Source organism: Pseudomonas sp. NPDC077186 (assembly GCF_044543505.1).
Classification (GTDB): Bacteria; Pseudomonadota; Gammaproteobacteria; order Pseudomonadales; family Pseudomonadaceae; genus Aquipseudomonas.
The window spans coordinates 113,209-168,165 of the sequence record NZ_JBITWE010000002.1 but is presented as its reverse complement, the minus strand read 5'-3'; the positions used below and the strand labels follow the sequence as shown (position 1 = coordinate 168,165).

The 54,957-nt window shown below is 66.7% G+C and carries 52 protein-coding genes and 1 pseudogene (2 of these 53 cut by a window edge); 30 read left to right on the top strand and 23 right to left on the bottom strand.

The features are described 5' to 3' along the window. The 7 genes from ACIGKL_RS09410 to hisC all read left to right on the top strand — a co-directional run. Positions 1 to 243, top strand: the final stretch of a protein-coding gene (locus tag ACIGKL_RS09410) for a phospholipid-binding protein MlaC (RefSeq protein WP_397486394.1). It extends 390 nt beyond the left edge of the window; the window shows 243 of its 633 coding nt (coding positions 391–633); the start codon falls outside the window, past its left edge; its stop codon occupies positions 241 to 243. After that, positions 240 to 557 carry a lipid asymmetry maintenance protein MlaB gene (locus tag ACIGKL_RS09405; protein ID WP_397486393.1) on the top strand — a complete coding sequence of 106 codons (318 nt, stop codon included), beginning with the start codon at positions 240 to 242 and terminating at the stop codon, positions 555 to 557. The genes ACIGKL_RS09410 and ACIGKL_RS09405 overlap by 4 nt, the downstream gene beginning before the upstream one ends. A 146-nt stretch (positions 558 to 703) precedes the next feature. Continuing rightward, the gene (locus tag ACIGKL_RS09400) at positions 704 to 943 is read left to right on the top strand and encodes a BolA family protein (protein WP_003459267.1); all 240 of its coding nucleotides are present in this window, start codon (positions 704 to 706) and stop codon (positions 941 to 943) included. Positions 944 to 965: 22 nt separating this feature from the next. Next, positions 966 to 2,231 carry a UDP-N-acetylglucosamine 1-carboxyvinyltransferase gene (murA, locus tag ACIGKL_RS09395; RefSeq protein WP_397486392.1) on the top strand — a complete coding sequence of 422 codons (1,266 nt, stop codon included), beginning with the start codon at positions 966 to 968 and terminating at the stop codon, positions 2,229 to 2,231. A 69-nt stretch (positions 2,232 to 2,300) separates the two neighbouring features. Further along, positions 2,301 to 2,936: an ATP phosphoribosyltransferase gene (gene hisG, locus ACIGKL_RS09390; protein WP_021445567.1), complete on the top strand. Its 636-nt coding sequence runs from the start codon at positions 2,301 to 2,303 to the stop codon at positions 2,934 to 2,936. 103 nt (positions 2,937 to 3,039) lie between these two features. Continuing rightward, positions 3,040 to 4,347 (top strand): histidinol dehydrogenase, encoded by a 1,308-nt coding sequence (gene hisD / locus ACIGKL_RS09385; protein WP_397486391.1) that lies wholly within the window; start codon positions 3,040 to 3,042, stop codon positions 4,345 to 4,347. A 79-nt stretch (positions 4,348 to 4,426) separates the two neighbouring features. Beyond that, complete coding sequence (gene hisC, locus ACIGKL_RS09380) at positions 4,427 to 5,479, top strand: histidinol-phosphate transaminase (RefSeq protein WP_397486390.1); 1,053 nt, start codon at positions 4,427 to 4,429, stop codon at positions 5,477 to 5,479. Between the two features lie 68 nt (positions 5,480 to 5,547). On the opposite strand, the gene ACIGKL_RS09375 is transcribed toward hisC, so the two are convergent. From ACIGKL_RS09375 to ACIGKL_RS09365, 3 genes and pseudogenes are all read right to left on the bottom strand, one after another. Next, positions 5,548 to 6,003 (bottom strand): DUF2214 family protein, encoded by a 456-nt coding sequence (locus ACIGKL_RS09375; RefSeq protein ID WP_397486389.1) that lies wholly within the window; start codon positions 6,001 to 6,003, stop codon positions 5,548 to 5,550. Between the two features lie 17 nt (positions 6,004 to 6,020). Further along, positions 6,021 to 6,107 (bottom strand): annotated as a pseudogene (locus ACIGKL_RS09370) (hypothetical protein); the annotation flags it as partial. Positions 6,108 to 6,133: 26 nt separating this feature from the next. Next, entirely contained in the window at positions 6,134 to 7,507 is a 1,374-nt protein-coding gene (locus tag ACIGKL_RS09365) for an MATE family efflux transporter (RefSeq protein WP_397486388.1), read from the bottom strand. Between the two features lie 163 nt (positions 7,508 to 7,670). Here ACIGKL_RS09365 and ACIGKL_RS09360 point away from each other — a divergent pair, with 163 nt between their 5' ends. The 4 genes from ACIGKL_RS09360 to pbpC all read left to right on the top strand — a co-directional run bounded on the left by ACIGKL_RS09360 (position 7,671) and on the right by pbpC (position 16,072). Further along, positions 7,671 to 8,135, top strand: a complete 465-nt coding sequence (locus ACIGKL_RS09360; protein WP_397486387.1) for an aminoacyl-tRNA deacylase — start codon at positions 7,671 to 7,673, stop codon at positions 8,133 to 8,135. Positions 8,136 to 8,282: 147 nt separating this feature from the next. After that, complete coding sequence (locus ACIGKL_RS09355) at positions 8,283 to 13,181, top strand: alpha-2-macroglobulin family protein (RefSeq protein ID WP_397486386.1); 4,899 nt, start codon at positions 8,283 to 8,285, stop codon at positions 13,179 to 13,181. Positions 13,182 to 13,324: 143 nt separating this feature from the next. Continuing rightward, positions 13,325 to 13,669 carry an endonuclease domain-containing protein gene (locus ACIGKL_RS09350; protein WP_397486385.1) on the top strand — a complete coding sequence of 115 codons (345 nt, stop codon included), beginning with the start codon at positions 13,325 to 13,327 and terminating at the stop codon, positions 13,667 to 13,669. A gap of 81 nt (positions 13,670 to 13,750) precedes the next feature. Next, positions 13,751 to 16,072, top strand: coding sequence for a peptidoglycan glycosyltransferase PbpC (gene pbpC / locus ACIGKL_RS09345; protein WP_397486384.1), 2,322 nt, complete (start codon positions 13,751 to 13,753; stop codon positions 16,070 to 16,072). A 197-nt stretch (positions 16,073 to 16,269) separates the two neighbouring features. On the opposite strand, the gene ACIGKL_RS09340 is transcribed toward pbpC, so the two are convergent. Beyond that, positions 16,270 to 17,187, bottom strand: a complete 918-nt coding sequence (locus ACIGKL_RS09340) for a LysR family transcriptional regulator (RefSeq protein WP_397486383.1) — start codon at positions 17,185 to 17,187, stop codon at positions 16,270 to 16,272. 182 nt (positions 17,188 to 17,369) lie between these two features. Between ACIGKL_RS09340 and ACIGKL_RS09335 the strand changes: the two genes are divergently transcribed. From ACIGKL_RS09335 to ACIGKL_RS09325, 3 genes are all read left to right on the top strand, one after another. Further along, complete coding sequence (locus ACIGKL_RS09335; RefSeq protein WP_397486382.1) at positions 17,370 to 18,716, top strand: aspartate aminotransferase family protein; 1,347 nt, start codon at positions 17,370 to 17,372, stop codon at positions 18,714 to 18,716. Positions 18,717 to 18,799: 83 nt separating this feature from the next. Continuing rightward, the gene (locus ACIGKL_RS09330; protein WP_397486381.1) at positions 18,800 to 20,296 is read left to right on the top strand and encodes a CoA-acylating methylmalonate-semialdehyde dehydrogenase; all 1,497 of its coding nucleotides are present in this window, start codon (positions 18,800 to 18,802) and stop codon (positions 20,294 to 20,296) included. A 124-nt stretch (positions 20,297 to 20,420) separates the two neighbouring features. Further along, positions 20,421 to 21,248, top strand: coding sequence for an arylamine N-acetyltransferase (locus ACIGKL_RS09325; protein ID WP_397486380.1), 828 nt, complete (start codon positions 20,421 to 20,423; stop codon positions 21,246 to 21,248). Between the two features lie 905 nt (positions 21,249 to 22,153). On the opposite strand, the gene ACIGKL_RS09320 is transcribed toward ACIGKL_RS09325, so the two are convergent. From ACIGKL_RS09320 to ACIGKL_RS09285, 8 genes are all read right to left on the bottom strand, one after another. Then, complete coding sequence (locus tag ACIGKL_RS09320) at positions 22,154 to 23,239, bottom strand: type I restriction endonuclease (protein ID WP_397486379.1); 1,086 nt, start codon at positions 23,237 to 23,239, stop codon at positions 22,154 to 22,156. Positions 23,240 to 23,307: 68 nt separating this feature from the next. Beyond that, positions 23,308 to 24,126: an NYN domain-containing protein gene (locus tag ACIGKL_RS09315; RefSeq protein ID WP_397486378.1), complete on the bottom strand. Its 819-nt coding sequence runs from the start codon at positions 24,124 to 24,126 to the stop codon at positions 23,308 to 23,310. A gap of 143 nt (positions 24,127 to 24,269) precedes the next feature. Beyond that, on the bottom strand, positions 24,270 to 24,506 hold the full coding sequence (locus ACIGKL_RS09310; protein ID WP_397486854.1) for a hypothetical protein: 237 nt from the start codon (positions 24,504 to 24,506) through the stop codon (positions 24,270 to 24,272). Positions 24,507 to 24,924: 418 nt separating this feature from the next. After that, entirely contained in the window at positions 24,925 to 25,617 is a 693-nt protein-coding gene (locus ACIGKL_RS09305; RefSeq protein ID WP_397486377.1) for a lipopolysaccharide kinase InaA family protein, read from the bottom strand. Between the two features lie 385 nt (positions 25,618 to 26,002). Beyond that, a complete protein-coding gene (gene groL / locus ACIGKL_RS09300; protein WP_397486376.1) occupies positions 26,003 to 27,649 on the bottom strand; it encodes a chaperonin GroEL in 1,647 nt (548 codons plus the stop codon). Positions 27,650 to 27,698: 49 nt separating this feature from the next. After that, positions 27,699 to 27,992 carry a co-chaperone GroES gene (locus ACIGKL_RS09295; protein WP_021445335.1) on the bottom strand — a complete coding sequence of 98 codons (294 nt, stop codon included), beginning with the start codon at positions 27,990 to 27,992 and terminating at the stop codon, positions 27,699 to 27,701. A 256-nt stretch (positions 27,993 to 28,248) separates the two neighbouring features. Next, positions 28,249 to 28,713 (bottom strand): FxsA family protein, encoded by a 465-nt coding sequence (locus ACIGKL_RS09290; RefSeq protein ID WP_397486375.1) that lies wholly within the window; start codon positions 28,711 to 28,713, stop codon positions 28,249 to 28,251. Positions 28,714 to 28,780: 67 nt separating this feature from the next. Then, a complete protein-coding gene (locus tag ACIGKL_RS09285; RefSeq protein ID WP_397486374.1) occupies positions 28,781 to 29,515 on the bottom strand; it encodes a HugZ family protein in 735 nt (244 codons plus the stop codon). A gap of 108 nt (positions 29,516 to 29,623) precedes the next feature. On the opposite strand from ACIGKL_RS09285, the gene ACIGKL_RS09280 reads away from it, so the two are divergent. Then, a complete protein-coding gene (locus ACIGKL_RS09280) occupies positions 29,624 to 30,382 on the top strand; it encodes an SDR family oxidoreductase (protein ID WP_397486373.1) in 759 nt (252 codons plus the stop codon). 81 nt (positions 30,383 to 30,463) lie between these two features. On the opposite strand, the gene ACIGKL_RS09275 is transcribed toward ACIGKL_RS09280, so the two are convergent. After that, positions 30,464 to 31,432: a polyprenyl synthetase family protein gene (locus ACIGKL_RS09275; RefSeq protein ID WP_397486372.1), complete on the bottom strand. Its 969-nt coding sequence runs from the start codon at positions 31,430 to 31,432 to the stop codon at positions 30,464 to 30,466. Between the two features lie 246 nt (positions 31,433 to 31,678). On the opposite strand from ACIGKL_RS09275, the gene rplU reads away from it, so the two are divergent. The 5 genes from rplU (at position 31,679) to ACIGKL_RS09250 (ending at position 35,389) form a co-directional block, all read left to right on the top strand. Further along, positions 31,679 to 31,990: a 50S ribosomal protein L21 gene (gene rplU, locus ACIGKL_RS09270; RefSeq protein ID WP_397486853.1), complete on the top strand. Its 312-nt coding sequence runs from the start codon at positions 31,679 to 31,681 to the stop codon at positions 31,988 to 31,990. A gap of 37 nt (positions 31,991 to 32,027) precedes the next feature. Further along, complete coding sequence (gene rpmA / locus ACIGKL_RS09265) at positions 32,028 to 32,285, top strand: 50S ribosomal protein L27 (protein ID WP_031303584.1); 258 nt, start codon at positions 32,028 to 32,030, stop codon at positions 32,283 to 32,285. A 141-nt stretch (positions 32,286 to 32,426) separates the two neighbouring features. Beyond that, complete coding sequence (gene cgtA, locus ACIGKL_RS09260; protein ID WP_397486371.1) at positions 32,427 to 33,644, top strand: Obg family GTPase CgtA; 1,218 nt, start codon at positions 32,427 to 32,429, stop codon at positions 33,642 to 33,644. A gap of 157 nt (positions 33,645 to 33,801) precedes the next feature. Continuing rightward, positions 33,802 to 34,920, top strand: coding sequence for a glutamate 5-kinase (gene proB, locus ACIGKL_RS09255; RefSeq protein ID WP_397486370.1), 1,119 nt, complete (start codon positions 33,802 to 33,804; stop codon positions 34,918 to 34,920). A 10-nt stretch (positions 34,921 to 34,930) separates the two neighbouring features. Next, positions 34,931 to 35,389, top strand: a complete 459-nt coding sequence (locus tag ACIGKL_RS09250; protein WP_397486369.1) for a CreA family protein — start codon at positions 34,931 to 34,933, stop codon at positions 35,387 to 35,389. Positions 35,390 to 35,489: 100 nt separating this feature from the next. Here ACIGKL_RS09250 and mqo read toward each other — a convergent pair whose 3' ends face one another. Together mqo and ACIGKL_RS09240 are read right to left on the bottom strand one after the other, a co-directional pair. Beyond that, positions 35,490 to 36,989 carry a malate dehydrogenase (quinone) gene (gene mqo / locus ACIGKL_RS09245; RefSeq protein WP_397486368.1) on the bottom strand — a complete coding sequence of 500 codons (1,500 nt, stop codon included), beginning with the start codon at positions 36,987 to 36,989 and terminating at the stop codon, positions 35,490 to 35,492. 462 nt (positions 36,990 to 37,451) lie between these two features. Then, positions 37,452 to 37,685 (bottom strand): hypothetical protein, encoded by a 234-nt coding sequence (locus tag ACIGKL_RS09240; RefSeq protein WP_397486367.1) that lies wholly within the window; start codon positions 37,683 to 37,685, stop codon positions 37,452 to 37,454. 171 nt (positions 37,686 to 37,856) lie between these two features. Between ACIGKL_RS09240 and ACIGKL_RS09235 the strand changes: the two genes are divergently transcribed. Continuing rightward, positions 37,857 to 38,441: a YajG family lipoprotein gene (locus tag ACIGKL_RS09235; RefSeq protein WP_397486852.1), complete on the top strand. Its 585-nt coding sequence runs from the start codon at positions 37,857 to 37,859 to the stop codon at positions 38,439 to 38,441. 60 nt (positions 38,442 to 38,501) lie between these two features. On the opposite strand, the gene ACIGKL_RS09230 is transcribed toward ACIGKL_RS09235, so the two are convergent. Next, positions 38,502 to 38,708, bottom strand: a complete 207-nt coding sequence (locus ACIGKL_RS09230) for a hypothetical protein (RefSeq protein WP_021446064.1) — start codon at positions 38,706 to 38,708, stop codon at positions 38,502 to 38,504. A 284-nt stretch (positions 38,709 to 38,992) separates the two neighbouring features. Here ACIGKL_RS09230 and ACIGKL_RS09225 point away from each other — a divergent pair, with 284 nt between their 5' ends. Beyond that, positions 38,993 to 39,280 (top strand): hypothetical protein, encoded by a 288-nt coding sequence (locus ACIGKL_RS09225; RefSeq protein WP_397486366.1) that lies wholly within the window; start codon positions 38,993 to 38,995, stop codon positions 39,278 to 39,280. Between the two features lie 60 nt (positions 39,281 to 39,340). Here the strand turns inward: ACIGKL_RS09225 and ACIGKL_RS09220 are convergent, their stop codons facing one another. Then, positions 39,341 to 40,504 (bottom strand): 1-acyl-sn-glycerol-3-phosphate acyltransferase, encoded by a 1,164-nt coding sequence (locus ACIGKL_RS09220; protein WP_397486365.1) that lies wholly within the window; start codon positions 40,502 to 40,504, stop codon positions 39,341 to 39,343. A 112-nt stretch (positions 40,505 to 40,616) separates the two neighbouring features. Between ACIGKL_RS09220 and ACIGKL_RS09215 the strand changes: the two genes are divergently transcribed. Genes ACIGKL_RS09215 through ACIGKL_RS09205 form a run of 3 tightly spaced genes read left to right on the top strand, consistent with a single transcriptional unit; the run spans position 40,617 to position 41,707 of the window. Beyond that, positions 40,617 to 40,799, top strand: a complete 183-nt coding sequence (locus ACIGKL_RS09215) for a CPXCG motif-containing cysteine-rich protein (protein ID WP_397486364.1) — start codon at positions 40,617 to 40,619, stop codon at positions 40,797 to 40,799. Beyond that, complete coding sequence (locus tag ACIGKL_RS09210) at positions 40,799 to 41,059, top strand: DUF2007 domain-containing protein (RefSeq protein WP_397486363.1); 261 nt, start codon at positions 40,799 to 40,801, stop codon at positions 41,057 to 41,059. Before ACIGKL_RS09215 ends, ACIGKL_RS09210 begins: the two co-directional genes overlap by 1 nt. Positions 41,060 to 41,089: 30 nt before the next feature. After that, entirely contained in the window at positions 41,090 to 41,707 is a 618-nt protein-coding gene (locus tag ACIGKL_RS09205; protein WP_397486362.1) for an SOS response-associated peptidase, read from the top strand. A gap of 87 nt (positions 41,708 to 41,794) precedes the next feature. On the opposite strand, the gene ACIGKL_RS09200 is transcribed toward ACIGKL_RS09205, so the two are convergent. Further along, entirely contained in the window at positions 41,795 to 43,945 is a 2,151-nt protein-coding gene (locus tag ACIGKL_RS09200) for a methyl-accepting chemotaxis protein (RefSeq protein WP_397486361.1), read from the bottom strand. Positions 43,946 to 44,156: 211 nt separating this feature from the next. Here ACIGKL_RS09200 and ACIGKL_RS09195 point away from each other — a divergent pair, with 211 nt between their 5' ends. Then, positions 44,157 to 44,978: a M48 family metallopeptidase gene (locus ACIGKL_RS09195; protein ID WP_397486360.1), complete on the top strand. Its 822-nt coding sequence runs from the start codon at positions 44,157 to 44,159 to the stop codon at positions 44,976 to 44,978. Positions 44,979 to 45,038: 60 nt separating this feature from the next. Here ACIGKL_RS09195 and ACIGKL_RS09190 read toward each other — a convergent pair whose 3' ends face one another. From ACIGKL_RS09190 to ACIGKL_RS09175, 4 genes are all read right to left on the bottom strand, one after another. After that, positions 45,039 to 45,482 carry a ketosteroid isomerase-related protein gene (locus ACIGKL_RS09190; RefSeq protein WP_397486359.1) on the bottom strand — a complete coding sequence of 148 codons (444 nt, stop codon included), beginning with the start codon at positions 45,480 to 45,482 and terminating at the stop codon, positions 45,039 to 45,041. Positions 45,483 to 45,593: 111 nt separating this feature from the next. After that, complete coding sequence (locus ACIGKL_RS09185; protein ID WP_397486851.1) at positions 45,594 to 46,175, bottom strand: TMEM165/GDT1 family protein; 582 nt, start codon at positions 46,173 to 46,175, stop codon at positions 45,594 to 45,596. Positions 46,176 to 46,421: 246 nt separating this feature from the next. Beyond that, the gene (locus ACIGKL_RS09180) at positions 46,422 to 47,420 is read right to left on the bottom strand and encodes a methyltransferase (RefSeq protein ID WP_397486358.1); all 999 of its coding nucleotides are present in this window, start codon (positions 47,418 to 47,420) and stop codon (positions 46,422 to 46,424) included. A 27-nt stretch (positions 47,421 to 47,447) separates the two neighbouring features. Next, entirely contained in the window at positions 47,448 to 48,413 is a 966-nt protein-coding gene (locus ACIGKL_RS09175) for a 2-hydroxyacid dehydrogenase (protein ID WP_397486357.1), read from the bottom strand. Positions 48,414 to 48,492: 79 nt separating this feature from the next. On the opposite strand from ACIGKL_RS09175, the gene ACIGKL_RS09170 reads away from it, so the two are divergent. Next, the gene (locus ACIGKL_RS09170; RefSeq protein ID WP_397486356.1) at positions 48,493 to 49,122 is read left to right on the top strand and encodes a LysE family translocator; all 630 of its coding nucleotides are present in this window, start codon (positions 48,493 to 48,495) and stop codon (positions 49,120 to 49,122) included. Between the two features lie 45 nt (positions 49,123 to 49,167). Here ACIGKL_RS09170 and ACIGKL_RS09165 read toward each other — a convergent pair whose 3' ends face one another. Further along, a complete protein-coding gene (locus ACIGKL_RS09165; RefSeq protein ID WP_397486355.1) occupies positions 49,168 to 50,343 on the bottom strand; it encodes a thiolase family protein in 1,176 nt (391 codons plus the stop codon). Positions 50,344 to 50,532: 189 nt separating this feature from the next. On the opposite strand from ACIGKL_RS09165, the gene ACIGKL_RS09160 reads away from it, so the two are divergent. The 3 genes from ACIGKL_RS09160 to ACIGKL_RS09150 all read left to right on the top strand — a co-directional run. Further along, positions 50,533 to 52,215 (top strand): fatty acid--CoA ligase, encoded by a 1,683-nt coding sequence (locus tag ACIGKL_RS09160; RefSeq protein ID WP_397486354.1) that lies wholly within the window; start codon positions 50,533 to 50,535, stop codon positions 52,213 to 52,215. Positions 52,216 to 52,432: 217 nt separating this feature from the next. Continuing rightward, entirely contained in the window at positions 52,433 to 54,226 is a 1,794-nt protein-coding gene (locus tag ACIGKL_RS09155) for a DUF1302 domain-containing protein (RefSeq protein ID WP_397486353.1), read from the top strand. A gap of 32 nt (positions 54,227 to 54,258) precedes the next feature. Then, positions 54,259 to 54,957, top strand: partial view of a DUF1329 domain-containing protein gene (locus ACIGKL_RS09150; RefSeq protein WP_397486352.1) — the 5' portion only. It continues 669 nt past the right edge of the window; 699 of the gene's 1,368 nt are visible here — the first part of the coding sequence; its start codon is at positions 54,259 to 54,261; the stop codon falls past the right edge of the window.

Sequence of the window (54,957 nt, the reverse complement as noted above, 5' to 3'; positions counted from 1 at the left end):
GCCGCGGTGAACATGGAGATCAAGGACGGCAAGGGCGTGGTCTATCCGCTGTCCTACACCATGGTGGCGCAGGACGGCACCTGGAAGCTGCGCAACGTGATCATCAACGGCATCAACGTCGGCAAACTGTTCCGCGACCAGTTCGCCCAGTCCATGCAGAACAACCGCAACGACCTGGACAAGGTCATCGACAGCTGGGCCGACACGGTGGCCAAGGCGCGCGAAGCCAAGGGTGAGTCGTGAGTCGGGCGAGCATCGCTGAGCGCGCACCGGGCCAGTTGCAGCTGGTAGGCGTGCTCGACTATGCCACCGGTCCGGCCCTGCGTGAGCAGGGTGCGCGGCTGATCGCCGCCAGCGGCGCGGCGCAGCTGCTGGTCGATTGCGCCACGGTGGAGAAATCCAGCAGCGTCGGCCTGGCCCTGCTGCTGGCCTTCCTGCGCGACGCCCGGGCAGCGGGCAAGACCCTGGCCATCGGCGGCCTGCCCGCGGACATGCGCGAGATCGCCCAGGTCTGCGGCCTGCTGGAGCTGTTGCCGCTGCAGGACGCCGCCGGCTGACGGCGCAGCGAACGACGCCAGCGCCGAATGGCGCACAAACCCTCCGTCAGCGCTGCCTCATGCGGGGTTCGCAGGCGGGGGGCTTTTTTGTATGATGGCCGACCCGCGGGCGCAGGTAGCCCGATATGCGTCAATCGAGGTCGAGCATGCAGGCTGCAGAAGTGAAAAGCCTCCTAGAGGAAAAACTCCCGAATACCCAGGTGGAAGTCGAAGGCGAAGGCTGCAACTTCCAGCTCAACCTGATCAGCGACGAACTGGCCGCTCTCAGCCCGGTCAAACGCCAGCAGCAGATCTATGCCCACCTCAATGCCTGGATCGCCGATGGCAGCATCCACGCCGTGACCATGAAATTCTTCAGCCAGGCCGATTGGGCCGCGCGTTCCTGAGCCTGCGGGCGACGAGACTCCTATGGACAAACTGATCATTACCGGCGGCGCTCGCCTCGATGGCGAAATCCGCATTTCCGGGGCGAAGAACTCCGCCCTGCCGATTCTCGCGGCGACCCTGCTGGGCGACGCCCCGGTGACCATCTGCAACCTGCCGCACCTGCACGACATCACCACCATGATCGAGCTGTTCGGGCGCATGGGCGTCGAGCCGGTGATCGACGAGAAGCTGTCGGTGGAAGTCGACGCGCGTTCGATCAAGACCCTGGTCGCGCCCTACGAGCTGGTCAAGACCATGCGTGCCTCGATCCTGGTGCTCGGGCCCATGGTCGCCCGCTTCGGCGAGGCCGAGGTGGCCCTGCCCGGCGGCTGCGCCATCGGTTCGCGCCCGGTCGACCTGCACATCCGCGGCCTCGAGGCCATGGGCGCGCAGATCGACGTGGAGGGCGGCTACATCAAGGCCAAGGCGCCGCAAGGCGGCCTGCGCGGCGCGCACTTCTTCTTCGACGTGGTCAGCGTGACCGGCACCGAGAACATCATGATGGCCGCGACCCTGGCCAAGGGTCGCAGCGTGCTGGAAAACGCCGCGCGCGAGCCGGAAGTGGTCGACCTGGCCAACTGCCTGAACGCCATGGGCGCGAAGATCCAGGGCGCCGGCACCGACACCATCGTCATCGACGGCGTCGAGCGCCTGCACGGCGCGCGCTTCAGCGTGATGCCCGACCGCATCGAGACCGGTACCTACCTGGTGGCCGCGGCCATCACCGGCGGCCGGGTCAAGGTCAAGGACGCCGATCCCTCGACCCTGGAGGCCGTGCTGGCCAAGCTGCAGGAAGCCGGCGCCGAGATCAGCACCGGTCCGGACTGGATCGAGCTGGACATGAAGGGCAAGCGACCCAAGGCGGTCAACCTGCGCACCGCGCCCTATCCAGCCTTCCCCACCGACATGCAGGCGCAGTTCATCGCCCTCAACGCGGTGGCCGAGGGGACCGGCACGGTGATCGAAACGGTGTTCGAGAACCGTTTCATGCACGTCTACGAGATGCTGCGCATGGGCGCCAATATCCTGGTCGAAGGCAACACCGCCATCGTCACCGGGGTGGAGCAGCTCAAGGGCGCGCCGGTCATGGCCACCGACCTGCGCGCCTCGGCCAGCCTGGTGCTGGCGGCGCTGATGGCCGAGGGCGACACCCTGATCGACCGCATCTACCACATCGACCGTGGCTACGAGTGCATCGAAGAGAAGCTGCAACTGCTCGGCGCCAAGATTCGCCGCGTACCGGGCTAAGTTCTCGCGTCCACTGCCGTATGGCCGCTCCTTGTCGGAGTGGCCGTTGCCGTTCAAGGAAACCGCTCCATGCTGACCATCGCCCTGTCCAAAGGCCGCATCCTCGACGACACCCTGCCGCTGCTGGCGGCGGCTGGCATCGAGCCGACCGAGAACCCGGACAAGAGCCGCAAGCTGATCATCCCCACCACCCAGGATGACGTGCGCCTGCTGATCGTGCGCGCCACCGACGTGCCGACCTATGTCGAGCACGGCGCCGCGGATCTCGGCGTGGCCGGCAAGGACGTGCTGATGGAGTACGGCGGCCAGGGCCTTTACGAGCCGCTGGACCTGCAGATCGCCCAGTGCAAGCTGATGACCGCGGGCAAGGTCGGCGCGCCGGAGCCGAAAGGGCGCCTGCGCGTGGCCACCAAGTTCGTCAACGTCGCCAAGCGCTACTACGCCGAGCAGGGCCGTCAGGTCGACATCATCAAGCTGTACGGTTCGATGGAACTGGCGCCGCTGGTGGGCCTGGCCGACAAGATTATCGACGTGGTCGACACCGGCAACACCCTGCGCGCCAACGGCCTGGAGCCGCAGGAGCTGATCGCCACCATCAGCTCGCGACTGATCGTTAACAAGGCCTCGATGAAGATGCAGCACGCCCGTATCCAGGCGCTGATCGAGACCCTGCGCGGCGCCGTCGAGGCGCGACATACCAGCTGACATCCCTCAGCCTATCCGTGTCATAGCCAAATTCTCAGGTGCCCGCACGGTGGGCTTGCTACTCTAGCGGCGCCTGAGATTTGCCATTACACGAGGCTTTGCCATGACCGCTCCCATTGCTGTTCGCCGACTCAACGCCGCTGACCAGGACTTCGCCCGACACCTGGATCATCTGCTGAGCTGGGAGAGTGTGTCCGACGATGGCGTCAACCAGCGCGTGCTGGAGATCATCCAGGCCGTGCGCGAGCGCGGCGATGCCGCGCTGGTCGAGTACACCCAGCGTTTCGATGGCTTGGAGGTCGCCAGCATGGCCGACCTGATCCTGCCGCGCGAGCGCCTGGAACTGGCCCTCGAACGTATTTCCCCCGCGCAGCGCCAGGCGCTGGAAGTCGCGGCCGAGCGCGTGCGCAGCTACCACGAGCGGCAGAAACAGGATTCCTGGCGCTACAGCGAGGCCGACGGCAGCGTGCTGGGGCAGAAGGTCACCCCGCTGGATCGCGCCGGTCTGTACGTGCCGGGTGGCAAGGCCTCCTATCCGTCCTCGGTGCTGATGAATGCGATTCCGGCCAAGGTCGCCGGCGTGCCCGAGGTGGTGATGGTGGTGCCGACCCCGCGCGGCGAGATCAACGAGATCGTCCTGGCCGCCGCCGCCATCGCCGGCGTCGACCGCGTGTTCACCATCGGCGGCGCCCAGGCCGTGGCCGCGCTGGCCTATGGCACCGAGAGCGTGCCGCCGGTGGACAAGATAGTCGGGCCGGGCAACATCTACGTGGCCACCGCCAAGCGTCATGTGTTCGGCAAGGTCGGTATCGATATGATCGCCGGGCCTTCCGAGATTCTGGTGGTGTGCGACGGCCAGACCGATCCAGACTGGATCGCCATGGACCTGTTCTCCCAGGCCGAGCACGACGAGGACGCCCAGTCGATCCTGGTCAGCCCGGACGCCGCCTTCCTCGACCGCGTCGCCGAGAGCATCGAGAGGCTCTTGCCGAGCATGGAGCGCGCCGAGATCATCCGCACCTCGCTGCAGGAGCGTGGCGCGCTGATCCAGGTGGCCGACATGGCCCAGGCCATCGAGGTGGCCAACCGCATCGCCCCCGAGCACCTGGAGTTGTCGGTGGCCGACCCGGAGGCCTGGTTGCCGCAGATCCGTCATGCCGGCGCGATCTTTATGGGCCGCTACACCGCCGAGGCGCTGGGCGATTACGTCGCCGGCCCGAACCACGTGCTGCCCACCTCCGGCACCGCGCGCTTCTCCTCGCCGCTGGGGGTGTACGACTTCCAGAAGCGCTCGTCGATCATCTTCTGTTCGCCGGACGGCGCCTCGGAGCTGGGCAAGAGCGCCTCGGTGCTGGCCCGCGGCGAGTCGCTGACCGCCCATGCGCGCAGCGCCGAGTACCGCATCAAGTGACGTAGGGTGCGCCATGCGCACCTTTGATTATTCGCGGTGCGCACAGAGCACCGCACGCATTTCGAGGAGAGAAGGGCAGATGAGCAAATTCTGGAGCCCCTTCGTCAAGGACCTGGTGCCCTACGTACCGGGCGAGCAGCCCAAGCTGAGCAAGCTGGTCAAGCTCAACACCAACGAGAACCCCTACGGGCCGTCGCCCAAGGCCGTCGCGGCGATGCAGGCCGAGCTGAACGACGACCTGCGCCTGTACCCGGACCCCAACGGCGAGCGCCTCAAGCAGGCGGTCGCCGACTACTACGGCGTGAGCACCGCCCAGGTGTTCGTCGGCAACGGCTCCGACGAGGTGCTGGCGCACGCCTTCCACGGCCTGTTCCAGCACGGCAAGCCGCTGCTGTTCCCCGACGTCACCTACAGCTTCTACCCGGTCTACTGTGGCCTGTACGGCATCGAGTTCGAGGCGCTGCCGCTCGACGACGCCTTCCAGATCCGCATCGAGGATTACGCCCGGCCCAACGCCGGCATCATCTTCCCCAACCCCAACGCGCCGACCGGCTGCCTGCTGGCGCTCGACGCCATCGAGCGCCTGCTGCAGGCCAATCCGGATTCGGTGGTGCTGGTGGACGAGGCCTATATCGACTTCGGCGGCCAGACGGCCATCGCTCTGGTCGACCGCTACCCGAACCTGCTGGTGACCCAGACCCTGTCCAAGTCGCGCTCGCTGGCCGGGCTGCGCGTCGGTATCGCGGTCGGCCACCCGGAGCTGATCGAAGCGCTGGAGCGGATCAAGAACAGCTTCAACTCCTACCCGCTCGATCGCCTGGCCATCGCCGGCGCCGCCGCGGCGTTCGAGGATCGCGCCTACTTCGAGCAGACCTGCCGGCAGGTGATCGCCAGCCGCGAGGCGCTGGTCGCCGGGCTGCAGGGCCTGGGTTTCGAGGTGCTGCCGTCGGCCGCTAACTTCGTCTTCGCCCGCCATCCGCACAAGGACGCCGCCACCCTGGCCGCCGGCCTGCGCGAGCAGGGCGTGATAGTGCGTCACTTCAAGCAGCAGCGCATCGCCCAGTTCCTGCGCATCAGCATCGGCGCGCCGGAGCAGAACCAGGCACTGCTCGACGCCCTGCAGGGGCTGTAAGCCTAGCCGGGGGCAATCCGGCAACGCCGCTCGCGGCCCCGGATTGCATCCTGGCGACCTTGCTTCGTTTAGCCGATCACCCCATAGCCCCGCGCCAGCAGCGCCGCCAGCAGCGGCAGCAGCAACAGCAGCAACAACTCCAGGCGAATGCACCAGGTCACCAGGACGATCTGCCGGGCGCTGGGCTCGGGCACCTGGCCGGCCTTGAGCGCCGGGCGCCAGTTGAGGAAGACCACGGTGGGCAGGATCGACAGCAGGCCGACCAGAATGAACAGCCCCACCTTGGCGTGGAACAGGCTGTTGTGCAGGTAGTAGGCCCAGCCCTTGCCGTACCACAACACCCGCGCCAGGCCGGTGAGCAGCACCAGGCCGGCGCAGATGCCGTAGGCCAGGTCGGCGAGCATCAGGCTGCGCGCACGGCGCAGATCCAGCGGCGCCTTGAACAGCACGTGCTCGACGCTGAGCAGGGCGAACAGGGCGAAGATCGCCAGAAAATGCAGATAGGCGACGAGTGCGGCGGCCATCGGGTGCTCCTTGCGGGTTATGGATCGGTTGCGGCGAGTTCGCAGCGATTGCGGCCGCCGCGCTTGGCCCGGTACAGCGCCTGGTCGGCCCGCTGCAGGGCGTCGGCGCTGGGCTTAGTTGTGTGGCAGCTCAGCGCTGAGCAGGGGCGGTCTCTTCTGCTGGCGGTGGGGCGAACCACTGGTCGCGACGACTCAGGTGCCAAGCATAGCCAGCCAGCACCAGGCTGCGCAGCCCCATGAAGGCGAGAAAGGCCAGCCACAGGCCGTGGTTGCCCAGCGCCTGCAGCGCCCAGCCCAGTGGCAGGGTCAGCGCCAGGGCGATCAGCATGGCGTCGCGCATCTCCCGCGCCCGGGTGGCGCCGATAAACAGGCCGTCGAGCAGGTAGCTCCACACCGCCAGCAGCGGTAGCAGCGCCAGGTAGGGCAGGTACTGCAGCGCGGTGTCGCGCACCGCGGCGATATCGGTCTGCAGGCCGATGAACCAGTGCCCGCCGAGCCCGAAGAACAGGGCGAAGCCGATGCTGGCCAGTAGCGACCAGGCGCCGGCCACCAGCAGCGAGCGGCGCAGCGCGGCGCGGTCGCGGGCGCCGAGGGCATGGCCGCACAGCGCCTCCACCGCATGGGCCAGGCCGTCGAGGGCGTGGGCGGTGAGCAGCAGGCCGTTGAGCAGCAGGGCGTTGGCCGCCACCGTGGCGTCGCCCAGGCGGGTGCCCTGCACCGTGATCAGGAAGAACACCAGCTGCAGCGCCAGGGTGCGGATGAAGATGTCGCGGTTGACCGCCAGCAGCGGTCGCCAGCTACTCCAGCGCTGCAGCGCCGCTCGTTCCAGCCGGCCGGGGTAGCGCCTCAGGGCGCGGCGCGCCAGCCACAGGCCGAGCAGGGCGGCGCTCCATTCGGCGATCACCGAGGCCCAGGCCGCGCCGGCCACGCCCCACTGCAGGCCGAGGACGAACCACAGGTCCAGGGCCACGTTGAGCAGGTTGGCGGTGAGCAGGATCGCCAGCGGCCCGCGCGCGTTCTGCGTGCCCAGCAGCCAGCCGACCAGGGCGTAGGTGGCCAGGGCCGCGGGCAGGCCGAACAGGCGGATCTGGAAATACTCGCGGGCCAGTGCGTCGAGTGCCGCCGACGGCCGCATCAGGCCCAGCGCGGCGCCGCTGAAGGGGATCGCCAGCACGGCCAGCAACAGCGCCAGCAGCACGCCGAGCAGCAGGCCCTGCAGCAGCACCTGGCGCAGCGCGCCGCCGTCGCCGCGGCCGGCGGCCTGGGCGGCGAAGCCGGTGCTGCCCATGCGCAGAAAGCCCATGGCCCAGGTCAGCAGGGTGTAGAGGCTGCCGCCCACCGCCACCGCCGCCAGCTGATGGGCGTGCGGCAGGTGGCCGACCACGGCGCTGTCGACCAGCGCCACCAGCGGCACCGACAGGTTGGAGAGAATCATCGGCGCGGCCAGGGCCCAGACCCGGTGCTGGGTCGGGGCGTGGCGCCAGGCGTCGAGCAGGGCGGACATGGGCGGCTCCGGCAAAACGGCGATTATAGGCGGCGTTAGCACCTTTGCTGCTATGACTGCCAGCCCATAGCAGTAACCGCACCTTCGCCCGCCTGCTGGCCTGGCTAGACTTTTTCCAGGGCCAGTCAACCAAGCGTCGCCGCGGCGACCGAGGAGGTGGATCATGCGTATGGCCGAAACCCTGGAGCGCCATCTGCAACGGGCGCATTGCGATTACAAACTGGTCGAGCACGAACCCTCGGCCACCAGCCTGGAGGCGGCGCGCAAGGCGCACATTCCCGCCGCGCGCATGGCCAAGTCGGTGATCCTCGACGACCGCCGCGGCCACTACCTGATGGCCGTGCTGCCGGCCAACCGCAAGCTGGATTTGGACAAGGTGCGCAAGGGCAGCCAGCGCTGGCAACTGAGCGGCGAGCAGAACCTGGTCGGCCTGTTCAAGGACTGCCAGCGCGGCGCGGTGCCGGCGCTCGGCGCGCTGTACGGCCTGGACATGCTGATCGACCCGCAACTGGCGCGGCTGGCGGACGTCTACCTGGAGGCCGGCGACCACGAGAACCTGGTGCATATGTCGATGGACGACTTCTTCAACCTGGCGCCCAATGCCGAGGTCTGCGAGCTGTGCCATTGAACCAGGGCTGAAATCCTCGCCGTGCCCGGGCGATGAGCGCGGCGAGGGGTTGTGCGCGGCTTGGCGCTTTCGCCGCCGCGCCTCCTCCCGGGGTAGGCGCTCGGCTATAGTTGGGGTTCTCTGCGCCCCCCTATACCGGAGCCCGCAATGCCGAACAAAGGACTGCTTCTGGCCCTCGCCCTGAGCCTGCTCAGCGCCTGCGATTCATCCCAGGACCCCGTCACCGTCACCAGCACCGCGCCCGCGGCCGAGCAGCAGCGCCCGCCGCAGCCGGCGGTGGATCGCGCCGCGCTGGCCGAACGGCATGCCGGCCGCGAACTGCAGGTGGTGGACGTCTCCGAGGTGCAACTGGACGGCGCCAGCGCGCTGTCGGTGACCTTCTCCGTGCCGCTCGATCCCGACCAGCCGTTCGCCGAGCGCCTGCACCTGGTCGACAGCAAGGACGGCAAGGTCGACGGCGCCTGGGAACTCTCCGACAACCTGAGCGAACTGCGCCTGCGTCATCTCGAACCCAAGCGCAAGCTGGTGCTGACCATCGACGCCGGGCTGCGCGCCATCAACGGCGCCAAGCTCGCCGCCGAGCACGTCAGCCGCCTGGAGACCCGCGACCTGCAGGCCAGCGTCGGTTTCGCCAGCCGCGGCTCGCTGCTGCCCACTCGCCTGGCCGAGGGCCTGCCGGTGATCGCGCTGAACGTCGACAAGGTCAACGTCGAGTTCTTCCGCATCAAGCCCGAGGCGCTGCCGCAGTTCCTCGCCCGCTGGGGGCGCAGCAGCAACCTCGACACCTGGGAGGCGCGCGAGCTGCTGCCGCTGGCCGAGCTGGTCTACGGCGGGCGCTTCGACCTCAACCCGGCGCGCAACACGCGCGAGACCCTGCTGCTGCCGATCGCCGGCCTGGAGCCGTTCAAGCAGCCCGGGGTGTACCTGGCGGTGATGCGCGAGGCCGGCAGCTACGGCTATTCGCAGCCGGCGACGCTGTTTTCCCTGAGCGACATCGGCCTGTCCGCGCACCGCTACCGCGACCGTCTCGACGTCTTCACCCAGGCGCTGGAAGGCGGCAAGGCGCAGGCCGGGGTGCAGCTGGAACTGCTCGATGGCGACGGCGCGCTGCTCGCCGAGGGCCAGACCGACGCCGCCGGCCACGCCCAGTTGCCGCTGCCGGCCAAGGCCCAGTTGCTGCTGGCCAAGCAGGGCGAGCAGACCAGCCTGCTGCGCCTCAACGCGCCGGCGCTGGACCTGGCCGAATTCGATATCGCCGGGCCCAAGGCGCATCCGCTGCAGCTGTTCGTGTTCGGCCCGCGCGACCTCTATCGCCCCGGCGAGACGGTGCTGATCAATGCCCTGCTGCGCGACGCCGACGGCAAGCCGGTCAAGGCCCAGCCGGTGAGCGTCGAGGTGCGCCGGCCGGACGAGCAGGTCAGCCGCAAGTTCGTCTGGACGGCGGACGAGGGCGGCCTCTACCAGTACCGGCTGCAGCTGGCCGAGGAGGCGCCCACCGGGCGCTGGCAGCTGCTGCTCGACCTCGGCGACGGCAGCCCGCAGCTGTACGAGTTTCTCGTCGAGGACTTCCTCCCCGAACGCCTGGCCCTGGAACTCAAGGGCCGCGAGCAGCCCTATGCGCCGGGTGACAATCCCGAGTTCGCCGTGACCGGCCGCTACCTCTATGGCGCGCCGGCCGCCGGCAACCGCCTGACTGGCCAGCTCTACGTGCGGCCGCTGCGCGAGGCGGTGGCGAGCCTGCCGGGCTATCAGTTCGGCGACGTCACCGAGGCCGATCTGACTCAGGATCAGGAGCTCGACGAGATCAGTCTCGACGATCAGGGCCGCGCCGTGCTGCGCCCGGAAAACCGCTGGGGCGAGGCCAAGTCGCCGCTGCGCCTGATTCTCCAGGCCAGCCTGCAGGAATCCGGCGGCCGGCCGATCACCCGGCGCATCGTCCAGCCGGTGTGGCCGGCCGAACGTCTGCCGGGGCTGCGCGGGCTGTTCGACGGCGAGGAGGTGGATGCCGACAGCCTGGCCGAGTTCGAGCTGCTGGTGGCCGATGCCGCCGGCAACAAGCTGGCCGCCGACGACCTGACCGTGCGCCTGGTGCGCGAGCGCCGCGACTACTTCTGGAGCTTCTCCGACGGTGAGGGCTGGCGGCACAACTTCAACGAGAAGTTCCTCACCCTGAGCGAGGAGCCGCTGCGCATCGAGGCCGGCGGCACCGCCAAGGTCAGCTTCCCGGTGGAGTGGGGCCCCTACCGGGTCGAGCTGCTGGACAACCGCACCGGCCTGCTCAGCAGCCTGCGCTTCTGGGCCGGCTACCGCTGGCAGGACAACGCCGAGGGCGGCGCGGTGCGTCCCGACCAGGTCAAACTGGCGCTGGATCAGCCGGCCTATGCCGCGGGCGATGTGGCCAAGATCAGCGTCACCCCGCCGGCCGCCGGCAGCGGCTACCTGCTGCTGGAATCCAGCGACGGGCCGCTGTGGTGGCAGGAAATCAGCGTGCCGGCGGCAGGCAAGACCTTCGAACTGCCCATAGACCCGGCCTGGGCGCGCCACGACCTGTATCTCAGCGCCCAGGTGGTGCGCCCCGGCGAGCGCAAGGCGCGGGTCACGCCCAAGCGCGCCGTCGGCCTGCTGCACCTGCCGCTGCAGCGCGCGCCGCGCCAGCTGGCGCTGAGCCTGGAAGCGCCTGAGCAGATGCGGCCCAAGCAGCCGCTGAAGGTCAAGGTCAGCGCACGCAACGCCGACGGCAGCATCCCCGAGAAAGTGCGGGTGCTGGTCGCCGCGGTGGACGTGGGCATACTCAATATCACCGACTACGCCACCCCCGATCCCTTCGCCAGTTTCTTCGGGCGCAAGGCCTACGGCGCCGATCAGCTGGACGTCTACGGCCAACTGATCGAGGGCCAGGGTCGCCTGGCCAGCCTGGCCTTCGGCGGCGACGCCGGCCTGGCCGCCGGCGGCAAGCGCCCGGACACCAGCGTGCTGATCGTTGCCCTGCAGAGCGAGGCGCTGCAGCTGAACGAGCAGGGCGAGGGCGAAGTCAGCCTGGATATCCCCGACTTCAACGGCGAGCTGCGCCTGATGGCGCAGGCCTGGAGCGACGAGCGCTTCGGCATGGCCGAGGCTAAGACGGTGGTGGCGGCACCGCTGATCGCCGAACTGTCGATGCCGCGCTTTCTCGCTGGCGGCGACGAAACCAGCCTGGCGCTGGATTTGACCAACCTCTCCGGCGCCGAGCAGCAGCTCGACGTGCGGGTGGACGTGGAGGGCCAACTGCGCCTGCTGCAGCAAGGCGAGGCGCCGATCCAGCTGGCCGACGGCCAGCGCATGACCCTGCGCATCCCGGTGCGTGCCGCGGGCGGCCTCGGCCAGGGGCGCATCCATGTCGAGGTGCAGGGCCTGGCGCTGCCGGGTGAGGAACTCGGCGACTTCAGCAGCGAATGGACCCTGGGCATCCGCCCGGCCTATCCGGCGCAGCTGCGGCATTTCCGTGCGGTACTAGGCGAGGGCGAGCCCTGGAGCCTGCCGGCCGGCAGCCTGGCGGCGTTCGAGCCGGCCGGCCTGGAGGCCGTGCTGGCGCTGTCGAGCCGGCCGCCGCTGAACCTCGGCGAGCAGATCCGCGCACTCAAGGCCTATCCCTATGGTTGCCTGGAGCAGACTACCAGCGGCCTGTACCCCTCGCTCTATGCCGATGCCGCCAGCCTCGCGCGCCTCGGCCTGGAGGGCGAGCCGGACGAGCAGCGGCGCAGGAGCATCGAGCTGGGCATCGAGCGTCTGCTCGGCATGCAGCGCCACAGCGGCGGCTTCGGCCTGTGGAGCGCCGAGAGCGAGGAGGAATACTGGCTCACCGCCTATGTCACCGATTTCCTCCTGCGCGCCCGCGAGCAGGGCTTCGGCGTGCCGCCCGAGGCGCTGAAGAAGGCCAGCGACCGTCTGCTGCGTTACCTGCAGCAGAGCAGCCTGATCGAGGCCAGCTACAGCGAGGACTTCGCCCACACCCGCTTCGCCGTGCAGGCCTACGCCGGCTACGTCTTGGCGCGCAGCCAGCAGGCGCCGCTGGGCGCGCTGCGCAGCCTGTTCGAGCGGCGCAGCGAGGCGCGTTCCGGCCTGCCGCTGGTGCAGCTGGCCGCCGCGCTCAAGCTGATGGGCGATGCGCCGCGCGCCGAGCAGGCGCTGGCCCAGGGCCTGATCCAGCCGCGCGACGGCGAGCGCTGGATGGCCGACTACGGCAGCGCACTGCGCGACCAGGCGCTGATCCTCGCCGTGCTGGAGGAACACGACCTGGCTGCCGGCCAGCGCGAGCAGCGCCTGTTCGACCTGGCCGACGAGCTGGCCGGCCAGCGCTGGCTGTCGACCCAGGAGCGCAACGCGCTGTTCCTCGCCGGTCGCGGCATTCTCGGCCAGCCGGAACAACCCTGGCGCGCTGCGCTTGCCAGCGGCGCCTTCCAGTTCGAGCTGAGCGAGCGGCAACCGGGCATCAAGCTGGAACGCGGTGAGCTGGCCGAGCCGCTGAGCGTCAGCAATGCCGGCAGTGCCAAGCTGTACCAGCAGCTGACCCTGTCCGGCTATCCGGCGCAGCCGCCCGCGGCCGGCGGCGACAACCTCGGCATCGAGCGCGAGTACCTCGGCATGGACGGCCGCCCGCTCGACCTACAGCAGCTGACGAGCGGCGAGCTGGTGCTGGTGCACCTGGCGGTGCGCGCCAAGCAGCGAGTGCCGGATGCCCTGGTGGTGGACCTGCTGCCCGCCGGCCTGGAACTGGAAAACCAGAACCTGGCGCAGAGCGCGGCGAGCCTGGATGAGGCCGGCAGCCAGGTCAAGGAATGGCGCCAGGCGATGCAGAACGCGCGGATCAAGCACCAGGAGTACCGCGGCGACCGCTACGTGGCGGCGCTGGACGTGGACGGCTACGGCACCACCCATTTGCTCTACCTGGCTCGCGCGGTGACCCCGGGCAGCTACCGCGTGCCGCCGCCGCAGGTGGAGTCGATGTACCGGCCGAGCTGGCAGGCGCTGGGCAGTGCGCCGGCGTCGCTGGTGGTGAGGGAGCGGTAAAAAGCCAGCCCTCTCCCCAGCCCTCTCCCATAAATGGGAGAGGGGGCCGATCGTGAACAGCTTCAGTCGCGCGTCGAACTTCTTCTCTTTCCCGCCCGCGGGAGAGGGGGCGGAGGAGAGGGCAAAGGGTTCAAGGAGGAACCATGACGCTACTCGACAACGCCAAACGCCTGCGTCGCGAGATGACAGACGCCGAGCAACGACTCTGGTATCACCTGCGTGCTCACCGTTTTCTTGGCCTGAAGTTCAAGCGGCAGAAACCCATTGGCCCCTATATCGTCGATTTCGTCTGCACCGAATGCTGGCTGGTCGTCGAACTGGATGGTGGTCAGCATCAGCAGCGGACGGAATACGATCAGCAACGTGAGCGTTATCTGGAAAGTCGAGGCTATCGTGTGCTGCGTTTCTGGAATCATCAGATGCTGGCGGAAGCGGAGGCTGTGCTTGAACAGATTCGCCTTGAGATTGGCAAGCAACAAGGTTTGTGAGCGTTGCCGCAAGAGTGGGCGAAATGCAGATCGGCTCCCCTCTCCCATTTATGGGAGAGGGGTTGGGGGAGAGGGCCTTGCATGTCCAGCCTAATTCGCCCCTGGCTCCTCGCCCCCCTGGCGCTGCTAGCCCTGCTCTGGCTCGCCGACCGCCTGTTCCCGCTGCCGCTGCCCGAGGACGACCTGGCCCGCGTGGTGCTGGCCGAGGATGGCACGCCGCTGTGGCGCTTCGCCGACCGCGACGGCGTATGGCGCTACCCGGTGACCCCGGAACAGGTCTCGCCCTATTACCTCGACGCGCTGCTGACCTACGAGGATCGTTGGTTTCGCCTGCACCCCGGGGTCAACCCGCTGGCCCTGGCCCGCGCCGCCTGGCAGAACCTTTCCGGCGGGCGTGTGGTGTCCGGCGGCAGCACGCTGTCGATGCAGGTGGCGCGTCTGCTCGATCCACACGCACGGAGCCTGCCCGGCAAGCTCAAGCAGCTGTGGCGCACCGCGCAGCTGGAGTGGCACCTGTCCAAGGACCAGATCCTCGCCCTGTACCTCAATCGCGCGCCCTTCGGCGGCACCCTGCAGGGCGTGGCGGCGGCCAGCTGGAGCTACCTGGGCAAACCGCCGAGTCAGCTCACTCGCGCCGAGGCGGCGCTGCTCGCGGTGCTGCCGCAGGCGCCCAGCCGGCTGCGCCCGGATCGTCACCCCGCGCGCGCCCAGGCCGCGCGCGATAAGGTGCTGCGGCGCCTGGCCGAGTTCCGCGTATGGCCTACCGAACAGGTCGACGAGGCGCTGGAGGAGCCGGTATTCCTCGCCCCGCGCCGCGAACCGAGCCTGGCGCCGCTGCTGGCGCGGCGGCTGAACCGCGCCGGCAGCCCGCCGCTGATCCGCACCACCCTCGACGCCGGCCTGCAGTTGCGCCTGGAAGACCTGCTGCTGGGCTGGCGCGCGCGCCTGCCCGAGCGCACTTCGGCGGCGATCCTGGTGGTGGAGCACCAGAGCATGGCGGTGCGCGCCTACCTCGGCTCGGTGGATATCGCCGACGCCGCACGCTTCGGTCATGTCGACATGGTGCGCGCGCTGCGCTCGCCCGGCTCGACGCTCAAGCCCTTCCTCTACGGCATGGCCCTGGACGCCGGGCTGATCCATTCCGAATCCTTGCTGCAGGACGTGCCGCGGCATTACGGCGACTACCGTCCGGGCAACTTCGCCGCCGGCTTCAGCGGCCCGGTGTCGGCCAGCGAGGCGTTGGCCACCTCGCTCAACCTGCCGGCGGTGCAGCTGCTGGAAGCCTACGGGCCGAAGCGCTTCGCCGGCGAGCTGCGCGGCGCCGGCGTGCCGATTCGCCTGCCGGCGCTGGCCGAACCCAACCTGGCGCTGATCCTCGGCGGTGGCGGCGCGCGCCTGGAATCGCTGGTCACCGGCTACGGCGCCTTCGCCCGCGGCGGCCTGGCGGCGCGGCCGCGTCTGCAGCCAGACGAGCAATTGCGCGAGCGGCGCCTGCTGTCGCCCGGCGCGGCCTGGATCGTCCGCCGCATCCTCAGCGGCCAGGCACGCCCGGACCGCGACCCGCGCGCGCAGCTGGTGCAACGGCCGAGCCTGGCCTGGAAGACCGGCACCAGCTACGGCTTTCGCGATGCCTGGGCCATAGGCATAGGCCCGCGCCACCTGATCGGCATCTGGATCGGTCGCCCGGACGGCACCCCGGTGCCCGGCCAGTTCGGCCTGGCCTCGGCGGCGCCGCTGCTGCTGCAGGTGCACGATCTGCTGGTCAACCGCGACAGCCAGCGCGGCATCGCCGCGCCGGCCGAGCCGCAGCCGGCCGAGGTCGGCGTCGCCGCCATCTGCTGGCCGCTGGGTCAGCCCATGCACAGGGACGATCCCAACTGCCGGCGCCTGCGCTTCGCCTGGACCCTGCAGGGCACCACGCCGCCGACCCTGCTTGGCGCCGATCAGCCGCTGGGCAGCGGCTTGCGCGAGCCGTTGTGGGTCAATCCCCGCGGCCGTCGCGTCGCCCCGGGCTGCGCTCAGGCCGAGCGCCGCGAGCTGGTGCTGTGGCCGGCGCCGCTGGAACCCTGGTTGCCGCGCCGCGAGCGGCGCGGCGCGCGCCTGCCGGCGGCCGACCGTGCCTGTCCGCCACCGACGCCGGCCCAGGTGGCGCCGCTGGCCATAGTCGGCGTGCGCGAGGGCGATCGCCTGCGCCGACCGCAGGGCGACGCCGAACCGCTGCGCCTGAGCCTGTCGACCCTCGGCGGCAGCGGCCGCCGCTGGTGGTTCGTCGACGGCCGGCCGTTGGGCGACAGCGCCGCCGGGGCGCCCTTCGCCCATGCCTTCGCGGTCGGCCGGCACCAGCTCAGCGTGCTCGACGAGGGCGGCCAGACCGCCCGCCTGGAGTTCAGCGTCGAGCCTTAGGGACGTTCTGAAATAGCCATTTAGCGTCACTCCCGCGAAGGCGGGAGCCCAGGGACTGCTCAGGTTCTGGATTATTTCCCTGCGGGCCAGCGCAAGCGCTGTTCAGCGATAACGCTGCTGTCCCGCTTGCACCCGGCTATTTCAGCGTTTCCTTAGAGCCTGGCGCCGGCGCGCGACCTGTTTTCGCCAGCGCCCGCTCAGGACTCGGCCAGCGCCTCGAGAAAGCTCTCCAGCACCAGGTGTGCGCGGCGGCCCTTGCGCGTCACCGCCGCCAGGCTGATGTCGTAGAAGCGGCTGACGGCCTTGAGCGCGCGCAGGCGGCCCTGCTGCACCCAGGCCTGGGCGTAGTGGTCGGGCAGGTAGCCGATATAGCGCCCGGTGAGGATCAGGAAGGCCATGCCCTCGCGGTCCGAGGCGCTGGCCGTGCAGTTCAGCGCCTGGTAGTGGTTCTGCACCTCCGGCGGCAGGCGGAAGGTCGGCGCGATGGCCTCCTGGGCGTTGAGGCGCTCGTCCTCCAGCTGCTGGTCGTCGACATAGAACAGCGGATGGCCGACCGCGCAGTAGAGCAGCGAGCGCTCGTCGTACAGGGTCTGGTACTCCAGGCCGGACAGCGCGCCGACCTGCGGCACCACGCCGACGTGCAGACGACCGTCGAGCACGCCCTGTTCCACCTCCGACGGCGGCGTCATGCGGATATGGATGCGCACGTCCGGGCCCTGCGCCTTGAGCCGCGCCAGGGCGTTGGTGATGCGCATGTGCGGGATGGTCACCAGGTTGTCGGTCAGGCCGATGTTCAGCTCGCCGCGCAGGTGGCGGTGCAGGCCGTTGACCTCGGTGCGAAAGCTCTCCAGCGCCGTCAGCAGCTGCAGGGTGCTCTGGTACACCTCGCGGCCTTCCTCGGTCAGGGCGAAGCCGGCACGGCCGCGCTGGCACAGGCGCAGGCCGAGGCGCTGCTCCAGGTCGCTCATCTGCTGGCTGATGGCCGAACGGCCGATGCCCAGCGCACTTTCCGCGGCGGAGAAACCGCCGCATTCCACCACGCTGCGAAACAGCTTGAGCAGGCGGATTTCAAAGTCGCTGACCTGGGCCAGCGGATCGGGGCGGCGGCTGCTCATTTGTTTAGTAAGCCTTTAACTGAAGATAAGAAGAGTGCTGTTTTACTGACTCTATGCCCGTGGCACTTTGTCTGGCAACTGATTCAACTCCTGTGGGAGGGGCTTTAGCCGCGACTGTTTTCGATCTGCTGTTTGTCGCGGCTAAAGCCCCTCCCACGACACCTTCGAGTGCGAGGCTCCCGATGAACATGCCGCAGACCGCCACCCCCTCCCTGGCCAGCCAGCTCAAGCTGGACGCCCACTGGATGCCGTTTTCCGCCAACCGCCAGTTCCAGCGCGACCCGCGGATCATCGTCGGGGCCGAAGGCAGCTGGCTGTTCGACGATGCCGGCCGCAAGATCTACGACAGCCTGTCCGGCCTGTGGACCTGCGGCGCCGGCCACTCGCGCAAGGAAATCCAGGAGGCCGTGGCCAAGCAGCTCGGCACTCTCGACTATTCGCCGGGCTTCCAGTACGGCCACCCGCTGTCCTTCCAGCTGGCCGAGCAGATCGCCGACCTGATGCCGGGCGAGCTCAACCACGTGTTCTTCACCGGCTCCGGCTCCGAGTGCGCCGACACCGCGGTGAAGATGGCCAAGGCCTACTGGCGCCTGAAAGGCCAGCCGGCCAAGACCAAATTCATCGGCCGCGCCCGCGGCTACCACGGCGTCAATATCGCCGGTACGTCCCTGGGCGGCATCGGCGGCAACCGCAAGATGTACGGCCAGTTCATGGACGTCGACCACCTGCCGCACACCCTGCAGCCGCACCTGGCCTACACCGACGGCATGGCCGAGAGCGGCGGTGTCGAGCTGGCCAACGAGCTGCTCAAGCTGATCGAATTGCACGATGCCTCCAACATCGCCGCGGTGATCGTCGAGCCTATGTCCGGCTCGGCCGGCGTCATCGTGCCGCCCAAGGGTTACCTGCAGCGTCTGCGCGAGATCTGCACGCAGCACAATATCCTGCTGATCTTCGACGAGGTGATCACGGCATTTGGGCGGATGGGGAAATGGAGCGGCGCCGAGTACTTCGGCGTGACCCCGGACATCATCAACGCCGCCAAGCAGATCACCAACGGCGCCATCCCGCTCGGCGCGGTGATCGCCTCCAAGGAGATCTACGACACCTTCATGCAGCAGCCGTCGCCCGAGCATATGGTCGAGTTCACTCACGGCTACACCTACTCGGCCCACCCGGTGGCCTGCGCCGCCGGCCTGGCCTCGCTGGAGCTGCTCAAACGCGACAACCTGATCCAGCAGGCGGCCGAGCTGGCGCCGCAATTCGGCCGGGCGCTGCATGGCCTCAAGGGCAGCAAGCACGTGGTCGACATCCGCAACTGCGGCCTGGCCGGCGCCATCCAGATCGCCGCGCGCGACGGCGACCCGGTGATCCGTCCGTTCGAGGCCGGGCTGAAACTGTGGAAGGCCGGCTTCTACGTGCGCTTCGGTGGCGACACCCTGCAGTTCGGGCCGACCTTCAACGCCAAGATGGACGACCTCGACCGTGTTTTCAACGCCGTCGGCGACGTACTGAACAAACTCGACTGATTCCTGTGGGAGGGGCTTTAGCCGCGACGCTCATTCAGTCGCGGCTAAAGCCCCTCCCACCAAACCAGACTTTGGAGAACCTCATGAGCCATATCCCCCACCTGATCAACGGCGAGCGCGTCGCCGGCAACGAACGCAGCGCCCCGGTGTACAACCCCTCCACCGGCGATTCCACTGCTGCCGTCGGCCTGGCCGACCGCGCCACCATGCAACTGGCCATCGACGCCGCCAAGGCCGCCTTCCCCGCCTGGCGCAACACCCCGCCGGCCAAGCGCGCGCAGATCATGTTCCGCTTCAAGCAGCTGCTGGAGCAGAACGAGAACGAAATCGCCGCACTGATCAGCGCCGAGCATGGCAAGACCATCGAGGACGCCATCGGCGAGCTCAAGCGCGGCATCGAGAACGTCGAGTTCGCCTGCGCCGCCCCGGAAATCCTCAAGGGCGAATACAGCCGCAACGTCGGCCCGAATATCGACGCCTGGAGCGACCTGCAGCCTATTGGTGTCGTGGCAGGTATCACCCCGTTCAACTTCCCGGCCATGGTGCCGCTGTGGATGTACCCGCTGGCCATCGTCTGCGGCAACTGCTTTATCTTGAAGCCTTCGGAACGTGATCCGAGTTCCACCCTGTTTATCGCCGAATTGCTGAACCAGGCCGGCCTGCCCAAGGGCGTGCTGAATGTGGTCAACGGCGACAAGGACGCGGTCGACGCCCTGATCGAGGCGCCCGAGGTCAAGGCGCTGAGCTTCGTCGGCTCGACGCCGATCGCCGAGTACATCTACAGCGAAGGCACCAAGCGCGGCAAGCGCGTGCAGGCCCTCGGCGGGGCGAAGAACCACGCCGTGCTGATGCCCGACGCCGATCTGGACAACGCCGTCAGCGCGCTGATGGGCGCCGCCTACGGCTCCTGCGGCGAGCGCTGCATGGCCATCTCCGTGGCCGTGTGCGTGGGCGACCAGATCGCCGACGCGCTGGTCGAGAAGATCGTGCCGCAGATCAAAGGCCTGAAGATCGGCGCCGGCACCCAGTGCGGCCTGGACATGGGCCCGCTGGTCACCGCCGCGGCGCGCGACAAGGTCAAGGGTTATATCGATGCCGGCGTCGCCCAGGGCGCCAAGCTGGTGGTCGATGGCCGCGGTCTGGTGGTGCCGGGTAACGAGAACGGCTTCTTCGTCGGCGGCACCCTGTTCGACCGAGTAACCCCGGAGATGACCATCTACACCGACGAGATCTTCGGCCCGGTGCTGTGCATCGTCCGCGTCGGCAGCCTGGAACAAGCCATGCAGCTGATCAACGATCACGAGTACGGCAACGGCACCTGCATCTTCACCCGCGACGGTGAAGCGGCGCGGCTGTTCTGCGACGAGATCGAAGTGGGCATGGTCGGCGTCAACGTGCCGCTGCCGGTACCGGTGGCCTACCACAGCTTCGGCGGCTGGAAGCGCTCGCTGTTCGGCGACCTGCACGCCTACGGCCCGGACGGCGTGCGCTTCTACACCCGCAAGAAGGCCATCACCCAACGCTGGCCGGCGCGCAAGAGCCACGAAGCGGCGCAGTTCGCCTTCCCCAGCAATGGCTGAGGTGAGCTGAAGCGTTGCCGCAGAGGCCGGTCGCAAGACCGGCCTTTTTGCTATCGGCCCTATGCATATCTCCCATCGGCCGCCTCTGGTACAACAGCCGGCAGGTAGCAAAGGGAGAAGCACCATGACCGAAGCATTCCAGCTGGATCTGCACACCTACCTCGCGCGCCTGGGTTATTCCTCGGCGCCCCCTCCGACCCTCGACACCCTGCGCGAGCTGCAGGCGCGGCATACCGCCGAATTCCCCTTCGAAACCCTGGCGAGCATGCTGCGCGTGCCGGTGCAGGTCGAGCCCGCCGCGATCCAGGACAAGCTGTTGCGTCAGCGCCGCGGCGGTTACTGCTTCGAGCTCAATCGCCTGTTCCTGCTGCTGTTGCAGGCGCTGGGTTTCGACGCGCGCGGCCTGACCGGGCGCGTAGTGATGGGCGGGCCGGAAGATGCCCAGCCAGCCCGCACCCATATGCTGGTGCTGGTGACCCTGGACGGCGTGCGCTATATCGCCGACGTCGGCTTCGGCGGCATGGTGCCGACCGGCCCCTTGCTGCTCGACAGCGAGGCGCAGCAGGCCACGCCGCACGAGCCCTATCGGCTGAGTCTGGTGGACGGCACTTATACCCTGCGCGCCCTGGTGGCCGGCAGCTGGCGGGCGATGTACCTGTTCGACCTGCAGCAGGTCGCGGATATCGATTACGTGGTCGGCAACTGGTACGTGTGCACCCATCCGGATTCGCCCTTTCTCGGCCAGATGATCGCCGCCCGCACCGGGCCGGGCCTGCGCAAGACGCTGAACAATGGCAGCTTCGCCATCCATCGCCTGGGGCAGGACAGCCAGCGGGTGCAGCTGCAGAGCGTCGATGCGGTGCTGGAGGTATTGCGCGATGAGTTCGGCATTCGGGTGCCGGAGCATCCCGAACTACGCGGGATTGTCGAGCGGTTGATTGCGGGGGCGTAAGGGAGGGCCTGCCGGTATCCCCGGCCGCTAGCCCCCTGTGGGAGGGGCTTTAGCCGCGACCTGAGGTGCCTGATCTGTAGGAGCGGCTTCAGCCGCGAAAATCTAAGGAAATCAGCCACAACACTGATATCACCGACAGAATGCGATCAGTTCCCCTCTCCCGCTTGCGGGAGAGGGGGGGTAGGGGAGAGGGGCTTTTTGCTTTTTTGTACTCCGACGCCGCAAATTCGCTGTCTGAAATTACGGTTTCGCCCTTACGGCGACTCACTTTTTTCAAACGCCAAAAAAGTAAGCAAAAACGCTGTGCCCCGCCATCCGGGTCTCGCTGCGCTCGACTCCCCTCACTCCATCGTTGCTCCAGGGGCCGGCGTACAAGGGCCGTCCCTGGCCCTTTACGCCTCTCGCCGCATCCATGCGGCTCGCGCCCTTCCACAACGATTCCGTTCGGCCTCCTGAAGGGGCGTTTGGCGGCGGCTGATCGTTCTGTGCAGGATTACCAGAATCCAAGCAGCAGGGCGGGTCTAACCCGCGGCTTTTCCGCTGTTGAGTCCACAAATCTGGTAGGCGACGCGATCCTTGATCCCGTCAGGAGGCCGAGTGGAGGTGCTGTGGAGAGGGGCGTTTGGCATGGATGCCAAACGAGGAACGATGGCCGGGGCCGCCTAGGTAGGGATGGCCCACCGTGACGACCCTCGGAGCAGCGCCGGAGCGAGGGAAGTTTCGCGGAGCGAAACCCGGATGCCGGGCGCGCTTTCTCTTTGGTTACTTTCTCTTTCGCGCGAGCAAAGAGAAAGTGACTCGCCGTAAGGGCGAAAAGCGCCGTGTCGGAATGGCGCATATCTTGTGAGGCGCCTTGGTGGACAAGCTTCGCGTTGTCCACCCTACGGATACCTAAAATTACTTACTCATGAGTAAAAGCTTATCGTCGTTTTCAGCTGATCTGCAAAATCGTAAATTTCGTCCAGTGAGCCAATCGGGTGGCGCGTCTCGTTCTTTTCTTGATCAAAAATGCCGATGTATTTTTGCAATCGATTGAAGTGAAGGCGACAGATAGGTTTTCGGTTGTTATCGTCCAGCAGAATGCCAAAGTAGCTTTGAGTATCACGCTGGACAATCCGCTTTGAGTCTACAACCGAGCGGACGATTGCCTTGACTATGTGATAACCCTCAAGTTCTTCTAGTGTGGTTATCACCTTGTCTTCCGCTGACTCGCCTTGCTGCTCTGTTGGTACCTCATTAGGTGCTGTTACGGTAGAGGCATAACTGGGTTGAATTGCTCCACTCATCGCAGACTTCAATCGATCATTTACTTGGTCGCTCAAGAATTGAGCAACTGCTTTGCGGGTCAGTTCCGTGAATTGTTCGCGTACTTTCTGGGTAATCATTCCGTCGTAAACGCGCGATGCGAAAAATTTAACAAAGTCGTCCTCCGGTTTGCTGAATTGCGCGGCAATTTCCTTTTTTATTTGGCTGACATACTTGAGTTCGCCAGCGGAGTTGATAATGGACTCTACGTCGAAGGCGGATTTGGTGAGTTTTATAAGCTCTGGTACTGCATGTTCATCTATGTCAAGTAGGTCCAGTTCAAGGAAGGGTTTTTCGTCCATCTTGTTAGGCGCGTCAAGATCGGTGAAAAATTTGTACACTTGACCGTTGGTAAGAATCGAAATACGTGCATTGGTAACATGAAAGTAGCGGAATAGTTGAGAAGCATGGTTGATGTTCAATGGCTCGCCAATTTTCTTGCATTCAACCAAGATTTGAACTTCGCCGTCTTTCAATATTGCGTAGTCAATTTTTTCGCCTTTCTTCGTGCCTACATCGCAGACGAACTCTGGGGTCACTTCTGTTGGGTCAAATACGTCATATCCCAGCACGGTGTTTATGAACGGCATTACGAAGGCGTTTTTTGTGGCCTCTTCTGTTTTGATGGCTGCGCCTTGTTGGCGAATCTTAGCTGCGAGGCTATTCAGTTTCTCAAAGAATTCCATATCTTGTACCTTCTTGTGTTAAACCCTTGCGCTGGGCGAAACGATGCCTACCAACATTAGCTGCAAAGCTATTTCCCCGCCTTCCGATTCCGCACATACAGCGCCTCACCGCCCGTCGCGCTGCTGCCGCGCACCTGCAGCTCAAACCGCTTCGGATGTCCCTTGATCAAATCGCTGAGCTTCTTGAAACCATATAGCCGGGCATCGAATGCCGGGCGCAGTTTGCTGATGTTCGAGCCGAGGGCGCCGAGTTGGATCCAGCCGTCCTCGTCGTCGCTGTCGTCGATGACCTTGGCGATAAAGTCCACCGGCACCTTCTGGACCTTCGGCTTGGCGGACGCCTTGGCCGGTTCGGCGGCTGTGGTCTGGCCAGCGACGGCTTTGCTCTTGTCACCGTTGCTGGGCGCTTCTTCCGCTGCCTCGGCGGCGTCGGCGCGAAGGATTTCCGTATAGATGAACTTGTCGCAGGCCGAGACGAAGGGCGAGGGCGTTTTCTCCTCGCCGAAGCCGTAGACGGTCAGCCCTTCCTCGCGCAGGCGCGCGGCCAGCCGGGTGAAGTCGCTGTCGCTGGAGACCAGGCAGAAGCCATCGAAGCGCCGGGTATAGAGCAGGTCCATGGCATCGATGATCAGCGAGCTGTCGGTGGCGTTCTTGCCCTTGGTGTAGGCGAACTGCTGGATCGGCTGGATGGAGTGGTCGAGCAGCACCTTTTTCCAGCCGCCCAGGTTGGGCAGGGTCCAGTCGCCGTAGATGCGCTTGACGCTGGCGACGCCGTATTTGGCGATTTCCTCGAACAGGCCTTCGACTATGGCGGCGGGGGCGTTGTCGGCGTCGATCAGCACGGCGAGGTGCTTCTGTTGGCGGGAGGCGGGGGCTTTGGCGGCCATGCTGCATCCTTGCGAGAGGGGATGCCTGACCTTACTGCGAATGCTGGCGCGATGCCAGGGCGTCGATGTCAGTGGTATTCACGCGGGGCGGGGCGCTCGCCCCGTCCCGGGTCGAGCGCAAATTCCCCGTTGCGGAACGGGCGTTACTGCTCGCCCTTCAGTGCGCCGCTAAGGCCGAACATCAGCACCAGGAGGTTGGCGTCCGGTTTGGCTTGCGCTTGCGCCGGTTTGCGCGGCGGGGCGCTGGGGCAGGTTTCGGTGGCGCTGCAGTCGCGGGCTTCCAGCACGCGCGGGGCGGGTTCCTGCCAGGCAGCGGCGGCAATGGCCGTGACGCTGAGGGCGAGGCCGAGGAATAAACCTCGTGCTGTTTCTAATTTCATTTTGATAACCCCTTGAAAGCGCTGCCAAACGCTGTTCGATAAACCTAGATCACCCACCGTTCGCTCGTGGTCTTGCGCGACGAACGGTCACTGCTTATGGCTGGCACCACTTGGGGGCTGTGCTGGGACAAGAGCCGGCCCGGTTGGTTCCATCTGTGTGCGGGTAACGCCCAGGCGTCACCTTTGGTGCCTTTGGGAGCACCCTGTAGCGGCCGGCCTTGGCGGTGGGTAAGCGGGGCCAGAGTGGCGCAGCCGATCCGGCTGCCCGGCGCAAAGCTGCGGGGCAGAGCCACGTCCTGGTGAGGGTGGTGCGAAAAGATCGCCCGTAGGCGGCAAACAGATGCCGGCGCTGGGCCGGCATGTATGTTTTTTAAGCAAGAGGCGTACCGTGAATGCCTGGCAGCTTTTTCGATCTCGGTTAGCCCAGGCCATTGGCGCCGCCGGCAAACACCCGGCGATAGCCTTGCAGCAGCTGCTGCCAGTCTGCGTCCGACCAGGGGCTGTGGCGCCGCAGCTGACGCAGGTCGTGGCGTGCGGCGCGCACCCGGCTGAGGCGCCGGCGGCTCTTTTCCAGGTCGAGCAGGGCCACCTGCGGGGCGTCGCCGTCCAGGCGTACGAAGATGTGCTTGGCGTACAGGCAGCCGTGCTGCCAGCGGCCCAGGTGCATGCGCGCCAGGGTGGCGCCGATTTGCTGCAGCAGCTGCGCGTGTCGCGCTTCGCCGCAGGCCTGGCGGCCGCCGCCGGCGTACCAGCTCTCGATATCCGCGAAACCGTCCAGCGCCGCGGTGACCAGCAGGCCGCGCCAGCCCTGTTGTGGGTCGCGTTCGACGCCGCAGTAGATCAGCTGCGGCACGGCCACGCCGAGGGCGTCGAGGGCGCGCAGCGCCTTGCGCTCGCGCAGGACGGTGGGCCGGCCCCCAGGGTGCAGCAGGCTGCGGTAGAGGTGGCCGACCTGGCGCTTGGCGTACCAGACCGCGTCCTGCCGTTGCAGGCGTTGCACGCCGCTTTCGCCGCCGCGGCGCTGGTTGGGCTCTTCCACCCATTCGCCGCGCAGTTGCCACCAGTGTTGAAAGGGATGTTGCTGGGTGTCGCCAGAGGTGCCGAGGGTCATGGTCGTTATTCTTCTGCTTGTCTGTCCGGGCCGCCCGCGCCCTCGGGGGCAGCCATTCGGGTGCGCCGGCGCAGCCGGCACGGGGACAAACTAAGCAAAGCCCGCGTTCAAGTCCATAGAAAGCTATGCAGCGGTCGGGCGTTGGGCGCGGTGCGAATTGCACGGCGGGCCGCGTTCGGAGAGGGGAACGCTGTAGTTTCGCGGGCTCCCACAAATGGCAGAGGCGGGCAGGAGGCGCACGACCTTAAGTGAACGGCATTAGGCGGACGGAGCGGGGGGCGGTGCGCACGGCGCACCCTACAGGGCCGTGGGCATCGGGGGAGCGAGCATAAAAAACCCCGCGACGGGCGCGGGGTTCTTGTTACAGCGAGGGAGCCGGGCTGGCTTACATCATGCCGCCCATGCCACCCATACCGCCCATGCCGCCCATATCCGGCATGGCCGGGGCCTTGTCGTCAGCCGCGTCGGCCACCATGGCCTCGGTGGTGATCATCAGGCCGCCGATGGAGGCAGCTGCCTGCAGCGCCGAACGGGTGACCTTGGCCGGGTCGAGGATGCCCATCTCGATCATGTCGCCGTAGGTGTCGGTGGCGGCGTTGAAGCCGAAGTTGCCCGAACCCTGCTTGACCTTGTCGACCACCACGCTCGGCTCGCCGCCGGCGTTGGCGACGATCTGGCGCAGCGGCGCTTCGACGGCGCGACGCAGCAGGGCGATGCCGACGTTCTGGTCTTCGTTCTCGCCCTTCAGGCCTTCGATGGCCTGCAGCGCGCGCACCAGGGCTACGCCGCCGCCAGGCACCACGCCTTCTTCCACGGCAGCGCGGGTGGCGTGCAGGGCGTCTTCGACGCGGGCTTTCTTCTCTTTCATCTCGACTTCGGTGGCAGCGCCGACCTTGATCACGGCAACACCGCCGGCCAGCTTGGCCAGACGCTCTTGCAGCTTCTCTTTGTCGTAGTCGGAGGTGGTGTCTTCGACCTGCTTGCGGATCTGCGCCACGCGGGCTTCGATGTCGGCTTGAGCGCCGGCGCCGTCGATGATGGTGGTGTTGTCCTTGTTCAGCACGACGCGCTTGGCGTTACCCAGATGCTCCAGGGTGGCGCTTTCCAGGGACAGGCCGACTTCTTCGCTGATCACGGTGCCGCCGGTGAGGATGGCGATGTCCTGCAGCATGGCCTTGCGGCGGTCGCCGAAGCCCGGAGCCTTGACGGCAGCGACCTTGACGATGCCGCGCATGTTGTTGACCACCAGGGTGGCCAGGGCTTCGCCTTCGACGTCTTCGGCGACGATCAGCAGCGGACGACCGGCCTTGGCGACGGCTTCCAGTACCGGCAGCAGTTCGCGGATGTTGCTGATCTTCTTGTCCACCAGCAGCAGCAGCGGGCCTTCCAGCTCGGCAACCATGGTGTCCGGCTTGTTGATGAAGTAGGGCGACAGGTAGCCACGGTCGAACTGCATGCCTTCGACGACGGACAGTTCGTTTTCCAGGCCCGAGCCTTCTTCGACGGTGATCACGCCTTCTTTACCGACCTTCTCCATGGCCTCGGCGATGATGTCGCCGATGGAGTTGTCGGAGTTGGCGGAGATGGTGCCGACCTGGGCGATGGCCTTGGTGTCGGTGCACGGCTTGGCCAGGTCCTTGAGCTGGGCGACGATGGCGCTGGTGGCCTTGTCGATGCCGCGCTTCAGGTCCATCGGGTTCATGCCGGCGGCGACCGACTTCAGGCCTTCGTTGACGATGGCCTGGGCCAGCACGGTGGCGGTGGTGGTGCCGTCGCCGGCGGCGTCGTTGGCCTTGGACGCGACGTCCTTGACCAACTGGGCGCCCATGTTCTCGAAGGCGTCTTTCAGTTCGATTTCCTTGGCAACCGATACACCGTCTTTGGTGATGGTCGGCGCGCCGAAGGACTTGGCCAGCACCACGTTACGGCCTTTCGGGCCGAGGGTGGCTTTTACCGCGTCGGCCAGGACGTTGACGCCGACGAGCATTTTCTTGCGGGCGGAATCGCCGAATTTGACTTCTTTAGCAGCCATGTTGATCAATCCTCAGAATTCTTGACGGTTAAACGGAGACTGGTGCGAATCAGGCTTCGATGACGGCGAGGATTTCGTTCTCGCCCATCACCAGCAGGTCTTCGCCGTCGACCTTGACGGTGTTGCTGCCGCTGTAAGGGCCGAACACCACCTTGTCACCGACCTTGACGGCCAGCGGACGGACTTCGCCGTTGTCCAGCACGCGACCGGTGCCGACGGCGACGATTTCGCCCTGGTTCGGCTTCTCGGCAGCGGAACCCGGCAGCACGATGCCGCCAGCGGTTTTGGTCTCTTCTTCGCTGCGACGGATCACGACGCGGTCATGCAGAGGACGAAGCTTCATTGTCGATCTCTCCTAACAATTGATGGCCAACTTGCCGACTCTTGTGTGGCCGGCGGGTTTGTAAAATCCGGCGGGGCCGGGTGCGGTGCGCGGTGCGCACCGCGAAAGTCTGACTGCCGCGGAGGGCAGGCACCTTGCGGTGACTGCTACATGTGGGCGGGCGAGGGTATTTCAAGGGCCGGGGTGCAAATTTTTTGCAGCGGGGGGATTCACTCGGGGTGGGGCAGGGAGGCGGGCGCCTCCCCGGCGCGCCGGCTCAATCGCGGCGCTCGTACTCGCCTTCCAGCACATTCGGTCGGGCCGCACCCGGGCGGCTCTGCCCGGAGCGCGCGGCCATATCGTCGAAGAAGGCGCGCTGGCGCAGGGCCTGTTCCTCGGCGCGGCGGCGCAGCTTGCCGACCAGCAGGCGGCGGGTGAAGGGGATCAGGCAGAGCACGCCGAAGATGTCGCTGATAAAGCCCGGCAGCAGCAGCAGGCCGCCGCCCACGGCGATCAGCAGGCCTTCGAGCATTTCCTGCTCGGGCAGCTCGCCGCGCGCCAGTTTCTCGCGGGCGCGCCAGGCGGTGGCGACGCCGGCCACGCGCAGCAATAGGCTGCCGAGCACGGCGGTGCCGATCACCAGCAGCAGCGTCGGCAGCACGCCGATGGCGCTGCCGACCTGGATCAGCAGGGCCAGCTCGATGATCGGGAACAGCAGGAAGAGAAACAGAAACGCACGCATGGGTCGAAGTGTCCTTGGCGGAAGTCGGGCTTCCCGTAGGTTCTTAATATGGGGCGCGGCGCTTAATTCAAGCTGAAACCGCACCACTGGTCGGCCAGTGCTCGGCGCGCGCCAGCTGCACCAGGGCTTGGCGTACCGCACCCGGATTGCCGCACGGGGCGGGGAAGGGCAGCCAATGCAGGCTCTGGCCGATGCGCAGGTGGAAACCCTCGCTGTCGATGCCGGCCAGCTGCGCCGGCTCCTGCCGTGGCAGCCCGGCCAGCGCGACGTAGTGGGCGATGGCGTCGGCGTGGTCGGCGTTCATGTGTTCGACCATGCTCGCTTCGCTGCCGTCGGTCGCGAAGGGATTGGCCAGGGCGACCTCATCGAGCCAGTGAATGGCGCCGAAACCGCCGATAAAGCGCCAGCGCACCGGCTCCAGTCGCCAGAAATCGAAGTCATGCGCCCGATGGTAGTCGCGCGACTGGGGGAAAAAGCGGTAATAACGCTGGGCGGCCGCCTCGATTTCGCCTTCGTCACGCAATTGTCGTGCTTCGGCGAGCAGAGTGAGACGGCCGACCGCCTGCACATCCTCTGCGCCGCGCTCGCCGACCAGCAGCGAGCACTTGGCGTCCTGCCCGAGGTTATGGGTGTGCTGGGCGATGCGACTGATCAGGATCAGCGGCCGGCCCTCGGCGTCCAGGCAGTAGGGCACCACCGATCCGAAAGGGAAACCCGGCATGGCCTTGGAGTGGGTGCTGAGCACGCCACGGTATTCCTTGAGCAGCAATTCTCGTGCATGCTTGCCGGCTTTCACGCTCACCTTATGACTCCTCGCAAAGAATCCGTCAGAAACGGACAGGCGCCCTAGCATAGCGGTTCGCAGGCGTCAGCGGGGCTGGTTAATGCTGCACCTTGAGGGGATAACGCGATGCAACTGAAAGACAAAGTCATCATCATCACCGGCGGTTGCCAGGGCCTGGGCCGCGCCATGGGCGAGTACCTGGCGGCCAAGGGCGCCAAGCTGGCACTGGTCGACCTGAACCAGGAAAAACTCGACGAAGCCGTGGCTGCCTGCAAGGCCGCCGGCGGCGATGCCCGTGCCTACCTGTGCAATGTGGCCAATGAAGAGCAGGTGACCCATATGGTCGCCCAGGTGGCCGAGGACTTCGGTGCCATCAATGGCCTGGTCAACAACGCCGGCATCCTCCGCGATGGCCTGACCATCCGCGTCAAGGACGGCGAGATGACCAAGATGAGCCTGGCCCAGTGGCAGTCGGTGATCGACGTCAACCTGACCGGCGTGTTCCTCTGCACCCGCGAGGTGGCGGCGAAGATGATCGAGCTGAACAACCAGGGCGCGATCGTCAACATCTCCTCCATCTCCCGCGCCGGCAACATGGGCCAGGCCAACTACTCCGCGGCCAAGGCCGGCGTCGCCGCCGACACCGTGGTCTGGGCCAAGGAACTGGCGCGCTACGGCATCCGTGTCGCTGGCGTGGCCCCGGGCTTTATCGAGACCGAGATGACCGGCAGCATGAAGCCGGAAGCGCTGGAGAAGATGACCGCCGGCATTCCGCTGCGACGCATGGGCAAGCCGGCCGAGATCGCCCACTCGGTGGCCTATATCCTGGAGAACGACTACTACACCGGTCGCATCCTCGAGCTCGACGGCGGCCTGCGTCTGTAATCGCCTGCCGCGCAAAGGAAAACGCCCCGACTGGTTCGGGGCGTTTTCGTTTTGGGTAGGGTGCGCCGTGCGCACCAGCCGTCAATGGGTACGAGCGACGGCGAAACGGCTCAGCTCGATCAACGCATCGCGGTATTCGCCGGCCGGCAGCGCGTCCAGGCAGGCGATGGCGCGCTCGGCGTAGTCGCGCGCCAGTTGCGCGGTGTAGTCCAGGGCGCCGGCGGCTTCCACGGCGGCGCGAATGCTTTCCAGGTCCTCGATGCCGCCCTTCTGGATGGCGCGGCGCACCAGTGCGGCCTGCTCCTCGTTGCCTTCGCGCATGGTGTAGATCAGCGGCAGGGTCGGCTTGCCCTCGGCCAGGTCGTCGCCGACGTTCTTGCCCAACTCGGCGGCGTCGCCCCGGTAGTCGAGCAGATCGTCGACCAGCTGGAAGGCCACGCCGAGGTGGTCGCCGAAGGTGCGCAGGGCTTCGCTCTGCGCCTCGGGCACGCCGGCCAGGGCGGCGGCGCTGTGCGTCGAGGCCTCGAACAGCATGGCGGTCTTGCCGCGGATGACCTCCATATAGGTCTCTTCCGTGGTGCTGGCGTCGCGCACCTTGGACAGCTGCAGCACCTCGCCCTCGGCGATCACCCGGGTGGCCTTGGAGAGGATGCGCATGACCGGCATGGAGCCCAGCTCGACCATCATTTCGAACGAGCGCGAATAGAGGAAGTCGCCCACCAGCACGCTCGGCGCGTTGCCCCACTGGGCATTGGCGGTGCTGCGGCCGCGGCGCATGTCGGACATGTCGACCACGTCGTCGTGCAGCAGGGTGGCGGTGTGCAGGAACTCGATGGTGGCGGCCAGCAGGCGCAGGTCGTCGGCCCGATAGCCCAGCGCCTTGCCGCTGAGCAGCACCAGCAGCGGGCGCAGGCGTTTGCCGCCGGCGGAGATGATATAGTCGCCGATCTTCTCCACCAGCGGTACGCGCGAGACCAGTTGTTGACGGATGATGCCGTCGACGGCGGTGAAATCGTCCGCCACCACGCGGTAGAAAGCCTGGGGTTGCATCGGCGAAAGGTGCTCCTTTGAGGTTGCGCGGCATGCTAGGTGGCGGGGTAGGGGCTGTCAAGGCAAGCGCCGGCGGGCCTTGCGTGGCGTCACGGGCTTGCGTACAATCGCGCACCCTGAACTTCCCCCTGGGCATTTCCCTGCCTTACGCAATTGCAAGGGCGTCACTTCCGGCCCCGAGCAGCCATGCCAGCCAATAACGATTTCTCCAAAGCGCTGGGTGAGCAGGATCAACGGAGATTTACCATGTACGCAGTAATTGTTACCGGCGGTAAGCAATACAAAGTCGCCGAAGGCGAATTCCTCAAGATCGAGAAGCTCGAAGTCGCTACCGGCGAAGCCGTGACTTTCGATCGCGTTCTGCTGATCGGCAATGGCGACGACGTGAAAATCGGCGCTCCGGTCGTAGACGGCGCCAAAGTGGTTGCCGAAGTCGTTGCGCAAGGCCGTCACGACAAGGTGCGCATCATCAAGTTCCGCCGTCGTAAGCACCACATGAAGCGTCAGGGCCACCGTCAGTGGTTCACTGAGATCAAAATCACCGGTATCCAGGCCTGATTCGTCGGCCCCGATCCCTTTATAGGAGTATTGACTCATGGCACACAAAAAAGCTGGCGGTTCTACCCGTAACGGCCGCGATTCCGAAAGTAAACGCCTTGGCGTGAAGATGTACGGCGGCCAGGTCATCAAGGCCGGCAACATCATCGTGCGTCAGCGCGGCACCCAGTTCCACCCCGGTTTCGGCGTGGGCATCGGCAAGGACCACACCCTCTTCGCTAAAGTCGAAGGCGTGGTCAAGTTCGAAGTGAAGGGCGCTTTTGGCCGTCGCTACGTGAGCGTCGTCCAGGCCTAATCGCCTACGCGCTGGAAAAGCCCTGTCCGTAGGACGGGGCTTTTTTGTTTGTGTATCTTTGGTGCGCTTGCCCGATCCGCTAGCTCTGGATGATCCGGCAAGCGTTCCCTCCAGCCCGCAGGTGACGCGGGAGGCATATCCATGAAATTCGTCGACGAAGTTTCGATTTTTGTAAAAGCCGGTGATGGCGGTAACGGCATGATGGCCTTCCGCCGCGAGAAGTTCATCGAGAAGGGCGGCCCCAACGGCGGCGACGGTGGCGATGGCGGCTCGGTATTCCTCGTCGCCGACGAGAACCTCAACACCCTGATCGACTACCGCTACACGCGCAAATTCAACGCGCAGAACGGCGAGAAGGGCGGCAGCACCGACTGCACCGGGGCCAAGGGCGAGGACCTGCTCCTGCCGGTGCCGGTCGGCACCACGGTGATCGACGCCGGCACTCAGGAAGTGATCGGCGACCTGATCAAGCCCGGCCAGCGCCTGATGGTCGCCCAGGGCGGCTGGCACGGCCTGGGCAACACCCGCTTCAAGTCCAGCACCAACCGCGCGCCGCGGCAGACCACGCCGGGCAAGCCGGGCGAGTCGCGCGACCTCAAGCTGGAGCTGAAAGTGCTGGCCGACGTCGGCCTGCTCGGTCTGCCCAATGCCGGCAAGAGCACCTTTATCCGCGCCGTTTCCGCGGCCAAGCCGAAGGTCGCCGACTACCCCTTCACCACCCTGGTGCCGAACCTGGGCGTGGTTAGCGTCGACCGCTTCAAGAGCTTCGTCGTCGCCGACATCCCGGGCCTGATTGAGGGCGCCTCGGAAGGCGCCGGTCTGGGCATCCGCTTCCTCAAGCACCTGGCGCGTACCCGCCTGCTGCTGCACCTGGTGGACATGGCGCCGCTGGACGAGAGCGATCCGGCCGAAGCGGCGCGGGTGATCATCGACGAGCTGGGCCGCTTCAGCCCGGCGCTGGCCGAGCGCGACCGCTGGCTGGTGCTGAACAAGATGGACCAGATTCCGGAGGACGAGCGCGAGGCGCGCAAGGCCGACATCGTCGCCCGTCTGGGCTGGCAGGGTCCGGTCTATGTGGTTTCGGCCATCAGCCGCGACGGCACCGAGCGCATCTGCCGCGACATCATGCATTACCTGGAAGTGCGCGGTGAGCGCATCGCCGAAGACCCGCAGTTCGCCGAAGAGCTGGCCGAGCTGGATCAGCGCATCGAAGACGAGGCGCGCGCCCGCCTGCAGGCGCTGGACGACCAGCGTGCGCTGCGCAAGGCCGGGGTACGCAGCGTCGACGATATCGACGAAGACGACTTCGACGACGAAGATGACGACGACGGCCCGGAAATCATTTACGTCCGGGATTAAGCAAGTTTTCAACGCCGCTTAATTGCGGCGTTTTTGTAAGAGCCGTCATTCCCGCGCAGGCGGGAATCCAGAAGCACCGCAGCACCTGGGCTCCCGCCTTCGCGGGAGTGACGCTCGGAGTTTCCTAAGTGGGCATTCTGGCTAAGGTTGGAAGATCATGCGTGACAAGGTGACCGGCGCGCGGCGCTGGGTGGTGAAGATCGGCAGCGCGCTGCTGACCGCCGACGGGCGCGGCCTGGATCGGGCGGCCATGGCGGTGTGGGTCAAGCAGATGGTGGCCCTGCGCGAGCAGGGCGTGGAGCTGGTGTTGGTGTCTTCCGGCGCGGTGGCGGCGGGCATGAGCCGCCTCGGCTGGAACAGCCGACCGAGCGCCATGCACGAGCTGCAGGCGGCCGCCGCCATCGGCCAGATGGTGCTGATCCAGGCCTGGGAGTCGAGCTTCGCCGAGCACAATCGACGCACTGCGCAGATCCTCCTGACCCACGACGACCTGTCCGACCGCAAGCGCTACCTGAATGCGCGCAGCACCCTGCGCACCCTGGTCGACCTCGACGTGGTGCCGGTGATCAACGAGAACGACACCGTGGTCACCGACGAGATCCGTTTCGGCGACAACGATACCCTGGCCGCGCTGGTGGCCAACCTGGTGGAGGCCGACCTGCTGGTGATCCTCACCGACCGCGACGGCATGTTCGACGCCGACCCGCGGCACAATCCGGACGCCAAGCTGATCAACGAGGCGCGCGCCGACGACCCGGCGCTGGATGCGGTGGCCGGCGGCGTCGGCGGTGCGCTGGGGCGCGGCGGCATGCAGACCAAGCTGCGCGCCGCGCGCCTGGCGGCGCGTTCCGGGGCGCACACGGTGATTGTCGGCGGCGCCATCGAGCAGGTGCTGGCGCGGCTCAAGGCCGGCGAACGCCTGGGCACCCTGCTGGCCCCCGAGCGCGGCCTGCTGGCGGCGCGCAAGCAGTGGCTGGCCGGCCACCTGCAGACCCGCGGCACCCTGGTGCTGGATGCCGGCGCGGTGAAGGCGCTGAGCCAGGATCGCAAGAGCCTGCTGCCGGTGGGGGTGAAGGCGGTGCAGGGCAGCTTCCGCCGCGGCGAGATGGTGGTCTGCGTCGCCCCGGACGGCCGCGAGGTGGCCCGCGGCCTGGTCAACTACAGCGCCCTGGAGGCGCAGAAGATCATCGGCCAGCCGTCCGATGCCATCGAGAAGCTGCTGGGCTATGTCGACGAGCCGGAGTTGGTGCATCGCGACAATCTGATCCTGGTCTAAGGAGAAAGGCATGCGTCCGTTCAAGGGAGTGCTGCTGGGCCTGCTGGTGCTGCCCAGCCTGGCGCTGGCCGAGACCATCGGCGAGGTGTCGACGGTGTTCAAGTGGGTGGGGCCGAACGACAAGATCGTCGTCGAGGCCTTCGACGATCCCAAGGTGGAAGGTGTGACCTGCTACCTGTCGCGGGCCAAGACCGGTGGGGTCAAGGGCGGCCTGGGCCTGGCCGAGGATCGCGCCGAGGCCTCCATCGCCTGTCGCCAGGTCGGGCCGATTCGTTTCCAGGGTGAGCTGAAGGATGGCGAGGAGGTGTTCAAGGAGCGCACCTCGCTGGTGTTCAAGACCATGCAGGTGGTGCGCTTCTTCGACAGCAAGCGCAACACCCTGGTGTACCTGGTCTACAGCGACCGGGTGATCGAGGGCAGCCCGCAGAACGCGGTGACCGCTATCCCGATCCTGCCCTGGGGCCAGTAGGGTGCGCCGTGCGCACCAACGATGAGGATGCCGGTGCGCACGGCGCACCCTACGCCAAAAAGAAACCGCCCCGAAGGGCGGTTTTTTGTGCGCGGGCCGATCAGGCGCTGGGGATGTCCAGCTGCAGGCGCTGGTTCGACTGCGCCTGCACTTCGCGGTAGCGCTCGGCGTCCTTGGCCAGGACGTCGGCCATGGCCGGGAAGATCTCGTCCAGCTTGCTGCGCCAGTCCGCAGACTGGGCCTGCTCGGGGAAGCAGCGACGGATCAGGTCGAGCATGATCGACACGGTCACCGAGGCGCCCGGCGAGGCGCCGAGCAGGGCGGCGATGGAGCCGTCGGCCGCGGCCACCAGCTCGGTGCCGAACTGCAGGATGCCGCCGTTCTTGCCATCCTTCTTGATGATCTGCACGCGCTGGCCGGCCACTTCCAGGCGCCAGTCCTCGGCCTTGGCCTCGGGGTAGAAGCCGCGCAGGGTCTTCAGGCGTTGCTCTTCGGACTGCATCACTTCCTTGATCAGGTAGCGGGTCAGGTCCATGTTGTCGCGCGCCACCGCCAGCATCGGGCCGATGTTGTTGGCGCGCACCGACAACGGCAGGTCGAGGAACGAGCCGTGGCGCAGGAACTTGGTGGAGAAGCCGGCGTAGGGGCCGAACAGCAGGGATTTCTTGCCGTCCACCACGCGGGTATCGAGGTGCGGCACCGACATCGGCGGCGAGCCGACCTCGGCCTGGCTGTAGACCTTGGCCTGGTGCTTGGCCACCACCTCGGGGTTGTCGCAGCGCAGCCACTGGCCGCTCACCGGGAAGCCGCCGAAGCCCTTGCCTTCTGGGATGCCGGACAGCTGCAGCAGCGGCAGGGCGCCGCCACCGGCGCCGAGGAAGACGAACCTGGCCTGGATCTGCCGAGTGGCGCCGCTCTGGGTGTCCTTGACGCTGACGCGCCAGCCGTCGTCTTCGCGCTTGAGGTCGGTGACCTTCTGGTTGCAGGTGACCTTGGCGTCCGCCTGGCGGGCCAGGTAGTCGAGCATCTGCTGGGTCACCGCGCCGAAGTTGACGTCGGTGCCGGCCTGCACGCGGGTCATGGCCAGCGGCTCGCCGGCGTCGCGGCCGGGGATCAGTAGCGGCGCCCAGTCGGCGATGGTGGCGCGGTCCTCGGTGTACTCCATGGCGCTGAAGGCATGGTGCTGGCGCAGGGCCTCGAAACGCTTCTTGAGGAAGGCGATGCCGTCCTGGCCGCGCACGAAGCTCATGTGCGGCACCGGGTTGATGAAGGACTTCGGCGAGTCGATCGCGCCCTTGTCGATCAGGTAGGCCCAGAACTGCTTGGACTCCTCGAACTGGGCGTTGATGCTCACCGACTTCTTGATGTCGATGCTGCCGTCGGCGCCTTGCGGGGTGTAGTTCAGCTCGCACAGCGCGGCGTGGCCGGTGCCGGCGTTGTTCCAGGGGTTGGAGCTTTCCACCGCGCCGGACTCGCGCAGTTCCACCACTTCCAGCTTGATGCCGGGATCGAGTTCCTTGAGCAGCACGCCCAGGGTCGCGCTCATGATGCCGGCGCCGACCAGCACCACATCTACGCTTTGGTAATCGTTATGCGCCATTAACCTCACTCCAAGAAATACTGCACCAGATTGACGGCCTGTCGGCCTGCTAGGGCGATGCCGGTGGACTCAGACGCAGTGCCTGGTCGCGTGGCCGGGAGGGTTAAGGCGGGGATTTGCGGACGCAAAACTGTTCATTTATTCGCCACACTCTTGTGAAGTTGTAAAAACCGTTTTTTCACGCTCTTTTGGAGCGGTGAACCTCAAAAGCTCGTCTGCCTCGGCGCGCTTGTGCCCCGCACAGGTCATGCATTGCATGGCTGCAATCGGCTCTGCGTATGGGCTTAAAGCGGCTGGCCGGAAGTGGCAGCGCGAAGTGGGCGACTCTCTGGGGCGGGGCGATGACCTAGCATCGGCGAGGTGGTGCGGCCCGATCAGGAGACGTCCTTATAATCGGGGCGCGATTATAGCGGTGAATGAGGCGAAATTGATCGCCCTGCGTGACTTTTCTTCTTCCGTCGGTCAGGCCGCCAACGGGCGAGCGCCTGCTGCATGCGTGACGACCGGCGTGACGCGCACGCCGGCGGGCAGCGGCGCGCCCAGCCAGCAGGGGCGCGATTCGCTCACCTCGACCCAGCCGGCCTGCTGCGGATGGGCCTGCGCCTGGCGCAGCGCGCGGCAATGACCCTGGGCGTCGAGCCAGGCGAAATGGCGCAGCGGGCGGCGGGGGCTGAACAGGCGGCGCAGCAGCGACATGGCGAAGACTCCGGCGGATGGGCTGGCGTCCGTTATGCCGTACGGCGGTGACAGGCTGATGACAGGAACCGCAGGCAGGGGCTGGCAGTCCGATACTGCGAGTGCTGTCGGCGCCAGTCGTCGCTGGGTATACTGCCGGCCACTTTTTCAACCCCTCTTGGAGAGATGAGCATGTTGCACCGCGCGTTGTTCGCCTTGCTTGCCGCCGCCAGCCTGACCCTGGCCGGTTGCGCCCACAGCCCTCAGCAACTCAGCCCGCAACCCAAGCTCACCAGCGCGCTGACCGCGGTCGGTCAGGGCCAGCCGGTGGTGGTTCGGGTGGTCGATGGGCGTCCGTCGCCGAACCTCGGCACCCGCGGCGGCCTGTATCCGGAAACCAGCGCCATCAGCGTCAGCAGCGAAGCCATCCTGCCCAAGCTGCAGGCCGAGGCCGAGGCCGCGGTACGCCTGCTCGGCTTCACCCCGTCGAGCAACGCCTACAACGTGCCGCAGCTGACCCTGACCCTGGCCGAACTGAAGTATCAGTCGCCCAAGGAAGGCCTGTACGTCACCGAGGCCGACATCACCGCCTCCATCCGCGCCGACGTTCAGGGCGCCAGCCGCCGCTACAGCGGCCGTTACGGCGCCTCGCTGAACCAGCGCTTCGGCATGGCGCCGAACCAGCAGACCAACACCAAGCTGGTCAGCGACGTGCTCAGCGACGCCCTGACCCGCGCCTTCAAGGACCCGACCATTGGCCAGGTGCTGCTGCAGTAACGCAGAGCCCAGACACGAAAACGCCCCGCATTGCGGGGCGTTTTCATTTCTGCGGGCGCTTCAGGCTGCCTGCTCGTAGAGCTCCGGCAGGCTCATGCCGGTGCGGTTGTCGATGTCTGGCAGGTCGTAGTGTTCGTGACCGCCCAGGGCGCAGTAGACCAGCCAGTGGTGGTCCTGCACGTTGAAGGAAAGTTCGTCGACCACGGCGTCCACTTCATCCAGCGAGTCGATCAGGTAGTCGCGATCCAGCGGTTGTGGGTTGAGCATGGCAGGTCCTCCGCGGACATTAAGGGTAAGGCTCCACTGCAGGTCGTGACTGCGTGGTCAGGATGAGAGATACAAACCCTAGGCCAGGGATATGACAGTTTTCAGACGATTTCGGGATAGCCGCCGCGTTCGTCGGAAACGAACCTTATAAAACATGGATTTCAGTACACTGCGCGACGACTTTCGACGGCCGGAACGGGCGCTGCTGCACCTCATTTTCGGCGTGAATCCCCATTCTGGTGCGGCGGCGGCGTCGCTGCACCGAGCTGATCCCGAGGTGTTGCATGTCGCTGCAGATGTTGTGGTCGCTGTTCCTCGCCCATCCGGCCGTGGCGATGAATACGCTGGCATTGTTCTTCGGCCTGGCCGGCGCCTGGCTGTGCCTGATGACCCGCCTGCGCGAGCAGCGCGGCCAGGCCCGCATGCTGGCGCAGGGCGAGCTGGAAAGCCTGAGCGCCGAGGCCGAGGCGTGCGACGAGCGCACCCTGCGCATCAATCGCTTCTTCTACCGCTTCGGCGGCGCCTGCCTGGCGGCGGCGCTGCTGCTGTCCTGGTTCAGCACGCGTCTGTAATGGGCGACAGATACGAAAACGGCAGCCCGCGGGCTGCCGTTTTCCTTTGTGCCGGTTGCCTTACAGCGGCAGGCCGGCCTTGATCCGGTACTGGTTGCGCACCGGGTTGGCGTACTGCAGCACCAGGTAGGGCTGCTCCTCGGCGCTGCAGGCGGCCAGGCGCTTGTGCCATTCGGCCTCGGCCTTGGCCAGTTCGTCGGCGGCGAACAGCTCGCGGGCGGCGGGCACTGCCAGCTGCGGGTCGCGCTCCGCCCACATGGCATAGGCCAGGTAGTGCACCGGGAACAGGCGGTACTGGCCGAGGATCTGCCGGTCCAGTTCCTGGGCCAGTTGCTTGGTGTCGTCCAGACCGGCGGCCGGGGCGCCGAAGTGCAGGTGCACGCGGCCCTTGTAGCCGGTGATGCCGAGGGCGATGCTGGCGTCGTCCTCGCCGGGCGCCTTGGTGTAGCTGCCGGTGGCGGCGCGCACGCTCAGCTCGCGGGCCTTGGCCAGGTCGCAGGGGTCGTACTCGTAGCTGATCGACACCGGGATCAGGTTGAGCGAGTCGATCACCGAGGCGAACGGCTCGTCCTTGCGGCTCATGTGGAACATCTTGAGGATCGCCGAGTCGGTGCGGTCGTCACCGTCCTTGGCGCGGCCTTCGGCCTGGGCGATCCAGATCGACTCGCCGTCCTCGCGGATCGAGTGGTTGATATAGGCCGAGAGCAGCTGGTAGGCCGCCAGCTTCTCGCGCCGGCCGCTGATCGAGCGGTGCACGATGAAGCTCTTGTTCAGGCGCATCAGGTCGCCGACGAAGGGCTTCTGCAGCAGGTTGTCGCCGATGGCGATGCGCGGCGTCGGCAGGCCGGCGTGGTACACCGCGTAGTTGACGAAGGCCGGGTCCATGACGATGTCGCGGTGGTTGGCCAGGTACAGGTAGGCCTTGCCCGGTTGCAGGTGTTCGAGGCCGGAATAGGTGATGCCGTCGCTGGCGCGCTCGATGCTGCGGTCGACGTAGGGCTCGATCTTCTCCTGCAGCTTGGCCACCGAGTCGATGCCGGCGAACTCGCTGCGCAGGCGCGCGGCGATCAGCGGCTTGAGCAGCCAGCCGAGCGGCCCGGCCAGGCGCGGGAAGCGAAAGCGGGTGAGGGTGCCGAGAAAGGCCGGGTCGGCGAGCAGGCGCGCCAGTACGGGGCGCACTTCTGCGTCGGCATAGGGTCGGATGGCATCGAATGCGCCCATCATGCTCTCTTGTCGTGGAACGGCTATGGTTGAAATGAAGTGCTGAACGAAAACGCCTGGCGAACAGGCCAGCAATAGACCGGCGATTATACCGCCAAGTCACAAGGAGGCCGCGATGCTGGAAACCGAGGCCTATCTCTGCCCCTACTGCGGCGAGCCGGCCGAAGCCGTGCTCGATCTGTCGGCGGGCGATCAGTCCTATATCGAGGATTGCCCGGTGTGCTGCCGCCCGATCCTGTTCGAGCTGCGCACCGACGGCGTCGACTGGCAACTGGAGGTTCGCGGGGAGAACGACTGATGCAACGAATCTACGAGCCGGAGAATCTGCTGGAGGGCGAGATGCTGCTGGGCATGCTGGCCAGCGAGGGCATCGAGGCGCATCTGCTCGGCCAGCACCTGGTCGGTGCGGTGGGCGAGTTGCCGGTCTGCGGGCTGCTCGGTCTGCTGGTGGCCGACCATGACGCCGAGCGGGCACGCGCGCTGATCGGGGCGTACAATGCCGCGCAACCCCTGCCCGGCGACGAGCCGGAATCCTTCCAGGGCGTGTTGCTGTGCTGACGCGCCCCTGCCTGTCTGTCGAGTTGCAGCATGTGTGGACGCTACGCCCTGTTTCGTTGGTCGCCGGCCCTGGCGGCCTTGCCCGGTTTTCCCGCCGATCAGCAGCCGCACTGGAACATTGCGCCGAACGGCCAGGTGCTGCTGTTGCGTGCCGGCGCCGCCGGGACTGAAGCCGCCGCGGCGCGCTGGGGCTTGACTCCGGCCTGGCTCAAGGACCTGTCGAAGACCCCGGCGCATGCCCGCGCCGAGACCCTGGCCGAGCAGCCGATGTTCCGCGAGCCTTTGCGTCTGCGCCGCGGCCTGCTACCGGCCAATGGTTTCTACGAATGGCGCGGCGCAGCGCGCAAGCGCCCGTACTGGATGACCAACGCCGATTCGCTGCTGTACTTCGCCGCGCTGTGGGAGGTCTATCCGGTCGGCGGGCGCGAGTACCTGAGCGTGGCGCTGATCACCCAGGCAGCCGCCTCGCAGCGCCGCCCGCTGATTCTCGACGAGCAGGAGCGGGCCCTGTGGCTGAGCGGCGAGACCGGGCTGGAGCAACTGCAGACGCTGCTGGCCAGGCCCCAGGGCGGTCTGCGCGAGCGCGCCCTGGCCACCCTGGTCAACGACCCCAAGTTGGATGCGCCGGAGTGCCTGACCCCGGCGTGAAGCCTTAGGCTGTCGCGGGACGCCCAGGCCATGCGCCCCGCAACAACCGCTGGACGCGTGGTGCGCGCGGCGCGCCCTACGAGCCGCTTACACCTTGAACTGGTTGATCAGCCGGCGCTGCTGCTCGGCCAGCTTGGTTAGCCCGGCGCTGGCCTGGCTGGCTTCGTCGGCGCCGCCGGCCACCTCGTTGGCCACCTGGCCGATATTGCTGACGTTGCGGTTGATGTCCTCGGCCACCGCGCTCTGCTGCTCGGCCGCGCTGGCGATCTGGGTGTTCATGTCGTTGATCACCGAGACCGCCTGGGTGATGGCCTCCAGCGAGTCGGCCGCCTGGTTGGCGTGCGCCACGCTGTCGTCGGTCTTGACCTGGCTCTGCTCCATTACCTTGACCACCTCGCGGGTGCCGTGCTGCAGCTGCTGGATCATGCTCTGGATCTCTTCGGTGGCCTGCTGGGTCTTCTGCGCCAGGTTGCGCACCTCGTCGGCGACCACGGCGAAACCGCGGCCCTGTTCGCCGGCCCGCGCCGCCTCGATGGCGGCGTTGAGCGCCAGCAGGTTGGTCTGCTCGGCGATGCCGCGGATCGCCACCAGGATCGCGTTGATGTTCTCGCTGTCCTTGGCCAGGCTCTGCACCACGCCGACGGCGCGGCCGATCTCGCTGGCCAGCGCGGCGATGGCGCTGGAGGTGCTCTGCACCACCTGCTTGCCCTGGTTGGCGGCGCGGTCGGCGTGGTTGGCGGCCTCGGCGGCGTGGGTGGCGTTGCGCGCCACGTCCTGCGCGGTGGCGGTCATCTGGTGCACGGCGGTGGCCACCAGCTCGATCTCGGCCAGCTGCTTCTGCACCCCCTGGTTGGTGCGGATGGCGATGTCGGCGGTGTGCTCGGACGAGTCGCTGACCTGCTGCACCGAGCTCACCACGTCGCCGATCATCGCCTGCAGCTTGCTCAGGAAGGCGTTGAAACCCTGGGCGATCTGCCCCAGTTCGTCGCTGCGCTCGACCCGCAGGCGCACGGTCAGGTCGCCGTCGCCCTTGGCGATGTCGTCGAGCATGCCGACCATCTGCTTGAGCGGGCGGGCGATGCCGTAGCCGACGAACCAGATCACCAGCAGGCCGAGGACGGCGATCAGCAGGCCGACCAGGCTCATGCCCAGAGTATCGGCTTCGCGCTGCGCGGCCAGTTCGCCCTGCAGCTGGCGCAGGTCGGCCATCACGGTGTCCAGCGGCAGTACCAGCATCAGCACCCAGCGGGTATCGGCCTGGCCGATGGCGAAGCTGAGAAACAGCTCGATATGGCTGTCGGCGGGATCGTCCTCGACGTGGATGTCGTACTTCGGTTGGCCCGGCTGCAGGCCGCTCAGGTTGCTCAGTTCGTTGGCGTCGAGCAGCGCGGTGGCCGGTTCGCCGAGCTTGTCCGGGGCCTTGGTCGAGGCCACCAGGCGGCCGTTGCCGGCGATCAGCGCCATCTCGCCGGCGCCGTCGTAGAGCTGGGCGTCGGCCTGGGTCAGCAGCTCCTGGATGAAGTTGACCGCCAGGTCGGCGCCGGCGATGCCGCGGAATTCGCCGTCCACCAGGATCGGCGAGGTGAAGGAGGCGAGCATGGTCATCTTGCCGCCGACGTCGTAGGGCGCCGGGTCGATCACGCAGGGGCGCTTGCGCTCCTTGGGACACAGGTAGTACTCGCCCTCGCGCACCCCGGTGGGCAGCAGTTTCTCGCTTTCCATCGAGCCGATGGCGTCGATACCCAGGCTGCCGTCGGCGTTGCGATACCACCAGGGCAGGAAGCGGCCGTTGCCGTCGTAGCCGTTCTCCTTGCTGCCGGCGTAGAGGTCGTCGCTGGCGTCGAAGGCGTTCGCCTCCCAGCCGATGTAGCTGCCCAGCAGCTTGGGGTTCTGCGCCGTGGTCTCGCGCACCAGATTGGCCAGCTCCTCGCGGCTGGCGGCCAGCAGCGGAGCGCCGCCGGCATCGCTCATGCCGAGCAGGGCGTTGACCCGGGCCAGGTCGGCGGTGATCTGCAGCGGCGCCTCCAGCTCGCGCTGGATTTCGCTGATCTGGGCGCGCGCCAGTGCCGCCAGGCGCTGTTCGATGACCTGTTCGAGCAGCGCCTGGGTGCGTTGCTCCACCAGCGCCTGGGTGCGGCCGCTGGCGAACAGGGCGTAGAGCACCAGGGCCACGACCACGGCCAGCACGCTGGCGCCGGCGAGGAAGGCGACGGAAAACTGGATCGACTTGAACTTCATGTTGGCTCCGGGGCGCGAAGAGGTGGCCTGTAAGCGGCTATCGGCAGCGTCGGCGGAAAACCTGAGCGGGCTGTCGTGGATGAGCTGGCCGGCGGCGTTTTGGCGGTTTCATCGCTTAGCAAAGATGGCCCGCGGCCATCGTGCAAGTGGCGTGGTTGCTCGCGTCGAGGCGGCGGCCTAGCATAGGTCGGTCGATAAAGGAGATCGTTCGATGAACAAGGTTCTTACCCTGGGTGGCCTGGCGGCGGCGCTGCTGCTGGCCGGCTGTCAGGCCGTCAACACCACCAGCGGCGGTGCGGTGGGCGTGGAGCGCAAGCAGTACATGTTCAGCATGTTGTCGGCCGACCAGGTCAACCAGATGTACGCGCAGTCCTACCAGCAGACCCTGAGCGAGGCGTCGAGCCAGGGCGTGCTGGACAAGAACAGCGCCAATGCCAAGCGCCTGCAGGCCATCGCCAACCGGCTGATCCCGCAGGCGCCGCGTTTCCGCCCGGATGCGGCCAACTGGCAGTGGGAGGTCAACCTGATCAAGAGCCCGGAGCTCAACGCCAACTGCGGCCCTGGCGGCAAGATCATCTTCTACAGCGGCATCATCGAGAAGCTCAAGCTGAGCGACGACGAGATCGCCGCGATCATGGGCCACGAGATGGCCCACGCCCTGCGCGAGCACAGCCGCGAGGCGATGTCCAAGGCCTATGGCATCGAGATGGCCAAGCAGGGCGCCGGCGCCCTGCTCGGTCTCGGCGAGGGCGGCCTCGCCCTGGCCGACACCGTGGTGCAGTACAGCCTGACCCTGCCCAACAGCCGCGGCAACGAGAACGAGGCCGACCTGATCGGCCTGGAGCTGGCCGCGCGTGCCGGCTACGACCCCAATGCGGCGGTCAGCCTGTGGCAGAAGATGGCGGCCGCCGGCGGCGGGGCGCCGCCGGAGTTCATGAGCACCCACCCGTCCTCCAGCAGCCGTATCGCCTCGCTGCAGGCGGCGATTCCCAAGGTGATGCCGTTGTACGAACAGGCCAAGGCCGGGCGCTGAGTCCGGCCTCGGGATACACCGGCGGCGCGTCCTGAGGGCTCAGGGCGCGCCGCCGGCGTTTCAGGGCAGGGCTTTTTCGGCGAAGGGGCGGGTTTCCAGATTGAGCTGGGCGCGGAAACTTTCCATGTCGAACATGGTGCAGATTTCCTGGATCTCGTTGCCCGGGGTCAGGGTCCAGAAGGCCATGGCCGAGATGCTCAGCACCTTGTCGCTGGGCGGGTAGCCCAGCGCGGGTTTCTGAATAGTGCCGATCAGGGTGCTCCAGGTGACCACCTTGTAGCCTTCGGCGATGCATTCCTCGACCACCACCTGCAGGTCCGGCATGGCGTGGCGGATGTCCTGCACCATCTGGGCGAAGCCGGCGCTGCTCAGCGGGCGGCCGATAAACGAACTCTTGTAGAGAAAATCGCGGCTGTGCAGCTGCTCGGCCAGCGCCAGGCGGCCCTTGTTCCAGGTCAGGTCGATGTGCTGGCACACCACCTTCTTCCGATCATCCAATGACATGACGCCCTCCGGACTGCCGACTCAAGTTGCGTGACGTGTCGCGCACTTTAGCAGCAGGCGGGAGGGGGCTGGAATTGGCCGATGTGACAGCTCGTTGGCGTCAACGATGTGTCATATCAGGCCGCTCAATTGCAGCGCCTGGTAGCCGGCGTACAGCGCCAGGGCGGCGAAGGCGCAGGCAGCCAGGCGACGGATCAGGGTCAGTGGCAGGCGCTCGGCGGCGAAGTTGCCGGCCAGCACCACCGGCACGTTGGCGATCAGCATGCCCAGGGTGGTGCCGAGCACCACCAGCACGAAATGCGGGTACTGCGCGGCCAGCATCACCGTGGCGACCTGGGTCTTGTCGCCCATCTCGGCGAGGAAGAAGGCGATCAGGGTGGTGAGAAAGGGGCCGTATTTCTTCAGCCCGGATGCCTCGTCCTCGTCCAGCTTGTCGGGAATCAGCGTCCAGGCGGCCACGGCGACGAAACTGGCGGCGAGTATCCAGCTCAGCATGGCAGGGGAGAAGAAACCGGCGACCCAGTTGCCCACCGCGCCGGCGGCGAAGTGATTGGCCAGGGTGGCGACCACTATGCCCCAGATGATCGGCCAGGGCCGGCGAAAGCGTGCGGCCAGGAGCAAGGCGAGCAGTTGCGTCTTGTCGCCGATTTCGGCGAGGGCAACGATCAGGGTGGGGACGAACAGGGATTCCAGCATGAGGTTTTCCTAAAGGGGCGGGTCGACACGGCTATGACACGTACGACCTTCCCGCCCCGGGTAAGGTGTGCGTGTCATAGGTCTTGTCAAACCGCAGGCCCCGCTGGGAGGCCTTGGGTCGCGCGCGCCATGCTCTGCGGAGCAAGTGTGTTGACGCGTGCCGGGCGAGCTGGGCGCTCGCGGGAGACTACTCCCCTAGGACCGGCGCATTGTGCCCAAGGCGCTGTGGTAGAGCAACCCCGCTCAGCGCCGCCGTGCGCTGTAGATGCGAAAGCCGTCGGCCTCGGCCAGGGTGCGGCAGGGGCCGAGGTGGCGCTCGATCAGCGGCGGGTACTTGAGGAAGCTGTTGGCCACCAGGCGCAGTTCGCCGCCGATGTTCAGGTGGGCGGCGGCCTGGGTCAGCAGGTTCTCGCTGGCCTGGTAATGGGTGTGCACGCCCTGGTGAAAGGGCGGGTTGCTGACGATGGCGGCCAGCCCTTGTGGCGCCGACTCGATGCCCGTGCCGGCGATCAGCTCGGCGTCCAGTCCGTTGCGCGCCAGGGTCAGGCGGCTGCTGGCCAGGGCGAAGGCGTCCACGTCCAGCAGGCTCAGGCGGCTGACCGGGTAGCGGCGCTTGAGCGCGGCGCCGAGCACGCCCGCGCCGCAGCCGAAGTCCAGCAGATGGCCGTGCGGCAGGTCGTCGAGGTGCTCCAGCAGCAGCGCGCTGCCGCGATCCAGGCGGCCGTGGGCGAACACCCCGGGCAGGCTCACCACCTGCAGCGGGCCGTCGGCCAGCGGCAGGCTGTAGACCTGGGCCAGGGCGTCGAGATCGGGCGCGGCGGGCGCCTGTTCGACCTGTACGCCCCACAGCTGGCAGTGACGCGCGCTGTCCAGCTTGCGCGGCGTGCCGTAGGCGGCCAGCTGCTTGGCCGCACGCTCGATACCGCCGCGCTTCTCGCCGACCAGGTACAGCGGGCGGCCGCTCAGGCGCGCGGCCAGGGCCTGCAGCAGGTAGTCGGTCAGTTCGCGCGACTTGGGCAGAAACAGCACGGCGGCGGGGTAGTCGCCTTCCGGCATGCGGGTGTCGAACTGGCTGCGCCCGGCAAAGCGCGCCTGCAGCAGCGCCTGCTCGCCGGCGTGCCAGCTCCAGCCGCGCGCCTGGGGCAGGGCGCCGAGCAGGTCGTCGGCCGGCAGACCGGCCAGCAGCAGCTCGCCGCCGAACAGCTCGGCCTGACGCAGGAGAACTTCGCTTCGCGGGTCCATCGGGGGCTCCTGAAAAAGCTGCGCAGCTTAGCCGACCAGCCGCCGCGGCGCACCGGCGAAGAAGGCCGCGGCGTTCTCCGCCACCTGGCCGACGATGCGCTGGCGCGCCTCGCGACTGCCCCAGGCGTTGTGCGGCGTGACGATCAGGCGCGGGATGTCGGCGGCCAGCAGCGGGTTGTCGTCTTTCGGCGGCTCCTGGGTCAGCACGTCGCTGGCGGCGCCGCCCAGGTGGCCACGGCGCAGCGCGTCGGCCAGGGCCTGTTCGTCGACCAGGCCGCCGCGCGCGGTGTTGATCAGAAACGCCTGCGGCCTCATCAGCGCCAGCTCGGCGGCGCCGATCAGGTTGCGCGTCTGCTCGTTGAGCGGGCAGTGCAGGGTCAGGGCGTCGACCTGCGGCAGCAGCTCGTGCAGGGCGATGCGGTCCTCGCGCGGCGGCCGCCCCGGCAACTGGCCGAGCAACACGCGCATGCCGAAGGCTTCGGCCAGGCGCGCCACCGCGCCGCCCAGTTCGCCGTGGCCGAGCAGGCCGAGGGTCTTGCCCTCCAGCTCGACTATGGGATGGTCGAGCAGGCAGAACTGGCTGGCCTGCTGCCAGCGCCCGGCGGCGACGTCGCGCTGGTAGTCGGGCAGGCGGGTGGCCAGGGCCAGCAGCAGCATCAGGGTGTGCTGCGCCACCGACGGCGTGCCGTAGCCCTGGCAGTTGCTCACCAGCACGCCATGGGCGCGGGCGGCGGCCAGGTCGATATTGTTGGTGCCGGTGGCGGTGACCAGCACCAGCTCCAGTTCGGGGCAGGCGGCGAAGGTGGCGGCGCTCAGCGGCACCTTGTTGCTGATCGCCACCTGGGCGCCCTGCAGGCGTTCGGCGACCTGCTCGGGGGCAGTCTGGGCGTGCAGGGTCAGTGCGGCGAAGGCCTGCTGCAGGGGCTGCAGGTTGAGGTCGCCGAGGTCGAGGGAGGCGTGGTCGAGGAAGACGGCGCGGGCGCTGTTGCTCATCAGCTGTACCTTTTCGCGGAGGGGGCGCAGGAGTAGATTGGCGAGCCTACCAGACCTCGCCTGTCGCTGCGGAGCCACCATGTACTGGACCGAGTTTCTCACCGTTGCCCTGATCCACCTGTTGGCCGTGGCCAGCCCGGGGCCGGACTTCGCCATCGTGGTGCGCGAGAGCGTGGCCCATGGTCGTCGCGCCGGGCTGTTCAGCGCCTTCGGCGTGGGCACCGGGATCCTCGTGCACGTCACCTACTCGCTGCTCGGCATCGGCCTGATCGTGTCGCAGTCGATCGTCCTGTTCAACGCGCTGAAATGGCTGGCGGCGGCCTACCTGCTGTATATCGGCATCAAGGCGCTGCGCGCGCGCCCGGCCGATCCGGCCAGCGCCGAGCTGAGCCTGGCGGCGGGCGAGCGCAGCGCTCGCGGCGCCTTCGTCAGCGGCTTCGTCACCAATGGCCTGAACCCCAAGGCGACGCTGTTCTTCCTGTCGCTGTTCACCGTGGTGATCGACCCGCATACGCCGGTGCCGGTGCAGGCCGGCTACGGCCTCTACCTGGCCGCGGCGACCGCTGTCTGGTTCTGCCTGGTGGCCTGGCTGTTCAGCCAGCGGCGGGTGCGCGCCGGTTTCGCGCGCATGGGGCACTGGTTCGATCGGTTGATGGGCGCGGTGCTGGTGGCCATCGGCGTGAAGCTGGCGCTGAGCGAGATGCGCTGAACGCAAGAGCCCCGCAACTGCGGGGCTCTGTCGTGATGGCCTGGCTTACAGCAGCTCGATGGCGACCGCGGTGGCCTCGCCGCCGCCGATGCACAGCGAGGCGACGCCGCGCTGGCCGCCTTTCTTCTGCAGGGCGTTGATCAGGGTGAGGATGATCCGCGAGCCGGTGGAGCCAACCGGGTGACCCTGGGCGCAGGCGCCGCCGAAGACGTTGACCTTGGCGTGATCCAGGCCGTGTTCGCGCATGGCCAGCATGGTCACCATGGCGAAGGCCTCGTTGATCTCGAACAGATCGACCTGATCCTTGCTCCAGCCGGTCTTCTTGAACAGATTGGTCATGGCGCCGATCGGCGCCAGGGTGAACTCGCTCGGCTCCTGGCTCTGGGTGGCGTGGGCGACGATCCTGGCCAGCGGCTTGAGGCCGCGCTTGGCCGCTTCATCAAAGGTCATCAGCAGCAGGGCGCTGGCGCCGTCGGAGATCGAGCTGGCGTTGGCCGCGGTGATGCTGCCGTCCTTGCGGAACGCGGGACGCAGGGTCGGGATCTTGTCCAGGTTGGCGGTCAGCGGCTGTTCGTCGTCCTTGACCAGCACCTCGCCTTTGCGGCTGGCGACGGTGATCGGCACGATCTCGGCGTCCAGCGAGCCGTCTTTGATCGCAGCCTGGGCGCGCTTGAGCGACTCGATGGCGTAGGCGTCCATCTCTTCGCGGCCGATGCCGTACTTATCGGCGGTTTCCTGGGCGAAGGAGCCCATCAGGCGGCCAGTGCGGGCGTCTTCCAGGCCGTCGAGGAACATATGGTCCTTGATCTCGCCATGGCCCATGCGCAGGCCGGTGCGTGCCTTTTCCAGCACGTAGGGGGCGTTGGACATGCTTTCCATGCCGCCGGCGATCATCACCTGGTTGCTGCCGGCCTTGAGCGCGTCGAAGGCCATCATCACCGCCTTCATGCCCGAACCGCACAACTTGTTGATGGTGGTGCAGTCGGTGGCGGCGGGCAGCCCGGCGTTGAGCGCGGCCTGGCGTGCCGGGCCCTGCTTGAGGCCGGCGGGCAGCACGCAGCCCATGATCACTTCCTGCACCTCGGCCGGGGCGATACCGGCGCGGCTGACCGCCTCGCGAATGGCGGCGGCGCCCAGGTCGACGGCAGGCACGCTGGCCAGGCTGCCTTGGAAGCCGCCCATGGGGGTGCGGGCGCCGCTGACGATGACGATATCGGACATAGTTGTTACCTCGAACGAAAGTTGGGCTGGTCGCAGCCTGTTTCGCGACCGGCTGCATGGCTGGATTCTAACCTGTGACCGAAATCGGCCAAAGGGTCACGCGGCAAATCATTCTTTGGGCTGATTTCGCCCCGCCGGCGCCGCTCTAGAGTCGCAGCATCCCTTCCTTGTGCGCCTTCAGGTGACTCCATGTTGCAGACCCGACTGATCCCTTCCGCCGCCAACGCCCACGCCTACCCGCTGCTGATCAAGCGCCTGCTGCTGTCCGGCAGCCGCTACGAGAAGACCCGCGAGATCGTCTACCGCGACCAGCTGCGCTACAGCTACGCCACCTTCAACGAGCGCGTCGCGCGCCTGGCCAACGTGCTGAGCGAGGCCGGGGTCAAGGCCGGCGATACCGTGGCGGTGATGGACTGGGACAGTCACCGCTACCTCGAGTGCATGTTCGCCATTCCGATGATTGGCGCGGTGCTGCACACCATCAACATCCGCCTGTCGCCGGAGCAGATCCTCTACACCATGAACCATGCCGAGGACCGCTTCGTGCTGGTCAACAGCGAGTTCGTGGCGCTGTACAACGGCATCGCCGGCCAGCTGACCACGGTGGAGAAGACCCTGCTGCTGACCGATGGCGAGGACAAGACCGCGGCGCTGCCGAATCTGGTCGGCGAGTACGAGAGCCTGCTGGCCGCCGCCAGCCCGCAATACGACTTCGCCGACTTCGACGAGAACTCTGTGGCCACCACCTTCTATACCACCGGCACCACCGGCAACCCCAAGGGCGTGTACTTCACTCATCGCCAACTGGTGCTGCACACCCTGTCGATGGCCGCCACCGTCAGCTCGCTGGACAGCATTCGCCTGCTGGGCAACGACGACGTGTATATGCCGATCACGCCGATGTTCCACGTGCATGCCTGGGGCGTGCCCTACGTGGCCACCATGCTCGGGGTCAAGCAGGTCTACCCGGGGCGTTACGAGCCGGAGATGCTGTGCCGCCTGATCAAGGAGGAGAAGGTCAACTTCTCCCACTGCGTGCCGACCATCCTGCAGATGGTGCTCAATGCACCCAACGCCCAGGGCCACGACTTCGGCGGGATGAAGATGATCATCGGCGGCAGCGCGCTGAACCGCTCGCTGTACGAGGCGGCCAAGGCGCGCGGCATCCAGCTGACCGCGGCCTACGGCATGTCCGAGACCTGCCCGCTGATTTCCTGCGGCTACCTCAACGAGGAACTGCGCGCCGGCAGCGAGGACGAGCGCACCGCCTACCGGATCAAGGCCGGTATCCCGGTGCCGCTGGTGGAGGCGGCGATCATGGACGGCGAGGGCAAACTGCTACCCAGCGACGGCGAGGCCCAGGGCGAGCTGGTGCTGCGCGCGCCCTGGCTGACCCAGGGCTACTTCCGCGAGCCGGAGAAGGGCGAGGAGCTCTGGGCGCACGGCTGGCTGCACACCGGCGACGTGGCGACCATCGACGGCATGGGCTTCATCGAGATCCGCGACCGCATCAAGGACGTGATCAAGACCGGCGGCGAGTGGATCTCCTCGCTGGAGCTGGAGGACCTGATCAGCCGTCATCCGGCGGTGCGCGAGGTGGCGGTGGTCGGCGTGCCCGACCCGCAGTGGGGCGAGCGGCCGTTCGCCCTGCTGGTGCTGCGCGACGGCCAGGCGCTGGATGCCAAGGGGCTCAAGGAGCACCTCAAGCCTTTCGTCGAGCAGGGCCATATCAACAAGTGGGCGATTCCCACGCAGATCGCCCTTGTTACCGAAATTCCCAAGACCAGCGTCGGTAAGCTGGACAAGAAGCGCATCCGCGTCGATATCGCCCAGTGGCAGGAGGCCGGCAGCGCCTTTCTCTCCACCCTATGAGTAGCGGTTTGACTGGGCGGCGGAAATGACCGCTCAGTCAAACAAGCGTTTGGCTTGCTAATTGCTGTTTCACGTCCATGCTTGGCTAGTCGCAGGCCTTGAAACCGGCGAGCCAGAGTGCCTGGGGGCTGCAAATCACACTTTCGAGGGATCAAGCAGTAATACCCGCTGGCTATAGTCCAAGCATCCATAACAAAAAATAGATGGAGTAGCGTCGATGACAAAAACAACACCTTACTGGCGCCTGGCGAAACTGCCGCTGGCCGTCAGCCTCGCTTCCACCCTCGCCGCTCCGGCATTCGGCGTCACTTTCAATATCGGCGAGATCGAAGGTCAGTTCGATTCGCAGCTGTCCGTCGGTGCCAGCTGGGCGGTGCGCGGCGCCGACCCGAGCCTGGTGGGGAGCCGTAACGGTGGCGAGGCCTCGTCCCAGACGGGCGACGACGGTCGCCTGAACTTCAAGAAGGGCGAGACCTTCTCGAAGATCTTCAAAGGCATCCACGACCTCGAGCTGAAGTACGGCGATACCGGTGTGTTCGTGCGCGGCAAGTACTGGTACGACTTCGAGCTGAAGGACGAGAGCCGCCTGCTCTACGACATCGACGACAGCAACCGCAAGACCGCCGCGCAATCGTCCGGCGTGCAGCTGCTCGACGCCTTCCTCTATCACAACTACGCCATCGGCGACCTGCCGGGCAGCGTGCGCGTCGGCAAGCAGGTGGTGAGCTGGGGCGAGAGCACCTTTATCCAGAACTCGATCAACTCGATCAACCCGGTGGACGTCTCGGCATTCCGTCGTCCCGGCGCCGAGATCAAGGAAGGCCTGATCCCGGTCAACATGTTCTATGTGTCGCAGAGCCTGACCGACAACCTCTCGGCCGAGGTGTTCTATCAGCTGGAGTGGGACCAGACGGTTCTCGACAACTGCGGCACCTTCTTCGCCGTCGATGTGGTGCAGGACGGCTGCGTCGATCGTCTGGCCGTCGATGGCAGCGATCTCGGTGGTCCGGGCAGCCCCGGCTACAAGTACGTGGGGCGCATGGGCGACAAGGACGCGCGCGACAGCGGCCAGTACGGTATCGCACTGCGCTGGTTCGTCGAGGAGCTGAACAATACCGAGTTCGGCTTCTACACCATGAACTACCACAGCCGTACGCCGATCCTGTCCTACAAGGCGGGGCAGAGCGTCTACCTGTTCCCCGACTCTGTAGAGAATCCGGCCACTGGCGAGCTGTTCGCCAAGTACGGCCTGGAATACCCGGAAGACATTCGCCTGCATGGCGTGAGCTTCGCCACCAACGTCGGCTCCACCGCGGTGAACGGCGAGCTGAGCTATCGGCCGAACATGCCGATGCAGATCAACACCACCGACCTGACCCTGGCCGCTATCGCTCAGGGTCCTGTAGCCGGTGGGCTCGGCGTGCCGACCAATCTGCCGATCTTTACCAGCGGCCATGCGGCGTTCGGCGAGGGTGAGATGTTGACCGGTTATGTGCGCAAACCCATGACCCAGGCGCAGGTCAGCGTTACCCAGTTCGTCGATCAGGTCGCCGGCGCCGAGCGCCTCACCCTGGTGGGCGAGGTGGGCTACTCGCACGTCAGCAACCTGGGCAAGAACGAGCTGCGTTTCGGCCGTGCCCCTGAGTTCGGTGCTGGCGCCTACCCCAACAACAGCCTCTGCACCGGTATTGCCAACCCGGCGAACCCGCAGAACTGCGACGACAAGGGTTTCTTCACCAACACCTCCTGGGGTTATCGCCTGCGTGCGGTGCTCGACTACAACAGTGTGTTCGCCGGTGTGAACCTCAAGCCCAGCCTGTCCTGGTCGCATGACGTGGACGGCTACGGCCCGACCTTCAACGAAGGCAACAAGGCCATCAGCCTGGGCCTGGATGCCGAGTACCAGAACACCTACACCGCCAGCCTGTCCTACACCGACTTCTTCGGTGGCGAGTACAACACCAATATCGACCGCGACTTCGTCGCGCTCAGCTTCGGCGTGAACTTCTAAGCGGCCAGGAATTTCGAGGAATCATGATGCGAATGAAAACAACAAAAACTCTGTGGCAAAGCGGCGTCCTGACCCTGTCCCTATTGGCCAGTGGCGTGATGGCGGCAGTATCTCCGGACGAAGCGGCCAAGCTGGGCACCAGCCTGACGCCGCTGGGCGCCGAGATGGCCGGCAACGCCGATGGTTCGATTCCGGCCTGGACCGGCGGCCTGCCGGCCAATGCCGGCAGCGTCGACGGCAAGGGCTTCCTCTCCGATCCCTTCGCCAGCGAGCAGCCGCTGTTCACCATCACCGCGCAGAACGTCGAGCAGTACAAGGACAAGCTGACTCCCGGCCAGCTGGCGATGTTCAAGCGCTACCCGGACAGCTACAAGATGCCGGTCTATCCGAGCCACCGTTCGGCCAGCCTGCCGCCGGCGGTGCTCGAGGCGACCAAGCAGAACGCGGTCAACACCAAGATGGTCGAGGGCGGCAACGGCCTGGAAAACTTCCAGACCGCCAACCCCTTCCCGATCCCGCAGAACGGTCTGGAAGCGATCTGGAACCACATCACCCGCTACCGCGGCGGCAGCGTGCGTCGTCTGGTCACCCAGGCCACGCCGCAGGCCAACGGTTCCTACTCGCTGGTGTACTTCCAGGACGAGTTCACCTTCCGCGATGCGCTGACCGACTTCGACGCCAGCAAGGAAAGCAACGTGCTGTTCTACTTCAAGCAGCGCGTCACCGCCCCG

Excerpts from the sequence above, each read along its gene's own strand:
- ACIGKL_RS09275 (WP_397486372.1), bottom strand. The coding sequence starts at position 31,432 with ATGCAACCCCAGGCTTTCTACCGCGTGGTGGCGGACGATTTCACCGCC.
- ACIGKL_RS09190 (WP_397486359.1), bottom strand. The coding sequence starts at position 45,482 with ATGTCATTGGATGATCGGAAGAAGGTGGTGTGCCAGCACATCGACCTG.
- ACIGKL_RS09175 (WP_397486357.1), bottom strand. The coding sequence starts at position 48,413 with ATGAGCAACAGCGCCCGCGCCGTCTTCCTCGACCACGCCTCCCTCGAC.
- ACIGKL_RS09325 (WP_397486380.1), top strand. The coding sequence starts at position 20,421 with ATGACCGAAGCATTCCAGCTGGATCTGCACACCTACCTCGCGCGCCTG.
- ACIGKL_RS09210 (WP_397486363.1), top strand. The coding sequence starts at position 40,799 with ATGCAACGAATCTACGAGCCGGAGAATCTGCTGGAGGGCGAGATGCTG.
- ACIGKL_RS09375 (WP_397486389.1), bottom strand. The coding sequence starts at position 6,003 with ATGGCCGCCGCACTCGTCGCCTATCTGCATTTTCTGGCGATCTTCGCC.
- ACIGKL_RS09195 (WP_397486360.1), top strand. The coding sequence starts at position 44,157 with ATGAACAAGGTTCTTACCCTGGGTGGCCTGGCGGCGGCGCTGCTGCTG.
- ACIGKL_RS09340 (WP_397486383.1), bottom strand. The coding sequence starts at position 17,187 with ATGAGCAGCCGCCGCCCCGATCCGCTGGCCCAGGTCAGCGACTTTGAA.
- ACIGKL_RS09215 (WP_397486364.1), top strand. The coding sequence starts at position 40,617 with ATGCTGGAAACCGAGGCCTATCTCTGCCCCTACTGCGGCGAGCCGGCC.
- hisD (WP_397486391.1), top strand. The coding sequence starts at position 3,040 with ATGACCGCTCCCATTGCTGTTCGCCGACTCAACGCCGCTGACCAGGAC.
- ACIGKL_RS09160 (WP_397486354.1), top strand. The coding sequence starts at position 50,533 with ATGTTGCAGACCCGACTGATCCCTTCCGCCGCCAACGCCCACGCCTAC.
- ACIGKL_RS09400 (WP_003459267.1), top strand. The coding sequence starts at position 704 with ATGCAGGCTGCAGAAGTGAAAAGCCTCCTAGAGGAAAAACTCCCGAAT.
- ACIGKL_RS09235 (WP_397486852.1), top strand. The coding sequence starts at position 37,857 with ATGTTGCACCGCGCGTTGTTCGCCTTGCTTGCCGCCGCCAGCCTGACC.
- ACIGKL_RS09360 (WP_397486387.1), top strand. The coding sequence starts at position 7,671 with ATGCGTATGGCCGAAACCCTGGAGCGCCATCTGCAACGGGCGCATTGC.
- hisG (WP_021445567.1), top strand. The coding sequence starts at position 2,301 with ATGCTGACCATCGCCCTGTCCAAAGGCCGCATCCTCGACGACACCCTG.
- ACIGKL_RS09165 (WP_397486355.1), bottom strand. The coding sequence starts at position 50,343 with ATGTCCGATATCGTCATCGTCAGCGGCGCCCGCACCCCCATGGGCGGC.
- ACIGKL_RS09230 (WP_021446064.1), bottom strand. The coding sequence starts at position 38,708 with ATGCTCAACCCACAACCGCTGGATCGCGACTACCTGATCGACTCGCTG.
- ACIGKL_RS09240 (WP_397486367.1), bottom strand. The coding sequence starts at position 37,685 with ATGTCGCTGCTGCGCCGCCTGTTCAGCCCCCGCCGCCCGCTGCGCCAT.
- ACIGKL_RS09295 (WP_021445335.1), bottom strand. The coding sequence starts at position 27,992 with ATGAAGCTTCGTCCTCTGCATGACCGCGTCGTGATCCGTCGCAGCGAA.
- cgtA (WP_397486371.1), top strand. The coding sequence starts at position 32,427 with ATGAAATTCGTCGACGAAGTTTCGATTTTTGTAAAAGCCGGTGATGGC.
- ACIGKL_RS09225 (WP_397486366.1), top strand. The coding sequence starts at position 38,993 with ATGTCGCTGCAGATGTTGTGGTCGCTGTTCCTCGCCCATCCGGCCGTG.
- ACIGKL_RS09335 (WP_397486382.1), top strand. The coding sequence starts at position 17,370 with ATGAACATGCCGCAGACCGCCACCCCCTCCCTGGCCAGCCAGCTCAAG.
- ACIGKL_RS09170 (WP_397486356.1), top strand. The coding sequence starts at position 48,493 with ATGTACTGGACCGAGTTTCTCACCGTTGCCCTGATCCACCTGTTGGCC.
- pbpC (WP_397486384.1), top strand. The coding sequence starts at position 13,751 with ATGTCCAGCCTAATTCGCCCCTGGCTCCTCGCCCCCCTGGCGCTGCTA.
- groL (WP_397486376.1), bottom strand. The coding sequence starts at position 27,649 with ATGGCTGCTAAAGAAGTCAAATTCGGCGATTCCGCCCGCAAGAAAATG.
- ACIGKL_RS09315 (WP_397486378.1), bottom strand. The coding sequence starts at position 24,126 with ATGGCCGCCAAAGCCCCCGCCTCCCGCCAACAGAAGCACCTCGCCGTG.
- murA (WP_397486392.1), top strand. The coding sequence starts at position 966 with ATGGACAAACTGATCATTACCGGCGGCGCTCGCCTCGATGGCGAAATC.
- ACIGKL_RS09250 (WP_397486369.1), top strand. The coding sequence starts at position 34,931 with ATGCGTCCGTTCAAGGGAGTGCTGCTGGGCCTGCTGGTGCTGCCCAGC.
- ACIGKL_RS09220 (WP_397486365.1), bottom strand. The coding sequence starts at position 40,504 with ATGATGGGCGCATTCGATGCCATCCGACCCTATGCCGACGCAGAAGTG.
- rpmA (WP_031303584.1), top strand. The coding sequence starts at position 32,028 with ATGGCACACAAAAAAGCTGGCGGTTCTACCCGTAACGGCCGCGATTCC.
- ACIGKL_RS09355 (WP_397486386.1), top strand. The coding sequence starts at position 8,283 with ATGCCGAACAAAGGACTGCTTCTGGCCCTCGCCCTGAGCCTGCTCAGC.
- ACIGKL_RS09180 (WP_397486358.1), bottom strand. The coding sequence starts at position 47,420 with ATGGACCCGCGAAGCGAAGTTCTCCTGCGTCAGGCCGAGCTGTTCGGC.
- rplU (WP_397486853.1), top strand. The coding sequence starts at position 31,679 with ATGTACGCAGTAATTGTTACCGGCGGTAAGCAATACAAAGTCGCCGAA.
- ACIGKL_RS09155 (WP_397486353.1), top strand. The coding sequence starts at position 52,433 with ATGACAAAAACAACACCTTACTGGCGCCTGGCGAAACTGCCGCTGGCC.
- hisC (WP_397486390.1), top strand. The coding sequence starts at position 4,427 with ATGAGCAAATTCTGGAGCCCCTTCGTCAAGGACCTGGTGCCCTACGTA.
- ACIGKL_RS09205 (WP_397486362.1), top strand. The coding sequence starts at position 41,090 with ATGTGTGGACGCTACGCCCTGTTTCGTTGGTCGCCGGCCCTGGCGGCC.
- ACIGKL_RS09320 (WP_397486379.1), bottom strand. The coding sequence starts at position 23,239 with ATGGAATTCTTTGAGAAACTGAATAGCCTCGCAGCTAAGATTCGCCAA.
- proB (WP_397486370.1), top strand. The coding sequence starts at position 33,802 with ATGCGTGACAAGGTGACCGGCGCGCGGCGCTGGGTGGTGAAGATCGGC.
- ACIGKL_RS09365 (WP_397486388.1), bottom strand. The coding sequence starts at position 7,507 with ATGTCCGCCCTGCTCGACGCCTGGCGCCACGCCCCGACCCAGCACCGG.
- ACIGKL_RS09310 (WP_397486854.1), bottom strand. The coding sequence starts at position 24,506 with ATGAAATTAGAAACAGCACGAGGTTTATTCCTCGGCCTCGCCCTCAGC.
- ACIGKL_RS09350 (WP_397486385.1), top strand. The coding sequence starts at position 13,325 with ATGACGCTACTCGACAACGCCAAACGCCTGCGTCGCGAGATGACAGAC.
- mqo (WP_397486368.1), bottom strand. The coding sequence starts at position 36,989 with ATGGCGCATAACGATTACCAAAGCGTAGATGTGGTGCTGGTCGGCGCC.
- ACIGKL_RS09280 (WP_397486373.1), top strand. The coding sequence starts at position 29,624 with ATGCAACTGAAAGACAAAGTCATCATCATCACCGGCGGTTGCCAGGGC.
- ACIGKL_RS09330 (WP_397486381.1), top strand. The coding sequence starts at position 18,800 with ATGAGCCATATCCCCCACCTGATCAACGGCGAGCGCGTCGCCGGCAAC.
- ACIGKL_RS09305 (WP_397486377.1), bottom strand. The coding sequence starts at position 25,617 with ATGACCCTCGGCACCTCTGGCGACACCCAGCAACATCCCTTTCAACAC.
- ACIGKL_RS09200 (WP_397486361.1), bottom strand. The coding sequence starts at position 43,945 with ATGAAGTTCAAGTCGATCCAGTTTTCCGTCGCCTTCCTCGCCGGCGCC.
- ACIGKL_RS09290 (WP_397486375.1), bottom strand. The coding sequence starts at position 28,713 with ATGCGTGCGTTTCTGTTTCTCTTCCTGCTGTTCCCGATCATCGAGCTG.